We start from the raw sequence: 55,028 nt of genomic DNA on the forward strand, positions 1-55,028 counted from the left end.
AGACGTTCAGCTCTCCCATTACGTTTCGCTCCATATCCCGCTCCTCCCGGGTCGGATACCCGATCGGAGCATAGTTCCGTTAGCGCAGTTGGTGAAAGTACGTTAGCGGGGTCGGCGAAAGCGCGTTAGCGCATTCGGCGAGATGCGTTTGCGAAAGTGGTCAATTTTAGATTAGCGCTAACAACTCCGTGCGGCTCGGAGGCATCAGCGGTGCGGGCAACGCGCTCGTGAGGAAGCTGGCCGTTGAGGGCTCATGGTGCTACGCCGCGGCACGGCACCAGCCGAAGCTCATGCCGAGGGACACGGGCGTGCCCCTCGAGATAAGGATGCACGGGAGGAAGGGGTCCGAGCGGCTCCTGCGGCGGCGCGAGGAGATGCTCGCCCGCGGCATGCCCGCGGCGAAGGCCAACACGGCCACCGCGGCCGAGCTCGTGAGGTGGCTCTGGGCCCTCGGCATGATGTGCCGGGAGGGCGCGGAATAGACATAGCCCCCCGTCCCGGCGAGCCGGGCGGCCTTCGGGGATACCCCCTATTTCGCTGTGCGCGCGGAGCCCTCCGCATGCGCCTCGACAGAGTTGGGGAACCCCGCCGAAGGAATGGAGTGCGGGCCGACAGAACGGTATCCGCGGATATGAGACTGAGCCGAAGGCGTCGACGACATGCCGGGGGCGGACCGGGACGGGTTCAACGGCAGGCCCCGCCGACCGATTGCAAGCGGTCGGCGGGGCCATTGTGGCTCTTGACAGCGGATTGGGTCATATGAGCGAAAGCCCGCCAGAGCGAGCAAGGTGCCTTGAAACAAGGCGGCATTGACCTTTTGGTCATGCCGCCGAAGTTGAAAGGCAGATTGCCGCTCTGGCGGGCTTGCAGCGTCGGCCCGTTACGGCGTTTGGTAAAATGCCGTAACTAAAAACGGTTGCCGCGGAAGCCACCGCCGTTGCGGCCGCCACGGTCGCCGCCTCGACCGCTGCGGTCGCCGCCACGGTTGCCGCCGAAGCCGCCACGGTTGCCACCGCGGTCGCCATAGCCACCACGGTTGCCGCCAAAGCCGCCGCGACCGCCACGATCGCCGCCACGGTCACCAAAGCCGCCACGGCCACCGCGACCACCACGGTCGCCGCCACGGCCACCGCGGTCGCCAAAGCCGCCGCGACCGCCACGGTCGCCGCCACGGCCACCGCGGTCGTCACGGCCGCCGCGAGGACCGCGATCCTCGTCCAGACCCATGGCGACGAGCGGAGCGATAACCTTATCGAGCGCGGCCATCAGCTCGGTGGCCTCCTCGTAAGAAAGCTCGGGCAGGAGCTTCTCCTTCTTGTTGGCAAGCTCGACCAGGCCCTCAGCGGCATCCTCGGCAGCGAAGACGACGATCTTGCGCATATCGCCCTCGGCGTTGTCGATGCGGCCGACCAGATCGGCAGCCTCGGCCTCGGCCATCAGGCCATCGAGCTCACGAAGACGCATGCCCAGCAGATCGGACATTTCCTTCTGCTCCATCTTGGGCTTGAGGTCAAGGAGCTTGATGGCGCGCTCGATGTTCGCCATACGCTCGGCCTTAGCCTCCTCCTCCTTGGAAATAGCAAAGCGACGGCTACGCAGCAGGCGGGCGGCCTTCTGCATCTTGTCCATCAGCTCTTCGTCATCGTAATCAACGGCGGCCTCGACAACCTCGGCCTCCTCCTCGGCGGAAACCTCGTCAGCAGCCTCAACCTCGGTAGCTTCGGTCTCCACGGTCTCGACTGCCTCGACCTCGGCAGCCATGGTCTCGTTCTCGGTCTCGTTCATGATCTCTTCGTTCTCGGACATGAGACTCCTTCTTGGCCCTCTCGGGCATCATCGCCCCATTCGCGGGGCCCGTCGCGCACTCTTTGCGCTTTAAACATTCATGCCTCTCGGCAAAACGTCCATTAGTTTATGGTGTCGCCATCCAATCTAGCTGCAGAATCTATGTGCACACATTAATGCGACATGTCGCGGTATCATGGCCTGAACCAAACGTGTCCACCTTAAGGAGCCCGCCATGATTAAGCCCATCATGAAATCCGAGTTCTTTTTGCGCCTGCCTTCCGAAGACGCAGGGCCCGACGATGCCGTGATCGGGCAGGACCTCCTGGATACGCTCCACGAGCATGAGCACGAGTGCGTGGGGCTCGCCGCCAACATGATCGGCGTGCGCAAACGCATCATCTGCGTAAAGGACGGCAACAGGACGCTCCTGATGTACAACCCTCAAATTCTTGAGCAGGTCAATGCCTATCAGACCAGCGAAGGATGCCTCTCGCTGATCGGCGAGCGTCCCTGTACCCGCTATCGTCGCATTAAGGTGGAGTATTTGGACGAGAACTTCGTCCACCGCATCAAAAACTTCTCGGGCTACACCGCCGAGATCATCCAGCACGAAATCGACCACTGTAACGGCGTCGTTATATAGTTCCGCGAGTCAAGGAAAATGATCTGTTTTCCTCCGTCCCCTTTGGATCATGGTAACGACGCAGGCTGAGCACACGACAGCGAGCGAGCCGCATTTGCGCCAAGGTGACGTGAAATGAGAGGGCGCTGACCTTCTGGTCGCGCCCTCGAAATTGAACGTCAGATTGGCGTGAATGCGGCTCGCGTAGCGTCAAGCGGTCCGCCGTTCGGTAGAACGGCGGAACCAATTAGGACTGGCGGTAGTGATCAAAGAAATCGGCGAGGTCTTCGAGCGACTCTTTGAGCACTTCCATGCGCGGCAGGTACACGATGCGGAAGTGATCGGGCTCAGCCCAGTTGAAGCCGCCGCCACGCGTGATGAGGATCTTCTTCTCGTGCAGCAGGTCGAGGGCAAACTGCTCGTCATCGGTGATGTTGAACTTTTTAACATCCATCTTGGGGAAGATATAAAACGCCGCACGCGGCTTGACCACCGAGATGCCGTCGATCTTGCTGAGCGCCTCATACACAAAGTTGCGCTGCTCGTAGACACGACCGCCGGGGCGGATGTAGTCGTTAACCGACTGATGGCCGCCAAGCGCCGTCTGGACGATCGACTGGGCCGGCACGTTGGAGCACAGGCGCATGTTGGAGAGCATGTTGATGCCCATGATGAAGTCGCTCATGCAGCGCTGGTTGCCCGAAAGCACCATCCAGCCAATGCGATAGCCCGCGATCATATGCGACTTGGACAGGCCGCTAAACGTAATGCAGGGCAGGTCGGGGGCGAGCGATGCAATGGAGACGTGCTCGTAGCCGTCCATGCACAGGCGGTCATAGATCTCGTCGGCAAAAATCATGAGCTGGTGCCTGCGCGCGATCTCAACGATGCCCTCGAGCACCTCGCGCGGATAGACCGAGCCCGTGGGGTTGTTGGGGTTGATGATGACGAGGGCCTTGGTCGCGCTCGTGACCTTGGACTCCATATCCTGCAGATCGGGATACCAATCGGCCTGCTCATCACACAGATAGTGCACGGGATGTCCACCGGCAAGAGTTGCGCACGCCGTCCACAGCGGATAATCGGGGCTGGGAATCAGAATCTCGTCGCCATTGTCGAGCAGCGCGTTCATCGAAAGCTGAATGAGCTCGGACACGCCGTTGCCCGTGTAGATATGTTCCATCTGAACATTGGGCAGGCCCTTGATCTGCGAATACTGCATGATCGCCTTGCGCGCAGAGAACAGACCGCGCGAGTTGGAATAGCCTTCGCAGTCGGGCAGCTGCTGGCGCATGTCCTTAATGACTTCATCGGGCGTGCGGAAACCAAAGGGCGCCGGATTACCGATGTTGAGCTTGAGGATGCACTCGCCTTCGTCCTCCATACGGGCTGCCTCGTCGACAACGGGGCCGCGCACGTCATACAGAACGTTCTCGAGTTTGGTGGATTTAGAAAAAGTACGCATGGTGGTGCTCCTTGCAATTTGAGCTGAGGGATAGGGTTCGGGCTTGGAAACGTTGTGGGTCGATGATGTCTCGCCTTGATCGGCGTCACCGGCGAGCAGCCAGGTAACATCGACCTCCAAAATGCGGGCGAGCAGCTCTGCCACATCGCGCCGCGGAATCGTCTTGCCGCTCACATATTGGCTCATCTGACTCTTGCCGAGTTTTTTGCCGAGCATCTCCGATGCGCGAATTACGTCCGACTGGCGAACGTCGCGATCGGACATAGCCTGTCGCAGGCGATCGCTAAACGTCTCTTGGGTCACAGGAACCTCCTTGCTGGCAAAGTTCAATTTACAGAACACGAATTGAACCAAGGTTCAATTTAGCAAGCAGTATAGCGCCGTGCTTTTTCTAAAAGTTCAATTTCAAAAATAACATGACCTAAACCTCAAGATTTACCCCAAGGCGGTAACGACGTGCGCCCATTTAGAGGTATTCGAGAAAACGGGCGGCGGCAAGCGAAACATCGGCCGTTCGATATATGGCGTTGATCTGCCGATGGGGATGCCCTTCGAGCGGACGCACGGCAACATCGAACTGACAGCGGCGCATGATGAGCGCGGGAAGAATGCTCACACCCAGGCCGTCCTCGACCATAGCCATAATCGCATAGTCATCCCAGGTCGACAGTTTTGAGTGCACTGCCAGTCCCGCCCGACGAAACAGCGGCGTAATCTCGTCATCGGTGCCGCGTTCTAGCAGAATAAACTGCTCGTTGGCCAAGTCGGCAAGAGAGACGACCTCCGCCGTTGCAAACAACGAGCCTGACGGCACTACCGCCATTAACTCGTCACGCACCAAAGGCAGCGATGTCATGCCGTTTTCTCGGGGCTCACGAGGGATAAAGCCCAGATCGCAGCGACCCTCTGCCACCCATTGTTCAATCTCAGAATAGTCACCCATCAGCAACTCGTAATCGACGTCTGGATGATCAGCACGAAAACGCGCAATCACCGGCGGCAGCACGTGGGTCGCCACGCTCGAAAACGTACCGATGCAGATTTTGCCGCGCATGAGCCCGCGCATCTCATCCACCCGTCGCTGCAAGCGAACGAATTCCTCGCAGAGCGCCTCGACAGCCGGCATGACCTGCCGCCCGTCGGCAGAAAGAGCAACACCTTCACGACTGCGGTCGAGTACCTTAAAGCCCCAATCGGCCTCAAGATCGGCCACCATGCGGCTCACGCCCGATTGCGAGTAGCTCAGGCGCTCGGCAGCACGCGTAAAGCTTCCAGCGCGCACGGTCTCCAGCAGCACCTGCATCTTTTGAATATTCGTTTCCACGACATACCTCCACCTTTGCATGAGTTTTTGTCATGTTTTCCATGCATTATATTCGCTTTTCTTCTAAAGCAAGTTCAACCATAGTGAACATGCACGGATATAGAGGAGACGGCAGCGCATGAACAACGGATTGATTACGTATTTAGCAGCATTGTTGTTGTTTGGCTCCAACGGCATCATCGCTGCGGCCATCGCACTCCCGAGCTCCGATATCGTGCTGCTACGCACTTTTCTGGGAGCCCTTTCGCTTGTCACCATCCTCGCCATTACCCAACGCCATAAGCTGCAGGCGCCTTCTCGCCCCCGCGAAGCCGCAGCCCTCCTCCTCTCGGGAGCCGCGCTAGGCGCCAGCTGGATTTTTCTGTTCCGTGCTTATCAGACGATCGGCGTCGGCGTTTCTTCGCTGCTGTACTACTGCGGCCCCATCATCGTCATGGCCCTCTCGCCGTTTATCTTTGGCGAAAAACTAACCGGTGGCAAAATCGCCGGGTTTATCGCAGTCTCCTGCGGCGCTTTTCTCATTGCAGCGCAAGGTCTAGGCGGCAACATGCCCATTGCGGGCATCGTCTGCGGAATCGCCTCGGCCTTCTGTTATGCATTGATGGTCATCGCCAGCAAGGGCGCGCCGCACATCGAAGGCCTCGAGAACTCCGCGCTCCAGGTGAGCGCCGCCTTTGTGACCGCGCTGGTCCTTACACTCGTCACCCAAGGCACCCCCTCATTCCTGTCCGCCAGCATCGCCGCAACCATCGATTGGCGCGCCGTCGCTATGCTCGGCGTCGTCAACACCGGCATCGGTTGCCTGCTCTACTTTAGCGCCGTCGCCAAACTGCCCGTGCAGACCGTCGCTGTCGTCGGCTACCTCGAGCCGCTTTCGGCCGTCGTGTTCTCGTCCGCCCTTTTGGGCGAAGTCGTAACACCGGTCCGCCTGATGGGCGCCGTGCTTATCATCGGCGGCGCGATCTTTTGCGAACTCGCCGGTAAACGCTCAGGCGCCAAGACCGGTATCGCTCAGGCAGCACGCGTCTAAAAGTTCCCTCTTCAGTTTCAAAGCAGGAGCGCGTCCGCGGTTATTACATTGCAGCAAAGCCATACAGCGGATGCGCCCCTTTTTTGAAATGCTACCTGCGTACATAAATAATCCCCAGATGGGGATTATTGTCTAAAATTACCCGATGTGCCAAACAGCTCTTGTATGTATAAAGACGGCATAAAAGTTATCTGTCCAAGACAGATAACCGGATGTCCAAGGGAGTCCACGTGGCGCACGCCAAACTGGAGGCAAACCTCCAAGACCAGCACGGTCAAGTACGTGGTAATCGCCATGAAGGCCGACAACCACAACGAGAGCGGCATCTTCGCCCTGTTTAGCCTGATGCGCAAAGTGGCGCCGTGGCCGATCCTACCTGCCATGATCGGCGGCGCGGCGCTGCTCGCCAATAACTCCAGCTCGAGGTTCAGATCAAGGAAGCCGAAGAAATGGATGTCGATATCTTCTCGAACGACCTTGTCAACGGCAACGAAGCCGGTAGGGACATGAACGTCGACCCCACCGAGCTGCTCAGGAGCGTCGCCGATACGCCCGAACAGCAACAGCTCGACGGCCTCGAGAGCGAACAACTCAACGACGCCAACTTCTAACGACGTCGCGCGTCGACGACAGCGGCCCCCGCCCCCCCCCCGATTTCCTTGGAATAAAAACCGCCGGCAACCAACGACACGGCTCGGGAACCACGAGCCTATCGGGGCTCGCGCCCTCAGCATCCATCAGGCTCACGTAGCGAATCGACGGATCCTCATACGTTGAGTAATAGTAATTGCCCGTGCGCGCGCTAAAGCATCCGGTGTAGATAGTCTTCTCGAACTTGCCGTCACCCATCTTGGACGCACCCTCGATCATCGCCACCCCCTCGAGCGAGCGGAACATGCGAATGACGTTCTCGGCCTCGCTGTCTTTTTGCGGGTAATTGGCATTGAGGTATGCCGCCTTTACAAAACGGCTCGGCGAATAGCAGTCACCCGGAATACCGCGCATGCCGGCACCCGCGCCATAGGGCTTGAGCTCGGCGCCACGCCATGTCGCCGTCTGAGGAAAATCGCTTGTGGCGGTGATATAGGTGCGCAGGTTTTCCATGTGCCACGGGAAGGTCGGTTGATTGGCAAGGGTGTCGACCGGATCGTCGTATACATGCAAACCGTCAGCCATCATCTCGACCACGATGCTGCGTCGGCTGTCGCCGATAATCCAATGGAGCAGCGACACACCCAGCCCCTCTCCGGCAGATTTGGCAACAATCACCGTGTCGCGCAGCGCAGCCTCGACCTCGTCGACCGTCGAGAACGTCGCTGCCACCCACAGGGGAAACTCATAGGCCGCGATATTGGTCTTGCCATCAACCGGGTCCTCGGCATACTCGGCATAACCGGGAAAGTTGAGCCCTGCCACAGCCAGACCCGCATCGTTACCACAGTCGAAAAACATAGGATAGTTCTTGTAATCGATGCACATGCCGATTACCGCGTGTGCCGCCGACGCATCGTCGATAAACGAATACGGGATATGGAACCCGCGGGGCATCACGCGAACCTGTTGGCCGTAGCTAAAGCTCCAGTCGAGGTTGCGACCCAGATACATGTTGCCGGAATTATCGGTAAATCGAATGCTCGTGCACATGGCGCCTCCTAGCCATTCGTCCTTGCTAAGCTCATTGTTACCAAACAAATAGGCGCTAAACACAAAAGCCCGGACATGACAATATCGTCACGCCCGGACCACACAAGCAAGATAAACTCAACCAAGTCAACCTCGCAGGTCGTCTAAGGGGTCAAAGTACCGCAGATTGCCACGAAAGAAGAGCGAAGCGTACTTAAGGTACGCGAGCGACGATTGAGCGGCAAGGTGCGGGCTTTGGTCCCCTTAGACCAACTTTCCAAGACAGTGATCGATCATATGCTGGATCATTTGTGCCTCAAAGCCCGTGTAGTCGCGGCGGCACTCCTTCATCTTGCCGTCGACGATCTGGTCAAAGGCAACCTTGCACTTGATATAGCGCGTGGACTTGGTGATTTCGTCGTGCGTCAGGCAGCTCTCCTCCATCTTGCTGGCGCCCAGGCCAAACACCAGACGGGGGTTGTAGAGCACGTGGGGCTCGCCGGCGTCGTCCAGATAGACGCAGACCTTCTTGGTGACGCCAATCTGGTTGGCGGCAAGGCAGCCGGCGTCCTCGAGCGACTTGATGGTATCGATCAGGTCCTGTGCGACCGACTCGTCCTCGACAGTCGCAACCTCGCAACGCTGGGACAGGATAGCCTCGTCGCGGCAGAGCTCTTTAATCATACGTTCCTCCAAAGAGTTTAATGTAACTGTTTAAGTATACGGTACCTACACATTTTCATGCGAAAAATACCGTCCGCCTGTTACAAAGCGCCGAACTTCAACATGCGAGACACATCGACCTTCCAAAGGCGATATAGTAGGTAAGTTCGTGTCAATCGGCCCAAACTCGGGGCCGAACAAGGAAAGGGTATGCATGGACGAACTTTTTCACGTCAGCGAGCGCAAGTCCACAATCGGGACCGAACTTCGCGCTGGACTGACAACATTCCTGGCGATGGCCTACATCATCGCCGTCAACCCTGCGGTGCTCTCGGGCGCTGGCATCGATGCGGGAGCGCTCGCCTGCGCCACCTGTCTGGGCGCCGGCATCATGACCATCTGCATGGGCATCTTCGCCAACCGCCCGCTCGCCTGTGCGTCGGGCCTGGGCATCAACGCCATGATTGCGGGCATCACCGCCACCATGTGCGGTGGTGACTGGCACGTTGCCATGAGTGTTATCTTCCTCGAAGGTATCATCATCTTGCTGCTCGTCCTTTGCGGCCTGCGCGAGGCCATCATGGACGCCATCCCCGTGGTCCTGCGCCATGCCATCTCGGTGGGTCTGGGCCTGTTTATCGCCATGATCGGCCTGTGCGACGCCGGCATCATCACCGCTGGCGCCGGTACGCTCGTCGGCCTGGGCGACATCGCCTCCCCCACCTTTATCGTCGGCATCATCTCCATCGTCGTGACGGTTGCCCTTGCTTCCCGCAACGTGCCGGGCTCGCTGCTCATCGGCATCATCGTCGCCGTTATCGCCGGTATCCCGCTGGGCGTCACCCATGCGCCCGAGGGTCTCATCGCACCGCTCGACTTCTCGACCTTTGGCGCCCCGTTTGCCAGCACTGCTGATGGCAACATGGCCATCGTGAAGGTCCTGACCGACCCGATGCTGCTCGTCGTTGCCTTCTCGCTGCTCATGAGTGACTTCTTCGACACCATGGGCACTGCGATGGCCGTCGCCAAGCAGGGCGAATTCTTGACCGAGGACGGCAATGTCGAGGACATCCGTCCCATCCTGGTGGTCGACTCCGTGGCCGCCGCTGCCGGTGGCTTTATGGGCGTCTCCTCCATCACCACCTTCGTCGAGTCCACCTCTGGTGCTGCCGACGGTGGCCGCACCGGCCTCACCTCCGTCACCACCGGCGTGCTGTTCATTCTCGCCGCGTTCTTCTCCCCCATCGTCACCATCGTTTCCAGCGCCGCCACCTGCGGTGCTCTGGTCTACGTCGGCTACCTCATGATGAGCGAGGCCTCCGAGATCGACTGGTCCGACGTGTCGCAGGGTTTCCCAGCGTTCATGATTGTCGCCGGCGTGCCCTTCACCTACTCCATCTCTGCCGGCATCGGTCTGGGCTTTATCGCCTTCGTGGTTGTCGCGCTCTTTAAGGGCGAGGCCTCCAAGATCAAGCCGCTCATGTGGATCGCAGCACTCGCCTTCCTCGTCTACTTCTTTGTAGCGTAAGGGCAAAGCTGCCAAAGCAAAACCTCAAGGCGCAGAGTCGTATCAAGCGGCTCTGCGCCTTTCTTTTAGCGACGGTCCCTACGCCGACGTGCGACAATCGTATTTGTAGATGTCGAAATGCAGAGAGAAGCTTGTCATGGAAGCGCGTCAAAAGCAGATAACCATTCATTCAAAGCATGTCGAAAGCGCGCCCGTCATTTACCTTCCCGCGGTCATGGGTGACGGCACCGAGGTCTATAGCCGTTGTCTTGAGCTTGATTGCCCGCCATTCACCCTGGTCGCCATTGGCGGGCTCAATTGGAATCGCGAGCTGAGCCCTTGGGAATGCGACGGAACCGTGCGCGATGCCGAGCCCTTTGGTGGACAGGCGTCCGAGTTTCTCGATGAACTGCTGAATCGGATAATCCCAGAGGTCGAGCCATCACTTCCCTGCCCGCCTACCTGGCGCGGCATTGCCGGTTACTCATTGGCCGGCCTCTTTTCGCTTTGGTCGCTCTGGCAGACCGATGCCTTTGACCGCGCCGCAAGCGCATCGGGGTCCCTATGGTTTCCCGGATTTCTCGATTACGCACACGGGCACACGATGCCAGCCGCGCCCAACGCCGTCTATCTATCACTCGGCAAAAAGGAGACCAAGACGCCCAACCGCATGATGCGGCACGTACTCGACGACACACGCGCAATGGAAAAACTACTCGGCGACCGAGGCATTCCCGCGACCTTCGAGCTCAACCCCGGTAACCACTTTGCCCAAACCGGTCTGCGCATGGCCCGCGGCATACACTGGATACTGACGCATTAAAAATGGCGCCCACGCGTACGCACGGGCGCCATTTTTTTTGATTTAGCTGAACACAACTACTACTCGACCGTCTCCTCGAGTTCAGAAACGGCGAACTCAAAGTCGTTGCCAGGCAGAATCGCGTTGAGCACGATGCCCACCAGCGAGCCCACGGCAAGGCCCGAAAGCGAAATCGTCACGCCGCCCAGCTCCAGCACGATGGCACCGGCGGCGCTGTAGGCAATGCCGAGTGAAAGCACGAGCACCAGAGCGGCCACCAGCACGTTGCGGTTGTTCTGGAAATCGACCTGGTTCTCGATGAGGTTACGGACGCCCACGGCGCTGATCATGCCATAGAGCACGAGCGACACACCGCCGATAACGCATGCCGGCATGGCGGCGATCACGGCAGCGAACTTGGGGCAGAACGAAAGCACGATGGCGCAGCACGCGGCAATGCGAATCACGCGCGGGTCAAACACACGCGTCAGGGCGAGCACGCCGGTGTTCTCGCCATACGTGGTGTTGGCCGGAGCGCCAAAGAGCGAAGCCAGAATCGTGGCGAGACCATCACCGAGCAGCGTGCGATGCAAGCCGGGATCGGCGATGTAGTTGCGCTCGCAGGTGGAGCCAATAGCGGATATATCGCCGATATGCTCGATCATGGTTGCAAAGGCCAGCGGCATGATGGTGATGATGGCCGTCGTGGCAAGGCCGCTATCGAACTGCGGCCCAAAGAGTGCAAACACCGTGTTGTCCCACACGACAGGCAAGCCAAGCCAGGGAGCGGCTGCGACGCCGGAGAAATCGACCTCGCCCAGCGCAGCCGCAACGGCATAGCTCACCACGACGCCCAGTAAAATCGGCACGATCTTGACCATGCCGCGACCCCAAATATTGCAGATGACGATTACGGCGACGGCAACCACGGCAACGAGCCAGTTAGTCTGGCAGTTGGCAATAGCGGAACTCGCCAGGATCAGACCGATCGAAATGACAATGGGGCCAGTCACCACCGGCGGGAAGAAGCGCATGACGCGCTTGGCGCCAAACGAGCGGAAGAGCGCCGCAAGCACCGGGTAGAGCAAACCGGCGCAAGCAACGCCCAGGCAAGCGTAGGGCAAGAGCTCGGCCTCGCCGTTGGGCGCGATTGCGGCATAACCGGCAATAAAGGCAAACGATGAGCCCAAAAATGCGGGGACCTTACCGCGTGACAGGAAGTGGAATAGCAGCGTGCCCAAGCCGGCAAACAAAAGCGTTGCCGATACCGAAAGGCCGGTGAGCACGGGCACCAGCACCGTGGCACCAAACATGGCAAACAGGTGCTGCAGACCGAGCAGGAACATGCGCGGGCGGCCGAGCGACGAAGCGTCGTAGATGGCATCGGTGACGGCGGGCGTCGAGGACTGGGACATGGATGTCCTTTCGAATGGAAGGGCGCTCGGGCATAGCGGATAACCTGCCCGAACGATACGGTCCGAACCATTGTACGCGATACGCCATGTCTCGCACGCGCCGTCACTTGCAAACGGTACCGCTATTTCCAAACACGCTCGGCAATACGCTTGACCAGCGCGATCTTTGCCCACTGCTCGCCTTCGGTCAGCTTGTTGCCAATCTCGCAGCTGGCAAAGCCACACTGCGGAGACAGATACAGATTCTCAAGCGGCACGTACTTTGCCGCCTCATGAATACGCTCGACGGTCGCGTCCTCGTCCTCGAGCTCGGCTGCCTTGGTGGTCACCAGACCCAACACGACCTTCTTACCGGGCGCAACGTACTTGAGCGGCTCAAAACCACCGGCGCGCGGAGTGTCGAACTCCAGATAGAACGCGTCAACGTCCTCATGCGCAAACAGGTACGGGGCGATGGGATCATAGCCGCCCTCAAAGGCATAAGTAGAGTGGTAGTTGCCACGGCATACATGCGTATTGATCACCAAGTCGTCAGGCTTGCCCGCGATGGCGGCATTGTTGAGCGCCACGCCCAGCTCGCTCACCTTTTGCAGGTCAACCGGGCTCATGCCGGTCTTGGACACAAAGTCAGTATCGCAATAGATGCCCCAGGTGCAGTCATCAAATTGGATGTTGCGGCAACCCGCGGCATACAGATCGGCAATCACGGTGCGGTATGCTGCGGCGATGGCATCGGCGAGCTCTTCGTCGGTCTTGTAGACGGCGCGCAGGCTCTCCTGCTGGCCATCGCAGCGGTCGAGCGTGACTTCGGAGAACGTCTGGATCGGCGCCGGGATGGTTTGCCGCGCAACCTGGCCCTCGCCCTCAAGCGCCTTGACAAACTTGAAGTGCTCGACGAACGGATGGTTCTCGCCGCTAATAGGCCCGGTCACCACGGCGGTGTCGGCGGTAGTCTCCTCATCGTGGAACATATAGCCCGTACGCGAGGTGCGGCGCTCGATGCCGTTGAGACCCCACATAAAATCGAGGTGCCAGTAGCTGCGGCGGAACTCGCCGTCGGTGATGACCTGCAGACCGGCGGCCTTTTGCTTTGCCACCAAATCGCGAATGGCCTCGTCCTCGACTGCCTTAAGTCCCTCGGCATCAAGCGCGCCTGCCGCATAGGCAGCGCGGGCGTCCTTTACGGCCTGCGGACGAAGAAAACTGCCGACGATATCGGCGCGAAACGGCGCTTTGAGCTGGGTGGAATTGCTCATAGGAATCTCCTTTTGCATGGACTGCTTTGGCGAGAAAGAGTATGAGCGCACTCCTGGTTATCGTAAAATATGCGTTTATATATGTTTGCCATATAGTTTTCCTATAGCCATTTCGACAGCTCAAGACAGCAACATCAAACGCTACCGGTTAGATATGCCTCCGGATGGCCTCGACATAAGCCCGTCCATAGCGCGTGAGCGTCGTATTCTTGCGCGTGATAATGCCAATCTCCATGTATTCATCTACATCGAGCGGAATCGAGATAATACCGGGGCCATTAAGCTCGTGGCTAATCACGCCCGAACACACCGTGTAGCCGTTGAGGCCCATGGCTAGGTTGAACAAGGTCGCACGGTCGCGCACGCGGATATTCTTGCGGCGCTCAAACGTCGAGGTCAGTTCCTCGGAATAGTAAAACGAGTTGTAGCTGCCTTGCTCGTAGGACAAAAACGGATACTCCTCGAGGTCATCGAGCGTCACGCTGGCGTGGTCCGCCAGTGGATGGTCGGCGCATACAAAGACGTGCGGCGTGGCGCAGAAGAGTCCTTCGAATACGAGCTCGTTGGCCGCCAGCATGCGCTCGATAACCTCGCGGTTATGTTCGGATAAGTACAGAATGCCCAGTTCACTCTTCATGTGCGCGACATCTTCGATGATCTCGTGAGTCTGTTCCTCGCGCAGGGTAAAGTCGTAGCGCGCGGCATCGAACTCACGGATCACGTCGACAAACGCATTAACGGCAAAGGAATAATGCTGACAGCTCACACTAAAGTGCGGCACTTGCTCGGATGCGCCCTTGTACTTGCCCTCGAGCAGGTCGGCCTGATCGAGTACCTGGCGCGCGTAGCCCAAGAATGTCTCGCCTTCCTCGGACACAATGACGCCCTTGTTGGTGCGCTCAAAGATGTGCACACCCATCTCGTTTTCGAGATCGCGAATCGACGCGGTAATCGAAGGCTGCGACACAAAGAGCCGGCGCGAGGCCTCGGTAATGCTGCCGCATTCGGCAACTTTAACGACATACCTGAGCTGCTGAAGCTTCATGACTTTCTCCCTAGACGTTCGTGACGCCATGACCCGTCGCGTCCACCTGGCGCATAAACGACGGCATCGCCCCCGTCGCGGCGCAGGCGGCAATCTCATGCAGAGCCCCGGCAACCGCATCGTCTGCCGCAGCACCGATATGCCAACGCGCGGAAGCCGTGACGGCCTCATTGGCATTGGCGACTGCAACGGAGTTGGGAACGGCATTAATCATGGGCAGATCGTTATCGGAATCGCCGAACACCGCCACCTCGTCGGGCGTTAGGCCCAAAGCACGCGCCAGCTCCAGCGTGGCACAGCCCTTGTCCCAACCAGCCGGAAGAATGTCAAACAGGCGCACTCGGTTGTTGGGAAACACAAGCGAGAGTTCCGGCACCTCGGCGGCAACGCGCTCGCGTAGCTCCGCGAGCCCTTCACGCGAACGGGCACTCCAGATATTCGCCTTGAACACCGGCGCGTCACCGACAACGGGACGGCACGGGGCCTCTTCGCCTTTGAGCCACGCGTTGCCGCCCGACTCCATAGCGCGATGCACGCGCTCGGGGTCGCTCGTCACACAATAGGCGTCATTGTCCCAAAAGTCATCACCCAGGCTGTAGACCTTCAGATAGGTATCATCGGTCTCTTGCTCCAAGTAGTCAGCCAAGCGAATAAGGGCGGTATTGTCGGTCGCATGCGAGGCTACCACCTCGCCGTCGACAAACATGACCTGGCCGTTGCAGAACGCACCGGTCGAGAAGCACTCGGAGCGATTACGAAACATCCAGCCCATCGCGGACGGCTGACGGCCCGAAACCGGGCCAAAGTGCAGGCCCGCCGCCTGCATGGCATGAATGCCCTCGATGGCGTAGTCGCTGGCGCCGTCATGCCCGGCTGGAATCAGCGTATCGTCCATATCGGTCAGCACAAGTTTGATCATAGAGTCCCCCAGTCATTTTCACCGTATCCATTGTAGCGACCTGCCAATAAGGGACAGGTTTATTTTGGCAGGTTTTATCTGGGAAAATGCGACGCCCCAGTTGCCACCTACCAAAATAAACCTGTCCCTTTTTGGCAGGTGCGCTAGTATAGGGAACAACAGATTCGATGCGGGAGTGCCGGCGGTGCAAACCACAAGGCTGAGAGGGCATGGGGCCCAATCCTTTGAACCTGTCAGTTAATGCTGGCGTAGGGAGCATGCCGCCTTTACAGGGGCGCTGTCTATGCACAGCGCCCCTTTTCTATGCCAAGGAGGCATGTGCAGTGATTGATTCGAAACAGCTTAAACAAAATGTGGTCAAGGCCGTGGAGGAGATTCGCGCCACCAACCCGATGGCCGGCTCCATCACCAACACGGTGACGATCGACTTTGTCGCCAACGCGCAGCTCGCCGTAGGCGGTTCGGCCGCCATGGTCTATCTGCCCGACGAGGGCGAGGCGCTCGTTGCCGGCGGCGGCGCCATCTATCTCAACATGGGCACGCTCTTCCCCATCTACGAGCAGACGATTCCCCGTGCGGCCAAGGCGGCACACGACGCCGGCAAGCCCTGGGTGCTCGATCCGGTGGGCCTGGGCATCGGTAGCCTGCGCACCCAGCTGGTAAACGAGCTCAAGCAGTACAAGCCCGCCATCGTGCGCGGCAACGCCTCCGAGATCATCGCGCTCGCCGGCCTATGGGGTCTTGAAGGCGAGGCGGCTGACCTGAGCCGCGTGCGCGGTGTCGATACCACCGATACGGTCGACGCCGCCCGCGGCGCTGCCGTGGCACTCGCCCGCTACACCGGCGGCGCCGTAGTGGTCTCGGGCGAAGTCGACCTGATTACCGACGGCACGACCGTGGCCAAGTCCCACGGCGGCAGCCCGCTCATGTCCAAGATTACCGGCTGTGGCTGCTCGCAGGGCGGCGTCCTGGCCGTGTACGCTTGCGCCGCCGATCCGTTTACGGCAGCCATCTGCGGTACCGCTGTCTACAACGTTGCCGGCACGCGTGCCGCCTCTGTCGCCGATGCCCCGGCAAGCTTTAAGGTCGCCTTTATCGACGAACTCTACCGCGCGACCGCTCAGGATATTGCGAATAACCACCTCGAGCTCGAGGAGGCATAAGCCATGTCCGAACCCGCAACCGCTGCCGACATGAACACGCTCGTCGCCGTAGCCATCGCCCCGTGCGGCACAGGCGACGAGCTGTCCGCCGAGGTCGCCGAGGTCGTGCGCGTCATTCGCGAGAGCGGCCTTCCCAACCGCACCACCTCGATGTTCACCGAGATCGAGGGCGACTGGGACGAGGTCATGCAGGTCGTACGCGACGCAACCTTTGTGTTGGCAAGCAAGGGCATCCGCACCGAAGTCGTGCTCAAAGCCGATATTCGACCCGGTTTTACCGACACCATGACCGGCAAACTCGAGCGCATGGAAGCGCAGATCAAAAAGCAGGAGGAAGCACGATGAGCATCCGCGACAACCTTGATATCTCGGCCTATCTGGTACTCGGCCCCGAAAACACGCTGGGACGTCCCGTGGGCGATGTGGTAGCGCAGGCGCTGGATGCCGGCTTTACCTGCATCCAGGTGCGCTCCAAGGTGGCAAGTGCCCGCGAGATCATCGCGCTGACCGGCGATGCCGCGCAGGCTATCGCTCGCGCCGGCAAGACCGGCAAGGTCGCCCTGCTTATCGACGACCGTCTGGACTGCGTACTCGCCGCACGCGAACAGGGTATCGCCGTCGACGGCGTGCATGTGGGCCAGAGCGATATTCCCGTCGAAGTCTGCCGCAAGCTTCTGGGCCCCGATGCCATCGTGGGCCTTTCGGCCCGTTGCGAGGAAATGCTCGAGTACGTCAAGACCGCCGACATGAGCCTAGTCGACTACCTGGGCATCGGCCCGCTCCACGAGACCGAGACCAAGCGCGACTGTGGACGCGCGGCAGATGGCTCCATCATCACCAAGAGCTTTGAGGACCTGGCCGCGCTCCATGCGGCAAGCCCCGTTCCCATCGTGGTCGGCGGCGGCGTCAAAAAAGACGATCTGCCGCAGCTCAAGGCCACCGGCGTCGAGGGCTTCTTTGTGGTGAGCGCCGTCTGCAGCGCTGACGACCCCCGTGTCGCAGCCACGGAGCTTGTCGATGCCTGGCAACAGGCATAGGCATAGGCCGAGCAGCTGATTCGCAGCCTCATATCTTCAATAGCGCAAAGCGCATCCCAGTTTGGACCTCCATTCTGGGATGCGTTTTCCATATAGAGAGTCAGCGGGAAACTGTGTCCCAGTCTAGACGTAGATTCCGGGATGCACTTTCCGGAATCCGCCGTCTGGGAAACTGTGTCCCGTTCTGGGCGCAAATTCTGGGACATGCTTTCCGAAATCCGCCCAACGGGAAACTGTGTCCCAAACTACGGCCGAAAAGTGGGGCACGCTTTCCCGAGCGGTCTCCATGGGAAACTATGCCCCATTTCGAAGGCTCATTCTGAGATGCATTTTCCGCCGAGTCAGCGACCGTGGCTCTACCCTGCCAGATACACCTCTAGTGCGGGCAACGTGGCCTCCGCATCACGCCGACCGACCTGGTAGATACGTTCGAGCTCCTCTGGCTCACGACACAGCGATGGCACCTTCACCGATTCGCTCGGACGCACCACAAAAACCTCGTCGCCGGCCTCGCGACGCGTCAGGTCATCGAGCGTGGCGTTATAAACCTCGTGCCGGTGCTCAAGCGCCGCGACAAACTCTGGATAGCGGCGAAACACGCGGCGCAGCATAGGCATCAAGCTATTGGGTTGTTTCACAAAGCCCGCCGGCTGCGTCAGCACCACGATGTTACGGTCATACCCCTGCGCAAACAGCCATGCGCTGGGAATAGAATCGGCCACACCGCCATCCAGATATCGATGTCCATCAATCCAGACGGGCTTGGTCGCCACGGGAATCGCCGACGATGCCCGAATCCACTCGATATCGCGCTCGTCGCCATACGGCAGATCGTGATAGACGGCCTTGCCCGTCTCGATATCGGTACACACGCACGTAAATCGCATGGGGCAGGCGCGATACGCCTCCAAGTCGATGGGATCGCGCTCGATAGGCACCTCGTGATAGGCAAAATCGGCATTGAACATATCGCCGGTTCGCAGCCAGCTGGTCACGCTCGCATAGCGCTTGTCGGCACAATAGGCTTTGTTGTAGCGAATGGCGCGGCCGATCTGGCGCGATTTAAAGTTGTAGCCAAACGCCGCGCCCGCCGAGACACCCACCATATGATCGCAGGTCAAACCGTGCTCCATCCAAACGTCGAGCACGCCCGCCGTATACATACCGCGGTAGCCGCCTCCCTCGAGCGCAAGCCCCACTGTGTGTGATGTCTCCGGCTGTGCCATGCAACCATCTCCGTTCCCATGCTTTTGAACTCAACAAGTATATCTGTCAACGTATGCCGTCAGAAACGTGTTTATAAGCATTTATCGAACGTTTCCCAATGCATTCCCCATGCCGTACCGCAATGCCCCTAGATGGCCTTAGGCATGAACGCCCTTAAGAACGTTGCGGGATAAACATCGCCCGCACCATGCCAACGTCATCGCACGCAACGTGAGATAATTCTCAGCAGAAGTCACCGACAGCAGAGGGAGTTTGTGATGAAGGTTCTTTTGGTCAACGGCAGTCCCAAGGCAAACGGTAACACCGCCCGGGCGCTCGCCGAAGTCGCCGAGCAGCTCAATGCCGAAGGCATTGATACCGAGGTGTTTCAGCTGGGCGCCAAGCCCATTCGTGATTGTATCGGTTGCGGCCAGTGTGGCAAGCTTGGGGGTCGCTGCACCTTTGACGACGACGTGGTGAACGAGCTCATCGCTGCCGCTGAGCAGGCAGACGGCTTTGTCTTTGGCTCACCCGTCTACTATGCGCACCCCAGCGGACGCATCCTTTCGGCCCTCGACCGCGCCTTCTATGCGGGCGGGCACGCCTTTGCGCACAAACCCGGCGCCGCGGTCGCTGTCGCCCGTCGCGGTGGCACGTCGACCACCTTCGATGTGCTCAACAAGTACTTCACCATCAACCAGATGCCCGTAGTCGCCTCCACGTACTGGAACAACGTCTTTGGTCGCGTGCCCGGCGACGCCGATGGGGATGCCGAGGGCCTTGCCACCATGCGCAACATCGGCAAGAACATGGCCTGGCTCCTGCAATGTATCGAAGCAGGACAGGCCGCCGGCATCAGCGCGCCCGAAGCCGATCGCGAGCGCACCAACTTCATTCGATAAGTCCAGCGGTGGTCACCTCGATGTTCTATCAATGTCAGCGAAAAGCCAGCTGATGAGGCAAGGTGCCCTGAAAGAGGAGGGCGCTGGGCTGTTGCCCGCGCCCGACGATTGAAAGGCAGATTGCCCATCAGATGGCTTTGCAGCGTCGAGGTGACCGCCGTTCGTTAGAACGGCGGAACAGATACATGAACGTGCAAATCTTCGGCACCAAAAAGTCCTTCGACACCAAGAAGGCCCAGCGCTATTTTAAGGAGCGCCGCATTAAGGTGCAGTTTATTGACCTTAAGGAAAAGGAGATGAGCAAAGGCGAGCTCACGAGCGTGATGCAGGCGGTCGGCGGCATCGACAAGCTGCTCAACCCCAAAGCCAAGGACGAGGAGACACTCGCACTTATCCAGCACCTCACTCCCAGCCAGCGCTTTGATAAGCTGCTCGAGAATCAGCAGGTACTGGCCGAGCCCATCGTGCGCAACGGCAAAAAGGCCACCGTCGGTTATTGCCCCGATGTATGGGGAGCCTGGGAGTAGCCTGTGTTATTTGCCGGCGCGTGGGTATAAGAGCAGGCGTTTGGCATATGATTTTACTGTAAGCCATGTCTAACAAAGGAGGGCACATGCCCAACAAACCCGTGAAGATCATCATGCTTACCGGATACCTCGGTGCCGGCAAGACCACGCTGCTCAACCATATCCTCGCCAACGACGGCGGTATCCGCGCCGCCGTGATCGTCAACGATATCGGCGAGATCAACGTCGACGCCAGCCTTATCGCCGACGGTGGTCTTTCCGAGACCGACGACCTCATCCCACTCACCAACGGCTGCATCTGCTGCACGCTTTCGGACGACCTGGCCAACCAGCTGCAGGGCATTGCCGATTCGGGCAAGTTCGACTACATCATCATCGAGGCCTCCGGTATTTGCGAGCCTATCCCCATCGCCTACACCATCTCGAGCTTCTGCGACGAGGCCAAAGTGGGCGGCGAACCCAAGCTCGCGCTCGACAACATCGTTGCCGTGGTCGACTGTGCCCGCATGTACGACGAGTTCAACGGCGGTCGCGACCTGCTGGCCGAGGATATCGACGAGGACGACATCGAGAGCCTGCTCATCCAGCAGATCGAGTTTTGCTCCACGCTGATCCTCAACAAGACCGATACCGTGAGCCCTGAGCAGATCGCTGAGCTCAAGGCCATCGTGCGCAGCCTGCAGAAGGACGCCGTGATTATCGAGGCTCAAAACGGCGAGGTCCCCATGGAGGAGCTGCTCGATACCGATCGCTTCGACTTTATGCGCGCCTACAACTCCGCCGCCTGGATCGAGGCCATGGAGCATCCCGAGGAGCACGACGACCCCGAGGTGCTCGAGTACGACATCGAGACCTTTGTGTACTCGCGCCGTAAGCCGTTTGACCTGCAGAAGTTCACTGATTTTGTTGAGCAGGAGTGGCCCGACGAGGTCATCCGCGTCAAGGGTCCGCTGTGGCAGACCGGCAATCCGGACATGTGCTACATGTTCGAGCAGGCCGGCCGCCAGATGCGCCTGATGGAGAACGGCCTGTTTGTCGACTCGGCGCCCGAGGGCGAGAAGCAGAAGATCATCGACGAGAACCCCGAGATCATGCAGATTTGGGACGACGAGACGGGCGACCGCATGACGAGCCTGTGCATCATCGGCCGTCACATGGACAAGGATGCGCTCATCGCCTCCCTCGATGCCTGCCTGACCGACTGGCACCGCGCTTAGGTTATCCAAGTGGGCGTTTTCCGCCCACGCAACCATCAAACCACCACGAAGGCGACTGCCCCTTCGTGGTGGTTTTTCGTTCTATGCCAAGGAGATTCATGTTCAATATCGTGCTGTATGCGCCCGAGATTCCGGCCAATACGGGTAATATCGGCCGTACCTGCGTGGTCACCGGCGCCCGCCTGCATCTGGTGGAGCCACTGGGCTTTTCGCTCGACGACAAAACGGTGCGTCGCGCCGGCCTGGGCTACTGGCAAAACTTGGACGTGACGACCTATGCCAGCTGGGAGGATTTCCTTGCGCGCAATGACCTTTCCCCCGCCGACGACCGCTTGCATCTGCTGACCAAAAAGGCACGCCGAACCTATGCGCAAAGCACTTACCGCGACGGCGACTATTTGGTCTTTGGCAGCGAAAGCTCGGGGATTCCCGAAGGGCTGCTCGCCGCAGCGCCCGAGCGCTGCGAGCGCATCCCCATGCTGCGCGATTGTGACTCACTCGACAACGCCGAGGCCTGGGAAGCCCACGAGGAATCGCTCGGACATACCGAGGACGGCCATGAGGCCATCCTTCGGCAGGATATCTGCGGCAACTTCGTCAATCCGGACGACTACCGCATCAGCGCACTCAACCTCTCCAACAGCGCCGCCATCGTCCTCTACGAAGCCCTGCGCCAGACAGGTTTTGCTGGCATGTAGCAAACCTGCCATTTGGAGACGGGGTAGAAATGGTAGATTTTCAAACCCTCTAACCCTTGAGAAATTGGTTTTGGCATCAAAGCGACAAAGGGCTGCCCCTTTGTCGCTTTGCCTATAGGTAGCGGCCAGTAATGCTCTTGGAGCAAGCAGCGATATCCGCCGGCGTACCGGCGCAGACGACTTGCCCGCCCGCATCGCCACCGCCCGGCCCCATGTCGATCACATAATCGGCATTGCGGATAAGGTCGAGATCGTGCTCGATCACGATAACCGTGGCGCCCTTGGCGACGAGGCCGTCAAACACGTTCAGCAGCACCTGAACGTCGAGCGGATGCAGGCCGATCGTGGGCTCGTCGAATACGAATACGGCATCGTCCTGCACGCGGCCCATCTCGCTCGCAAGCTTTAAACGCTGCGCCTCGCCGCCCGAAAGCGCCGGCGTGGGCTCACCGAGTGTAAGATAGCCCAAGCCCAGGTCGTGCAAGGTCAGCAAGCGCGCCTGAACCTTCTTGAGCCCCACCGTGGCGTCGAGAGCCTCGTCCACGCTCATGTCCATGAGCTGCGGCAACGTAAGCTTGCTCCCGTCCTTGCCCTCGCGATGGATATGCGAAGCCGTGTCTGCATAACGCGAGCCTCGACATGCTGGGCAGACGATCTCGACGTCGGGCAAAAATTGCACGTCGAGCGATATCGAGCCCGTGCCATCGCATGTAGGGCAGCGCAAGGCGCCAGTGTTGTAGCTAAAGGCACCCGCCTTGTAGCCGGCTGCCTTGGCCTCGGGCGTACGGGCGAAAGCGCGACGCAGCTCATCATGGATGTCGGCATAGGTCGCTACCGTCGAGCGCACGTTGGCGCCGATAGGTGTAGCGTCAATCAGGTTTGCGCGTGCGATGCCCTCAGCGTCGACCCAGCGCACATGGCTTGGCAGGCGCTCGCCAGCTGCCTGGGCCTTAAGCGCCGGGATGAGTGTCTCGAGCACCAACGTCGTCTTACCCGAACCCGAAACGCCCGTCACCGCGACAAGGCGACCGCGCGGTATATCGACTTCGAGCGGTTTGACGGTATGGATGGCATCGGTTGCCATGCGGATGTGGCCCTGATCGAACAGTTCCTCGTCAGTCACCTGCGGACGCATACGCTTGGGGTCTGCGCGCAAAAACGGGGCGATGCGGCTGCCCTGCGATTGTTCGACCTCGTCCACCGTGCCAGCGGCAATCACATTACCGCCGCCTGCTCCGGCAACGGGGCCCATCTCGACCAGATAGTCGGCTTCCACCAGCACACGTGTATCGTGGTCGACAACAACCACGGTGTTGCCGTCATCCACCAGATCGCGCATCACGCCCACCAAGCCGTCGACATTGGCGGGATGCAAGCCAATCGAAGGCTCGTCCAACACATAGAGCACGCCCGTCGATCGGTTGCGCACCACGCGGGCGAGCTGCACGCGCTGACGCTCGCCCGTGGAGAGCGTGGCACCGGCGCGATCAAGCGAAAGGTAGTCGAGACCCAGATCGACCAGGCGACGGGCCACGCTCAAAAACGAATCGCAGATATCCGCCGCCATGGGCCGCATCTCGGCCGGCAAGGATGCGGGCACCCCGTGCACCCACTCAACCGCATCACCAAGCGTCATGGCCGCGGCCTGCGCCAGATTGATACCGCGCACCTGGGGCTGGCGCGCAGCCTCGGAGAGGCGCGTGCCGCCACAGTCACGACATGGCCCCTCGCGCAAAAAGCGCGCCACGCGTTTTAAGCCCTTGTCGTCCTTAACCTTGGCGAGCGCGTTCTCGACGGTATAGACGGCGTTGTAATAGGTAAAGTCGAGCGGCGTGGCGCCCTCGCCGTTTTTGGGAACGTAGAGAATGTGCTTCTTAACCGCCGGGCCGTGGAACACAATGTCGCGCTCTTGAGGCGTGAGCCGGTTAAACGGCACGTCGGTACGCACACCTATCTCGCCTGCCACTTGCTTCATCAGATCCCACATGAGCGTGCCCCAGGGAAGCACCGCGCCTTCGTTGATGGTCTTGGACTCGTCGGGCACCAGGCTCGCCTCGTCCACCTCGCGCATGACACCGGTGCCGCCGCAGGTGGGACACGCGCCGCCGCTGTTAAAGGCAAGGTCCTCGGCACCCGGCGCGTAGAACTCACGGCCGCACTCGGGGCACGTGAGCGACAGGCCCGCGGCCACGTTAAGGCTCGGCTCCACGCGCGCCCCGCAGTGCGGACACACGTGATGGGCGCAACGGCTAAAGAGCAGACGCAGGCTATTGTTGAGCTCGGTCATGGTACCAAAGGTCGAGCGCACACCCGGCACGCTGGGGCGCTGATGCAATGCGAGCGCCGCCGGTACGTGCAGCACCTCGTCCACCTGGGCATGTTCGGCCTGCGTCAGACGGCGGCGGGTATAGGTGCTAAGCGCCTCCAGGTAGCGACGCGAGCCCTCGGCGTAAAGAACGCCCAGTGCCAGCGAACTCTTGCCCGAACCCGATACGCCAGCAATACCCACGAGCTTTCCCAGCGGAATATCGATATCGATGTCCTTGAGGTTGTGCACACGCGCGCCACGTACCTCTATAGCCTGCGGGCTCATCTTCTGTTCCGTCACCTTTATCACCCTACTCATGCCATAAAACGCGGTCGCGAATGTATTCGCCCAGCATGGGCACGGTAAACCGGACGAGGCCGTATCCGGCAGCCTCGATGACGCGCTCGCGAATCAGGCTTGCGCGATATTTACTCGCCCAGCTTTGGGTGCGGTCGCAGCGCTCAATGATGTCAGCCATGCGCGTCGGCTTGCCCCCATCAGCCGCCATGGCCTCGATAAAGAGGCGCTGCGGACTGCGCAACCCGTAATACAAAGGAGCGTCCACTGCTTCATAGAACTCGGAGGTGGCATCGGCGTAGCCAGCCTCGACATCGCACACTTCAATGACCCGCGAGTCACGCCGGACAGCAGACCTCCACATGTAATATCCCACCAGCTGAACCATATAGGGATACCCCATGCTCTTGCGCGCCGCAAGGTCCGCCGTCTCCGCATCAACGCAAAGACCAGTGCCTTTGACCGTCTGGATATATGAATCGCGCACTTTGGGCAAAGAAATCGCCCCCAGCGTACGCTGCTGGGCGCGGCGCAAAAACGTTACGCTCGGCTCTTCGAGCAAGTCATCAACCATGCTGGGCAAGCCGGCAAAAACCAGCGCAAGACCGCGCTGGTCGCTATCGGGCAAGCCCGTAGCATCCTGGTCTCCGAGCACCTGCTGATAGAGAACGGCCAGCGCCGCCAGCTCCTCGATAGATGCCGATTGGGCCTCGTCAATCGCAAACAGTAAGCCCTTTCCCGGCCCGAGTTTCTTGAGGCGTTCGTTGACTAACCCGCGCAACGTCTCGCCTTTTGCCCGCGCCGCCTCGACCGACATTCGGCCAAACGACGGACCAAACTCCATTGACGTCACAACGGGTTTATTCGAGCGAAGCGCGTCGGCCAAGCGGTCGCATAGGCCAAGCGAGGCGGAATCGGAGACAACCGCCCATCCGCGCTCGCTAGCTAAACGCTGCAGCTCCCGCAAGAGAACTGTTTTGCCACAGCCGCGGTTTCCCGTAATGAGCATGAGCCTGCCCGGCGCTCCGGCGCCGTTATCGAGCCCTTCCTCGAAATCTTCGATGACCGACTCGCGGCCGATGAGTATCGGAGGCCGCTTGCCAGCCGTGGGCTTAAAGGGATTTGGATTCATGTCGGCCTCCTCGGATTGGCAAACCCTGGTAACAGTTATACCAACTTATACCGAGTTATACCAACAGGATGCGACAAAGAGACTGACCCTCTATCACCTATGGCCGAAAAACTCGACGTCCGCCGCTCGCCAGGGGCGGAAGGTGGCGGGATCGACCTTTACGTGGGCTGCCTCGGGGACGTCGTACCACTTGACCGTGTAGCCAGCGCCGTGAGAGCAAAAGACCGAGTCGGGCGTGTTGGGTAGATCGGCCTCGGGCTCATAGGCGACAGTCTCGATGACGCGCTCGGCATCATGGCATGCCGCATAGCCGGCAAACTCCAGGTACAGATGCCCGCGACCGCTCGTGTAAGCGGCCACCTCCAGCGCATAATCCTGCACCTCAGATGCCGGCACGCGACCCACAAGCTTTGCCCGTTCGCCCGCCATCGTCGGCGGCTCGTAGTCGGCTCCCATACGCGTGGCGTCTGACAACGCCCTGCCCACACACTCCCCCGGCACCTCGAGCTCAAAGCGATACCACGGCTCCAACAGCACCGCCGCGCCAGCCTCACGCGCCTGCATGAGCCCCTGGCGAATCGCGCGGTACGTGGCCTGGCGAAAGTCGCCGCCCTCGGTGTGTTTGGCATGCGCGCGGCCGCCCGTGAGCGTAATGCGCACATCGGTGATGGGCGAGCCGGTCAGCACGCCCAGGTGACCTCGCTCCATGGCGTTTGTGAGCGCCAGGCGCTGCCAGTTAAGATCGAGCTCGTCGGTCGAAGTCACGGTGCCAAACTGCACGCCCGAACCCGCCGGCAACGGCTCCAGGCTCAGATGCACCTCGGCATAGTGGCGCAGTGGCTCAAAGTGGCCCACGCCCTCGACCGGCTGCGAAATGGTCTCCTTATAGAGAATGCCGCCGGGCTCAAACGAAATCGAAAGGCCAAAGCGATCGGCCAACACCCGCTGCACGACCTCGAGTTGCACGGCGCCCATCAGCTGCAGGTGAATCTGCTCCAGATGAGTATTCCAGCTTACGCCGAGCATGGGGTCTTCGTCCGCCAACTCAGTCAGCGCTTTAAACACCGCATGGACATCGTGTTCGCCCGGAAGCACCGTATAGGTGAGGACCGGAGCGATGACGGGCGCATCACACACGGGCTCCGCACCCAAGGCGTCCCCTGGGCGAACGTGCGCAAGACCCGTCACGGCACAAATACCGCCAGCAGCAACTTCTTGGGCAAGCTCATACTTTTCGCCGTTATAGATGCGCACCTGATCGACCTTCTGCTCCCATGCCTCGGCACCGGAACGTCCGCTGATCATCTGTTTTGCACACAGCGTGCCGCCGGTCACTTTAACCCATGCCAAACGCTCGCCGCGATCCCCGCGGCTGACACGATAGACGCGCGCGGCAAACTCCGGAAGCCATATCTGTTCGCGCATCAGCACGCATATGCCATCCAGCAGCTCGCTCACGCCCTGGTCCTTGAGCGCCGAGCCGGCAAAGCAGGGAAAGAGCTTGCGCTCGGCAACCATGCGCGACAGCGTTGCGACGGAAAGCTCACCTGCCTCAAGAAACTCCTCGAGCGCCGCCTCGTCCAACGCAGCAGCGTCCTCCTGAACGGCGCCGCCCTCCAGCAGTTCGTTGGCATCCAGGCAGCCTTCGGAAAGACGCCGCCCAAGTTGTGCCAGCAAAACATCGCGGCCGGGATTCTCCAAATCGATTTTGTTGATATAGATGAACGTCGGAATGTCATAGCGTGCAAGCAGGCGCCACAGGGTTTCGGTGTGCCCCTGCACGCCGTCGTTGGCGCCCACAACTAAAATCGCGTAGTCGAGTGCGCGCAGCGTGCGCTCCGCCTCGGCAGAAAAATCGACATGCCCCGGTGCATCCACGAGCATGACGCGGGTATCACCGTGGTCGAGCACGGCCAGCGACGAGAAAATCGTAATGCCGCGCTCGCGCTCGATCGCGTTAGTGTCCAGATGCGAATCGCCATCGTCCACGCGGCCGCGCTTACGAATGCGACCCGCATCGAACAACATGGCCTCGGCCAGCGTGGTCTTGCCAGCATCGACATGCGCCAAGATTCCAACGACCGCTTGCTTCGACATGGCTCTCCTCTTATTGCAAGCCCGTCGCACGCGGAAACGGGCGCTCTCGTTCCACACTGGATGATACAATTTACGGGCCGGCGGGCGAAGCGGGCCCTATCCCCCGACCGAGCTCATCGCCCCGCGTTGCCGTGCGGCGATTTTCGTAGGTTCGCGCCTTGCGAAAGCCGGCACCTCCCCTTTTTGCCTGCCCGAGCTCATCCGGGGCGGCAACAACGCGAACCCCACAACAGCGAGGAGTCACCATGAAGACATTGCTCAACGAGTTCAAGGAATTCATCAATCGCGGCAACGTGATGGACATGGCCGTCGGCGTGATTATCGGCGGCGCATTCACCGCCATCGTGACCTCACTTACCGATAACATCATCAACCCGCTTATCTCCGTGATTGCCGGCGGTAGCGCTACCGAGATCTCGGGGCTGGTGGTGCCGGGCACTAATATCGACTTTGGCGCCTTTATCGGCTCGTGCATCAATTTTTTGATTGTGGCGGCAATCGTCTTTGCCATCGTCAAGGCATTCAACAAGGCGCAGGAAATCGGCGACAGGCTCGCCGGTGCCACCGCCGAGGAAGCCGCACCGGCGCCCGTCTGTCCGTATTGCCTGGAAGAGGTGCACGAAGGCGCGATCAAGTGTTGCCACTGCGGAAGCGAGCTGCCCCGAGCGTAGGTGCCTTAGAGCCGACAGCGAGCGACATCTACCACCTTGCAAAACAGCGCAGCGATCAAAAATGGCCCCACCCGGGGCCATTTTCGCTTACAAGGAGCGTAGATACGCGCCCCCGCTCTTATGCCTCGCGCAGCCAGTCAAACGCAACACGCGGCGTGCCGTCCGACACATACACGACGCCGGCACGCTCAAACCCCGCTTTAATACTCGCGCCCTGCATGGGCAGGTTGTCCCGATGCGTATCGATACGCAGATGGTCGGCACGCTCTTTGGCAAAGGCGAACATCGCAGCCGCGATACCGTGCACGGAGCCGTCGGACGCCACACGGTGCAGCACGGCGTACGGAGTGTCGCTACGCCATTGCCCGTCCTCAATTACGTCATAGCACTCGTCCGGGCCCGGTAAAAAGGCAAACGTCGCCACCACGCGGCCGTCGACTTCGCACACATAGCTACCACCGGCGGCGATATCGGCAGCCAGCTGCTCGGCAGAAGGCGTGCCCTCGGGCCACTGCGTGGCGTTGCCATGCGCGCGCATAAAGGCACGGGCCGCGTCATAGATAGCCATGACGGCGGGAATGTCGGTATCGAGGGTTTTTCTGATCATCACGCAGCGACCTCACGTTTATTGGTATCACTTTGATTGAGCAATGATACCAGCGTTTGAAGAGGGGCGAGAAGCAGATGGGAAGCAAAAAGCGAGCCGCCTGGTCAAAGGCCAAAAGCGAGTTTTTGGGCGCTGCCACCGGCGGCGCTATGAGCGACCTGTTTGCGCGCGAGGACGAGCGCCGCGACGCCCTGGACGCCGAGCGCGATGAAGCCTGGCGCTACAAGTCGTGCGAGCGCAAAAACCGTTACGGCACACGCGCCGAGGCCGAGGCCGTTATGGCCGACTGCGAAAGCCGCGGGCGGCGTGGTTTGGCCTGCTACAAATGCGAATACTGCGGCGGCTGGCACCTGACGTCGCACCCTTGGAAATAGACCCCGCATCGGCACGACACTGACCGAGCGCCAACCATCGCACGCAAGCTACGGGCGCGGCGGCACCAAAACATCGTAACGAACGGCCTTGCCCGCAAGTTGATAGCTCGGCTTAACGCCGGCAAGCAGCGGCCCCTTCACCGGCCGCTTGATAACGACCTTGCGCGGGCGCACCTCAAGCGCAGCTTCGACCAGCGTCTCCTCATCGGCACACGGCTGTTCCAGATGATGCAAGAGTTGGAACTTCTTTTTAACCGCCGCGCTCTTTGTGCGCTCGGGAAACATGGGGTCCAGATACACCACGTCGGGAGCGGTGAGCTCGCCCTGCCCGATCAACTCAGTTATATGGTGAAGGCCGGCAATGCTGTCCTCGCCCGCATGTAAGCGCATGCGGGCCACGGCAGTCGCAAGCGCCGGATCATCTGCCGCGCGATCCAAGGCATCCTTGAGGAGCGCCGCGATCACGCAATCCTGCTCATACAGATCGACGGTAAAGCCCGCAGCCGCCAGCAGCAGCGAATCCTCGCCAAAGCCTGCCGTGGCATCAATCGCCCATGGGCGCTCGACGCCTTTTGCGCGCGCAGCCTTTACCAACAGCTCTTGCTGCAGACGACCCTGTTTGAGCCGTGGCAGCATGCGGACAAAATCGGCACGCAACTCCATCGTGCCGTCGGTGAGCGTGAGGCCCGCGGACTTCCCGATCAGCTCAAGCCCCGCGGCCCGAGCAACAGAAAAGGGATCGACGACGCCCATGGGTACTCCTTAACAAGCAAAATGAATACGTGAGCGCCGTTTATGCCAGCACCCAACCGTCCGCTATTGTCCCACATGCGACATGGCCCACAGCATCCCAATGCAAAGCACCGCCATCAATCCCGTGCACACGGCAGCGATCACAGAATCGCCCATGCGCCTTCCCAACGACCGCGGCTCATGCACTCGCCCTGCTCCGTACATCATGGCTCCTCCTTAAGAACAGCTCCTTGTTACGGTCTCATCATCGCAGCGCCGCACATGAGCTGCCATCGATTTGGCTTACGTCCAGCTTTCCTTTTTGAAAGGTCGAATTGGGCTGCGCGGGCTCAAGGCGCTTTCAGGCGCACACATCGCTGCGTTGAACTACAATGTGCTTCACCATATGTGCAGCACATGGGCTACGCCAGATCGGCGTACTCGTATCGAAAGGACCAGCCATGAGCTCCGCTCGCAAGACTCTCAAAATCCTTGCCCTCATCTACTTTGTTTTGGGCATCGCCAGCCTCGTCATCGCCGGTATCGGTATCGCCAGGGGCAGCCTCGATTCCACGTACGGGTCGAACGCCATGCTCGCCGCGGTCGTGCTTGTCGTCAAGGGCATTGTCGATCTTTCCGCAGGTGTTGCGGGCATCAAGGGCGCCAACAAGCCCTCGCAGGTGGATAGCGCGTTTAAGCTCGGCATCGTTGCCGCAATCGCCACGATTGCGCAGGCCGTGCTCACGCTTCCCGCACTCGGCGGCAGCGCCGTCAATATCGGCGCCTTTGTCATCGTGGTCTACGACCTGTTCTTTGTTCAGCAGGCGCACGCCGTTAAGGCCGAGAACAAGGACCGCCTGTAGGCACTCGCTTCTCATAACCCCTGCAGCCAAGCAACTAACATGGGCCGATCGCGCAGTAACGCGGTCGGCCCTTTACATTTGCCCAGATAAAACCTGCCAAAATAAACCTGTCCCTTTTTGGCAGGTTGGTTAGCTGTGGCGGTACTCGGCAATGATGAAGTCGATGTCGGTTTTAAGGGTGTCCAGGTTTGCCAGGCGCTCTTTGTCGGTAGGGCGTGTGCGGTAGTAGTACGGCGTCATCTGGAACACCGCCTCGATGTCGGCCTGGGTCTGGAGCGTAATATTCGCGGACACCCGCTGTGTGCCGACCAGTTTAAGCTCCATCGTCTTCGGAAGCTTTTCGTCGTTGAGGTACGGCGTGTCGTAGAGCACCTCCTTGAGCCCAAAGAGATGACGGGCACCCGGCACCACGGTGTAGAGCGAACCCTCCGGCGCCAACACGCGGGCAAACTCGCGCTCGTTAAAGGGAGCAAAGAGCTCGGTCACCATATCGAAGGCGCCATCGGCCACTGGGATGTCTTTCATGTTGGCCACAAAATAGGTCGCATCGCCGCGCCTGGCGGCCAGGCGTACCATTTCTTTGCCCAGGTCAAAGCCATAAGCGTCCACGCCCGGCACCGCGCCCATGGCGCTGGTGTAGTAACCCTCGCCGCAGCAAATATCGAGCAGCGTCATGGGACCGCCTGTAGACGCAGCACGCCCAGAAACCCGTTTGCGCACCAGCTCGACCATTGCATCGCGCAGCGGCGCATAGTAGCCACGGTTCAAAAAGTCACGACGGCTGCGTGCCTGCGACTTGGGATCGCCCATGGAGTCGCCGCTCTTGGACGAACGTAGCAGATATAGATAACCCTCGCGCGCACGGTCAAACCGGTGTCCGCCCGCGCATGCAGCACCGCGCTCGTCGTCCACCAACGGCTCATGGCAAACGGGACACAACAACATGGCAACTCCTTAGCGCGAACAACACAACGTACACCATTGTCGCACGCCTTCCCCACCTAGTCATTGGGGACGTTCTTGAATGACTAGTCGTTTAAGAACGCCCCCAATGACTAGGTGATTAGGAGTATCATCGTCTGCGCAAATAAGCACGAAATAGCACGTTAGAGATTGAGAGCGTATGGCTGATACCGCATCTAAGCACATCGACATGACCACCGGCTCACTGTGGCGCAATATCCCCCTGTTCGCCTTGCCCGTGGCCGCCACGAGCATCTTGGAGCAGCTGTCAAACCTCATCGCCACGGTCATTATCGGTAACTTCTCGGGCGACCAGGGAACCCTCGCCATGGCGGCAGTCGGCTCCAATGTTCCGCTTACCAGCCTTATGCTCAACCTGTTTATTGGCATGTCGCTTGGCTCCAACGTGGTCATCGCCAACGCTATCGGCCGCAACGATCAGAATATGGTCAAACGCGCCGTCCATACCTCGATTTTAATGGCGCTCGTGGGCTTTGTCGTCATCGCTCTGGGCGAGATCTTTGCCGAGCCCATGCTCGCCGCGCTCAACGTTCCCTCCGAAACCATGCCGCTCGCTTCGCTCTATCTACGCGTCTTTTTGCTCAGCATGCCCTCAATCTTGCTCTACAACTTTGAGGCCGCGATCTTCCGCTCCGTCGGCATCACCCGCATGCCGCTGCAAGCGCTTGCCGTGTCCACCGTCCTCAACATTGGCCTGGACCTCATCTTTGTCCCCGTACTCCACTGGGGCGTCGCGGGTGTCGCCATCGCCACCGTCATCGCCTACACCGTCAGCGCCGCTACACTCTTTATCCGCCTGCTCAAGACCGACTCCGTCGTCCGCGTCACCCCGCGCGACCTTTCTATCGACCCCGTCGCCCTCAAGCGCATCGTCAAGATCGGCCTGCCCGCCGGCATCCAAAGCGCCGTCTTTGCCGTCGCCAACATCATCATCCAGTCCGCCATCAACAGCCTGGGCACCGAGGTCATGGCGGCCTCGAGCGCCGCCATGAGCCTGGAGTACGTGTGCTACAACCTGCTCAACAGCTTTAGCCAGGCTTGCACCACCTTTGTGGGGCAAAACCACGGTGCCCGTCAGATCGACCGCTGCACCAAGACCCTTAAGGTCTGCCTGGTCGAAGGCGGTATCGTCGCGCTCACCACGATTATTGTTATTGTCGGCCTGGGGCGCGAGATCTTGTCGTTGTTCAACAGCGATCCCAACATCGTCTCGATCGGCTATATCCGCGTGTGCTCGATCTTCCCTGCGTATGCCTTTAGCATGTTCTACGAGAACATGTCCGGCTACCTGCGCGGCTTTGGTATCTCGCTCATACCCGCCCTTATCACCATGATCTGCGTCTGCGGCATCCGCTTCTATTGGGTATTCTGCGTGTTCCCGCACTTCCGCACCTTTGCGAACATCATGATGGTCTACCCCATCAGCCTGGGCACCACGGCGTTCTTTATGGTCGTGGCGGTACTACTCTGCCACCCGGCACGCACCCATCGCGCTACCCAAGCCAAAGCGACAGCCTGCTAAACACCGCACTCAACGCCACGCCAGTCATTAATTGACAATATGCGAGCTCATATAGTCGATAAAGCGCCTCGTGGCGATAGGCATGGTGTCCCAGCTGCGCCAGGCCGCCACTACGTCGCGTGAGGGGGCGTGCACGATGGGACGTACGCGAATATCGGCCCGCATGCCCTCCACAGTACGACGGTAGAGCATACTCACGCCTAGACCCTCCTCCACCATCGCCATGATGGTGTAGTCGTCGGTCACCTCGCTCGTCACGTGCGGCGACAGCCCATGCGCCGCGAATGCATCGAGCACGTCTCGTAGACCCCGCCCCTCATACAGCCGCGGCATAAAGGCAACCGGTGCGCCTTTACAATAGATGCCAACATAGCATTTGCCATAAAGGAGCTCCATGGACACCGCAACTCGTGACCGCAACATAGCAACTTGGTTGGACGATGCGCCGCAGCCGGTACGTGACACTACGAACCAGCTGCTCGAGCGCATCGCCCTTTTGCGTGCCGAGCAGACCATCTACCCGGCACAAGACGACATCCTCAATGCCCTCGCCTACACGCCGGCCGACCAGGTCAAAGTTGTCATCTTGGGCCAAGATCCTTATCACGGGCCCAACCAGGCCATGGGGTTATCGTTCTCGGTCCCCGCGACGCAAACCAAGCTGCCGCCAAGCCTGCGCAACATCTATAAGGAACTCAAAGCCGATCTGAGTTGTCCCATTCCCGCCACGGGAGATCTGACGCCATGGGCACAACAGGGCGTCCTGCTCCTCAACACTACGCTTACCGTGCGCGAGCATGCCGCGAACTCACACGCCAAGCTGGGCTGGAGTACGCTCACCGACTACGTTATCGAACGCTGCTGCCAGCTACCCCAACCGGTAGTCTTTTTGGCATGGGGCCGCTTTGCCCAGCAGATGGTTGAGGGCAAGCTCGCCGCAATCGACGCGGGCAAAACAACCGGCAAGTTCTGCCTTGCCTCCACGCACCCCTCGCCGCTTTCGGCCAACCGTGCCACGGCAGAACTCCCCGCTTTTATGGGGTCGCGACCCTTCTCGGCAGCCAATCGGCTACTCGAACAGCACGGCTCGACCCCCGTCAACTGGACTTGTCTCGGCTAAAAATCGATACATCAAAAACGCGCCCGACGGCTTTCCATCGGGCGCGTTTCCTATTCGGGCCAAATAAATTGTGTGCGGCCGGCCTCGCCGCCATCAATGAGCAGGCTCTGCCCGGTCATAAACCGGTTGGTCACGCCCACAAAGTAGATCCACTCGGCGATCTCTTGGGCGGTTGCCCAGCGTTTAAGCGGCGTAAGCTCCATAATCTGGTTCCACAGGTGTTCGTCTTCCATCACGCAACGATTGAGCGGCGTGATAACGCCACCCGGGTCCACACTGTTGGCGATGGCCTGCGGTGCCAGGCGGTTTGCAAGGTTCTTGGTGTAGGCGATAACGCCGCCCTTGCTGGCAGCATAGGCGGGAAACTCCGATCCCGTATGCCCGCTCGCCGACCCCACATTGACCACGGATTTGATAGCGGGCGCCGGCTTGGCAGCAAGCCCCTCCCCCACAAAGGCGTAGCGCTCGGTCACGTTGATGGTGCCACACAGGTTGGCGGCGATATCGTCGACCGAATCCTGCGTACCCGCAACGTTCACGATCACTTGGGGTTCAAGGTCGCCTGGAAACGAGCCCGGCTCGCGGACATCAACAATCAGATGGCGGTAGCGCTCGTGTTCGATCACCGCCGGCAGCAGATCAAAGCCCACGACCTCGTGGCCCTCGTCCAAAAAGCGCCGCACGCACGCGGCTCCGATACCGCCCGAAGCGCCCGTAATCAAAACCCGCATACTTGCTCCTTAGGCGGTTGCGTGGCGCTTGAGGTACTCGGCGCCCACATTCTCACGCTCCCAGCCGCGCACGACCTTGTAGCCCACGGGGCTCAGGAAGACCTCGCACAGCAGCTCGGCGACAGCGCCGGTCAGCGAGCACATAAGGACCTGCACCCAGGTCCAACCAAAGAACGTGTGGCTCACCACAATGGCAAAGACCAGGTTGTCGATAAACTGGCCAACACCCGTGGACACATAGGAGCGGAAGGCGAAGCTCGCAAAGTTATTCTTTTTGAGCATACGGCCGAGCGACTGGTTGAGCGTGGAGTTAACCACGGCAGAAACGAACATTGCCAGCGAAGAGCCCAGCACCACGTACCAGGTGCCGCCGATGGTGGCGTTAAGGGCGGTGTTGACCTCGATCATGCCCGTGTCGTAGTAGGCGCCCCACATACCGGGTGTGAGCGAGCACGCCCAAAAGCACAGGCTCACGGCAAGGTTGACCGCCAGTGCGAGGATAGAGATTTTGATGGATGCCTTGGCGCCAAAGCGCTTGCAGATCATGTCCTGGCACAAAAACGAGACCCAGCTCACCACAAAGCCGCAATCGAGTGCCAGATACGGCAGGCTGATGAGCTCTTTGTTGGCCAGCAGGTTCATCATGATAACGCTCACGAAAAACAGCGAAACCGTTGCCGCGGGAATGCTCCGCAACAGGACCTTGTAGTCCTCCATGACCTTCTTGATCATTATGTACTCCTTTGGTTTTAGGTTTAACGAGCAGGATATCGGACCCGAACTGCTCGGACGCCCCGGTCTTGAGACGACGGTGGGCATGATAGCCGCTCACGCGGCATCAGGCAAGCAGGCAGCGCGGCAGCCCCGCAGGGCCACCGCGCCGATGCGTTAAAAGACTACGTTGCCAAACTCCGACAGGATAAGGTCGGGATTGTGGTCGGTTGCCCAATCCACGTTCCACGGGCTCGTAAACAGCAACAGCTTGCCACCGCGCATGTCCTCGACGCGCAGCGTGTCGCGCGTGAGCGAAAGGCCCGGGATATCGATGGTGTCGGGGTCGTTCTGGATCCAGCGAATGTCCGTATAGGGCAGCGGCTGGCGACGAACCTCAACACGGTACTCGGCCTTGAGGCGGCGCTCGAGTACCTCAAACTGTAGCACGCCGACCACGCCCACGATGACGCTCTCCATGCCGGCACCAAGCTCGCGGAAGATCTGGATGGCGCCCTCCTGGGCAAGCTCCTCCATGCCCTTGACGAACTGCTTGCGTTTGAGCGTGTCGACCTGCGTAATGCGAGCGAACATCTCGGGGGCAAACGTCGGGATCTGCGGATACTGCACATGGCGCTTGCCGGAGCACACGGTGTCGCCGACGCTAAAGATACCCGGGTCGAACAGGCCCACGATATCGCCCGCGTACGCCTCGTCCACGATGGCGCGGTCGTCGGCCATCATCGACGTGCCCGTGGCAAGCTTAAGCTTGCGGTTGCCCTGCACGTGGAAGGCATCCATGCCGCGCTCGAACTTACCCGAGCAAATGCGCACAAAGGCGATGCGGTCGCGGTGGTTCTTGTCCATGTTGGCCTGGATCTTAAACACAAAGCCGCTAAAGTCGTCGCGGCAGGGATCGACCGGTTCACTGGTAAGCGTATCGGTATAGGCACGCGGCGTCGGGGCCAGACGCAGGAACTCCTTAAGGAAGGGTTCCACGCCAAAGTTGGTAAGCGCCGAGCCAAAGAACGCCGGGCTCAGCTTGCCGCAGGCCACGGCATCCAAGTCGAGCTCGTCGCCGGCGCCATCGAGCAACTCGATGTCGTCCATCAGGTTCTTATGGTTCTCCTCGCCGATGAGCTCATCCATGGAAGAATCGCCCAGCTCGGCCTCGACCTCGGCGACCTTCTTGGTGGCGTTGGCGTGACCGTCGCCCTCAAAGGCAATGACGCGACGGGTCTGACGATCGAACACGCCGCGGAAATTGCGGCCGCTGCCAATCGGCCAGTTCATGGGATACGTATTGATGCCCAGGACATTCTCGATCTCTTCCATGAGCTCAAACGGATCGCGAGCCTCGTGGTCGAGCTTGTTCACAAAGGTGAAGATGGGAATGTGGCGCAGCGTACAGACCTTAAAGAGCTTCTTGGTCTGGGCCTCGACGCCCTTGGCGCCGTCGATGACCATGACTGCGGCGTCAGCGGCCATAAGGGTACGGTAGGTATCCTCCGAAAAGTCCTGGTGACCGGGGGTATCGAGGATGTTGACGCAGGCGCCGTTGTAAGTGAACTGCAGCACCGAGGAGGTGACGGAAATGCCGCGCTCCTTCTCGATGTCCATCCAGTCCGAGACGGCATGCTTGGCCGAGCTCTTGCCCTTGACCGAGCCGGCGGTCTGGATGCTGCCGGTATAGAGCAGCAGCTTCTCGGTAAGCGTGGTCTTACCGGCATCCGGGTGGCTGATGATCGCGAATGTGCGGCGCGACGAGATTTCATCCGACAGGCTTGCCATGCGGATCCTTTCTTGCATTGAGTGCATTACGTCGTTGTAACCGCACTATTGTAGCCGCGAAATTCCGCTCTAGGGCGCCTATCAGGACAAATTCATCAGTTGGGGCCTGTGTAGCAGTCGATGACGGCACTCCGCAGCAGTTTGTCTCGATCAGTAACATCTAGACGGTTTTTGAACCTCTACCTGTTACAGATTTAGACAAACAGGTGGGCGTCCCAGAAAGATCTCGATCTGTAACATCTAGCAGCCAAAAACTTCTCCAGTTGTTACAGATTGAGACAACCAGGTGGGGCCCACCAGCAAAATCTCAATCTGTAACAGGTAGCCGTCCAAATCGGTTCCAGATGTTACAGATTGAGATGAATGAACGAGCGGACAATCCCTATTTACCTCTTGCATAACTGTGCATAGTGTATATATACTGTGCTTACCGGTTATATACACGTGTAGCCCAACAGCTAAGGAGCCGCTGTGGACATCATCCTATCCAATTCGAGCGACAACCCCATCTACGAGCAGATAACCTCGCAAGTCAAAGCTCAGATCTTATCGGGCACGCTCGCTGCGGGAGCCAAACTCCCCAGCATCCGTGCACTCGCGAGCGACCTGGGTGTGAGCGTCATCACCACCAAGCGTGCCTACGCCGACCTAGAGCAACTCGGGTTTATCTGCACCGTGCAGGGCAAGGGCTGTTTTGTCGCCGAGGGCAACCAGGAGCTCTTGCGCGAAAACCAGCTATGCCATATCGAAGACCTGCTTGCGAAAGCGGCGAGCCAAGCCGAAGCCTTGGGCGTCACGCGCGACAAACTGCACGAAATGCTCGACCTGGTAGCCCCCGAAACCATGCAGTAGCCATCTGCAAGAAAGGCTATACCATGCAAAACTTGCTTGAACTCAAAGGCATCTCACGCGCTGTAAGCGACCGCTTTTCACTACGCGATGTCACTCTCGCCGTGGAGCCCGGCCAGATTGTTGGCTTTGTGGGCGCAAACGGCGCCGGCAAGACAACGACCATTCGCGCCGCTCTCGGGCTTATCAAACTCGATGCCGGCGAGGTGCACCTGTTTGGGCAGCACTGCGGCGCCGACGCGCCCGGTGAAGCGCAGCGTTGTCTGCGCACTCGTGTCGGCCTCGTGCTGGACACGTGTCCTTTCCCTTCCACACTCAAGGTGACCGAAGTTGAGGCACTCGTAAGCCCGGCGTACCCCACCTGGAGCCACGACACCTTCGCCAGCCTCATCGACCGATTTGGCCTTGATCCCAAGGCGAAGGTCAAGGACCTCTCCCGTGGCATGGGCATGAAGCTGCAGCTTGCCTGTGCGCTCAGTCACAAGGCCAAGCTGCTCGTTTTGGACGAAGCCACCGCGGGTCTTGATCCCATGGCACGCGAGGAGCTGCTCGATGAGCTGCTTGCCTTTGTCGCCGACGGCCAGCGCAGCGTGCTGCTCTCGAGCCACATTACGTCCGACCTCGATCGCGCTGCCGACCGCATCATTTGCATCGATAACGGCTCGATTGTGTTTGACCTGCCGCGCGAGGACATTACCGACCGCGCCGGCATCGCCCACTGTACCCAAGCGCAGGCCGCCGAGCTTATGGCTTGCGTCGAAGGCGCCCGTGCCTCCCACCACGCTTATAGCGTGGACGTGCTCGTGCCCAACCGTCGCGAAACGCTCGAGGCCTTCCCCGAGATTCCCTGCGATCGGGCAACCATTGACGATTATCTACGCCTCACGCTGAAAGGGGCTTCGAAATGAAACGCGCCTTTATGTCCGAGCTCGCCATCGTTCGCACGCTTGTCCCAAGCATAGCGGGCGTCGGCCTGTTCATATTCGTTGTGCTGACCCTCGCCAACACGTCAGGTGGCGACTCCGGCATGAGTGCCGGCGCCTGCGCGCTCAGCGCCATGTCACCCATCATGGTCATGAGCTCGCTGGCAGGCTTCGACAATCAAAACGGATGGGAGCGTTATCGGGCAACGCTGCCCCTCACGCGCAAAGACATCATCTGCGCACGCTACCTGAGCATCGTTGTCTTCTCGGCCGTCATGACGTGCGCCGCCACGCTTTTGAGCATCGCCTCCATCCCGCTCTTCAACAGCGCGGGCATTCCTTCGACCGGACAGACGGTCTTTGAAATCGCAATCGCCTCGGCAGCATCGATGCTTATCTCCCTCATGATGGTGTTTTTGGCGCAGCCGCTGTTCTTTCGATTTGGACACATGGAGGCGCTGCGCCTATCCGTTGGCCTGTTTGCCCTGCTCGGATGCCTTGCCATGGCCACGTTGAGCTCCTCCAACCCCATCAGCAACTGGCTCATGTCGATTGCCGGGGCGAATCCCGATCCCACCGTCCTTGGCTGTCTGTGTGCAGGAACTGCAGTACTGGCGCTCGCACTATGTGCAATCAGCTGCGCTGTCAGCACCAAGGTTTATCGAGTACGCGATCTGTAATCGACGGCTAAAAAAGCTTAGGTGGTACCCCGCTTATTTTTTCAATGAAACGAGGCGGCATAGCGTCACCACCGCCCTTCACAGCAGGCCGTCTAGTTCTTGGCAACCAAAAGACACCGTCAGCATATCGAAGGTGAATACTTTTCCGAGAAGTGAACGAGTAAAAACAGTGCCCTGTAGCATCGACATTTTTAAGGACTCAATTCCTGCGGTTTTTGTCTAAGAATCCTGCAGTTTTGTTCGAAAAAAGTGTGCATGTTCCAGGGGTCCAGATTTACTCGTTCACTTCGCGGAAAACCATTCACCTTCGATTCGAGCCTTAACCAAATGCCCTCTCGAACTATGTCCCCTGTCTCACCACAGCGATATCAAAGCTTCATGGCGGGACGGTATCATCGGACGAGCGCCGTAAATCTGGCGCGGTCGTTCTTTGGGGAGGCATTTCACCCGTGTCGTGGGTCGCAGCAGCATTTGTGTCGGCTTTCTTTGCCGGCGTCACATCAGTCCTGGCCAAATGCGGCATCAAGCAGACCGACTCCGATGTCGCGACGGCCATTCGCACCTGCGTGGTGCTCGTTTTCGCCTGGGCAATGGCGGGCATTTCTGGATCCATTGGAACCATCGGCAGCATCGAACCCAGATCTTGGCTCTTTCTCGTCCTCTCGGGACTCGCTACCGGTGCTTCGTGGATCTGTTACTTTAAGGCGTTGGGCATCGGAGACGTCAATAAGGTCGTACCGGTCGACAAGATGAGCACCGTACTCGCTGCACTGATCGCCATCGTGCTTTTTGGCGAGACGAGCAACCTTGCGGTTAAGCTCGTGGGAACCGCTGTCATCACCCTCGGCACGTTTTTAATGATCGAGAAGAAGCAGTCTGCCGGACCCGAGCGGCAGCAAGACCGGACCTGGCTCGCTTACGCCCTCGGCGCCGCCGTGTTCGCGGCGCTCACGTCCATCCTTGCCAAGGTTGGCATCGAAGGCGTCGAGTCCAACCTGGCCACGGCAATCCGTACCTGCGTGGTACTGGTTATGGCATGGGCAATCGTGGCAGCTAAAGGCAAGATGGGCCAAGCCGTGCACGTAGACCGCTACGAACTCGTATTTCTCGCGGCATCGGGCATTGCGACTGGCGCATCGTGGCTGCTGTGCTACTACGCCATCGCCACAGGCCAGGTGAGCGTCGTGGTGCAGATCGACAAACTATCGATTGTCGTATCGGTACTATTTGCGCGCCTGGCATTCAACGAAAAACTCTCACGGCGCAGCGCCATCGGTCTCGCCTTCATCGTCCTGGGCACCGCCGCGCTCGCGATTTGGAAATAGCGCCGGTGCCAAGCGAGATCTAGACGCTCGCAAATCCGTGACAAACGGCATATCCCGGCACGCCCGTGACGTTTTACAATATAAACGTCACGGGCCTCGGCTCAGTCTCGATCATCCAAGGGGATGTCTTTTTGGTCATTGTTCTTTAGGGAACGGTCAATCGCATAGAACCACGAAAACGGCCGTCCAACGGCCGTGGTTTGTTGCGCCGTTCCGCCTCCGTCATCTGCCATTTTTGCACCTGATAGGAAAGAACAATGCAAACCCAGGAATCTCAATCCTTCCCAAAAGCAACTAGCTTCGGCGCGACACTCGTACGCCCTAAGATTATGGGCCCCAATCCCCTCAAGCTCTGCGAAGAGCTGCTTCGCGATGTGCATATCCCCTGCGGCGTCCGCGTCTGCGACCTTGGATCGGGCACCGGTATCACCAGCGCCCTACTCGCCCGCGAATACGGGTTTGACACCTACGCCGTCGATCTGTGGAGCGACCCCGTCGAAAACCGTGCGTTCTTCGATTCGCTCGGTATCTCGCGCGACACGATTCACCCTGTTAAGGCAGACGCCTCGCAGGGGCTGCCGTTTGAGCACGACTATTTTGATGCGGTCGTAAGTATCGACTCGTACAAATACTACGGCCGTGACCCACACTATCTGGGTGAGCGCCTACTCCCCTACGTAAAGCAAGGCGGGATGCTCTACTTAAGCATCCCCGGCATGGTTTACGACTGCCACGACAACCTGCCCGTTTGCCTGCTCAAATCCTGGACACCCGAGCAGCTCGACTATATGCACGACATAGCCTGGTGGCGCGCCATGATCGAGCCGACCCCTGGCGTCGAGATTGTCTCGATGCAGCCTATGCTCTGCACGGACGAAGCATGGAAAGACTGGCTCGCCTGCGACAACGAGTACGCAGCAGGCGACCGCGCTGCCGTTGAAGCCGGCGCGCTCGAATACCTCAACACCATCGCCATTGTGCTGAGGAAGCTCTAAACATTAGCCGCGCGAGGCCGTAAACAAATGGCCTCGCGCGGCTTCTTCAAAACGAGTTCTGAACAAACGCAAAGCGCAATATGCTACTTGCGCAGCGGCTTGGGCAGCGGAATGCCGGCGGCGATGGCTGCGGCGATGATCATGCAGACGATGCCCTTGAGCGGGAAGCACATGAGCAGCAGGCCCACGACCATAACGGGTTGGCGCATGACGGCGCCCATCGTCGAGGCCGTGCAGACGGCGACGCAAAAGACCGGATCGGCGCCGGTGAGGATGGCAAGACCATAGCCCAGGCTTACACCCGAGAAGATAACCGGGAAGAAGTGACCGCCACGCCAGCCCATATTGATGAGGGCGGGGGTCAGCATAGCCTTGACAAGACCGGTCGCGATAAGCACGCCGGCGGGAATGGTCAGATAGGTTTCCATGAGCACATCGGCCTGGGTCTCGCCGGCAAACATGGTGTAGGGCAGGAGCGTGCCACAGATGGCGAGCGCCAGACCGGCCAGCATGGCCTTGACGACAGGACGCTCCCCTATTGCATGGGACAGCGCTTCGCTCGCGTGCTCGGAGACAAAGTACAGCCAACCGCAAACGGTGCCGAGCAACGCCAGCGGAATGAGCCAGGCAAGCTCCAGGTTGCCCACCTCGGCGGACTCGAACCTGGGCATGCCCATGCCGCCGCCCACGAGCTGGCCAAGCAACAGGTAAGTGCCCAGACCGCCGGCAATCGCAATGCCGTAGACCACGGTCTTTTGCGCCTTGGGCAGCTTGATGGTGATCTCGTCGGACGCAGACTCATCGTCGGCATCTTCGCCCTGGCCGTCGGCGCTACCGGCGAGCGGCGCCACAAAGCCAAAGACAGGCGCGGTAAAGAGCGCCGTCAGGGCAGCCTGGGTACCCAGCAGCGTGAGCTCCCTAAACTCGGCGCCAAAGCGACGCATGCGGTCGCCGACCCAGCTGCACAGGCCCGCGATAACGCCGGTCAGGCCGGCCTCCGGTCCAATACTTCCGCCAAACAGCAGCGGCAGCAATGCCGCAAGCGAAAGCTTGCCCAGATTGTCGTACGGGTAGCGCCCATCTTGCTTGACCTTAGCCATCACCTGATTGAGGTTATCGGTCTTGGTGTCTGTCATCTTTTCGTACAGACCGATTAACAGGCCGCCCAGCAGGCAGACAAAAAACGGGTACGGCAGAAAGCCAAACGGGCCGCTGGCGAGCTCGGGCGAAGCGACGCCCAGTGCGTGCGGAATCTCGGTCCATAGATAGTCGATGCCATGCTCCATCACAAAAAAGAACAGCCAGACCGCGGCACCTGCGAACGCACCGGTCACGGCAACGCTAACTAAAAACAGCGCGCGGTTTGTAGGTTTAGCGAGCTTATCCATCGGGTCCTCCCGCGGTCAAAGTCGACATAGATACGTTTTATTGTAGAGCGAATGTGGCCCAGACAAGCCAACCGTCTGCGCTGCAAACGGAACCACCGGGGGCCACAGCGGGACAGGCTCAAGGCTTATCCGTTGATAATTGATGCGATTTCGTACAGATCCTCGGCAAAGTAAATGCCTTGCTGGCGCCGTGGGCTTGATAAACCCTTATCAATCATGTGTCCGAGCAGCGCCTTGAGGTCGTTGTAGTAACCGTCCAGGTTATACAGGATGCACGGAGCACTCAGGTGCCCCAACGACACCGCGGACATAACCTCGGCAATCTCCTCGAGCGTGCCCGTCCCACCGGGAAAGGCAATGAACGCATCGCCGAGCTCGATCATCTTTGCCTTACGCTCCACCATATCGCTCGTCACGATGAGGTCGTCGATACCGTCATGTTGAAACTCGGCCTCGATAAAAAAGCTCGGCTCCACACCCGTCACGTGCCCGCCGGCATTAAGCACACTATCGGCGAGCGCGCCCATCAGGCCCGATTTGGATCCGCCGTACACGAGCGCGTGCCCGTTGGCGCCAATCCAGTTGCCCAGCTCCTGCACCGCAGGCAGAAACGCCGGGTCATTGCCGATACTGGCACCCAGATACACGGTGATATTCAAATTCAGTCCCCCTCATCGTGACGCGCGGCGCCCGTTTTAGCGCTGGCGCCGGCGATATTCACGCACGCGGCGCGACAGATCGGCGAGCTCGTCACGATCGAGCTCTTCCAAATGCTCAAGATCATCCATAAAGCGCGCCATAGTGTCCTTTTGATGCATCTTGATGAGCATATTGCAGTAGCTCACCGCCACGCCCGTGAGCATGGCAATGTAAAAAATGCTGATAACGCTCAGGACGACCGTGATGACACGGGCGACCGGCGTTTCGGCCGGAATGTCGCCAAAGCCGATCGTCGATACGGTCTCAAAGCTAAACCAAAGGCCATCGCCAAACGTAAGAGTTGTTGGCTCAGAAAGCCAAACAGCCATTGAACACAGAAGATAAAAGACGAGAAAAAGGCCCGTGATGCGCACGAAACCGGCTTGACGCAACACATCGGCCAGCGTCCTCAGCTTTTTCATCGAGACCCCCTTTTTTCAGGACAAGCAATCGCTTTTGGTCGGTATTGTCCCACGCCTCCCCCGCAAACGGAACCAGCCATCGAGAATGCCCCTAGACGACGAGTTGTGAGGGACAATCCTTCCACAACAAAAAAGTGCGTTTCAATCTGCGACAAATAGGATGTTCCCGTCGGCCTCGCAGCCTGAACTAGTATCTTGATATAGACATACCACCCACCGCCGTGCACGCAACACGCGGAAAGAAAGGAAACCCACGATGTTTAGACCTCTTCGTAGAAAGAAGCGTGCTATCACCGATCAAGAGGCACGAGAGCTGCTTGTTAATTGCAAACGCGGCATTTTTGCCGTCAACGGAGACGACGGCTATCCTTACGCCATTCCCGTTAACTACTACTTTGACCCCGAGCACGACAAAATTTACTTTCATGGAGCCAAGGCGGGGCATAAGGTCGATGCACTCAAACGCAGCGACAAAGTCTGCTTTACCGTCTATGGCAACGATTGGTACAAAGACGACGACTGGGCACCCTATGTTCAAAGCACCGTGGTTTTCGGCCGTTGCCGCCTCGTGAACGATGACCCGGCGTTTGTCGAAGACAAAGTCCGACAGTTTGCCCTCAAGTACTATCCTTCTGCCGAAGAGGTCGAAGAGGAGATCAAGCAAAGTATCAGGGGCGTCCAGCTGTATGAAATTACGGTTGAACACCTTTGCGGCAAGCAAATTCAAGAAAAGTAGCAAACGTGGAAAACGCGCTCGCAACCCTCTGCGCCCTATGCGCCCACGCACGTTGACGACGCGGGCGCAAGCCGCAGTACCCGAATCGTGCGACCCCTATACCCCAAAAACGTAGCGGTCTAGGCGGTCGCACGCTTCCCTTACGCGCGAAAGCGGCAGCGCCAGATTCACGCGAATGTGGCAGGGGCCATGGAACGGACGTCCATCCTGATACCCCACGCCCACGCGTGCCCCCTCGTCGAGCAACCACTGAATATCACGGCCATGCTCGCGGCACCACTCGGTGCAGTCCAGAAACACCATGTACGTGCCCTGCGGACGCGAATAGGACACGCCCTCAAAATGCTCGTCCACGTAATCGCAGAAGTACTCGATATTGTCGGCAAGCACCTGGTTGAGTTCGTCCACCCACTCGTAGCCCTGCGGTTGGTAGGCACCGATAAGCGCATGCATCGAAAGGACATTCATCTCGTTGTAATGGGTCTTGTTAGACACAGCGCACATGCGGTCGCGCAGCGTCTCGTTGTAGACAATGTGGTAGCTGCCGACCAGACCCGCCAGGTTAAACGTCTTGCTCGGCGCATAGAGGGCAACCGTGCGCATGCGGGCATCCTCGCTCACCGACTGCGTCGGGATGTGCTTGTGTCCCGGCAGAATGATATCGGACCAAATCTCGTCCGAGATCACCACGCAATCGTGCTTGCGATAAATGTCCATGGCGCGCTCGATCTCGTCGCGCTCCCATACGCGGCCGCAGGGATTGTGCGGCGAGCAGAACACTGCGGCATGGATGTGGTTTTGGGCGAGTTTGCGCTCCATGTCCTCAAAGTCCATGCGCCACACGCTCTGGTCGTCGAGCTGAAGCGGGCTGTGGACAATGCGATAGCCCGCGGCCTCGATGGACTTGGTGAAGCCGATGTAGGTGGGGCTGTGGACCAACACCGCATCGCCCGGCTGGACATACGCGCGCAGTGTCGACACAACACCGCCCAGCACGCCGTATTCGTAGCCGATATGCTCAGGCGCCAGGCCCTCGACGCCATTACGGCGGCTCTGCCATTCGATGATGCGGTCGAAGTACTCGGAACGCGGATTGAAGTAACCAAACATGGGGTGCTGGGCGCGCTGAATGATGTGCTCCTGGACTGTAGGCACCGTGGCGAAGTTCATGTCCGCCACCCACATGGGAATGCGGTCGAAGCCCTCGTCGGGTGCGTTCGGAGCCATACCGGGGATCTCACCCCAAGAGTCAACGGCGATGGAGTCCATGCCATGGCGGTCGATGATTGAAGTGAAGTCGTATTTCATGCTGAGCCCCCGTGCAGAGCGGAATGATTCGGTAAGCGTTATTGTCCACCAGCGTAGGCGATTTTGGCATGGGGTTTGGCGCTTAATTTGATGGGTGCGGACGAATGGCTGGCTAGTCTCGCGCGTCGTTGATTGCGGTTACCGTCAACCTGGCCCCGTCAACCGTAAACGATATGTCGAGTCCGGCGTAAGCCAAGTGGTAAACGCGGTTTGGCTCGTGCTTGCTGCCCGCGCGGCGCGGATCTTGGCGAAGAACCTCGACCAGGCCGGGGAGCTTTGCGGGCGGGACCATGTCTTGAAGCGCTTGCGGGAACTCAACATCGAGCTCTTGCCACGGAGCACCCTCAATCCAGCCGCCGGTCGCATCCGGGTGGCAGTCCGCAAACGGGATGTAGGGCTTAATGTCGTAGATGGGCGTGCCGTCACGCAGGTCGGCCCCCAGTACATGGATGATGGGGCCGTCGTCGGTGCGCTCAACGCGGCTGAGCTTGACGCAGGTAAGACCGATGGGATTGGGGCGAAACGGACTCCGCGTGGCAAACACGCCCACGCGTTCGGCTCCGCCCAGACGCGGCGGGCGCACAGTCTTCGACCACTTGACGTTGGTGCCGGACCTGTCCTGCGTCTTGGCATCGGCAGCTATATCCTTAGCCGTGCCGCCGGGCGTTCCGTTTTCGAAGCGCCACAGCAGCCATAGGTGAGAGAAGGAGTCCAGACCCTCAACTGCTGCGTTGGAGGCAAATTCCGGCTCAAAGACGATGCGTCCCTGCAGGTGGGGCGCCAAAAAGCTGTTGCGCGGAATGCCGAACTTCTGCGGCAGGTCGGTATGCATGTGTGCGATAGGTTCCATGCCGGTCATTGTACGGCATGGAGGTGTGGGGTGCAGCGCGCAATTCTTCGCCGCGGTCTCCCGTCGTGCAACCAACGGTTGCTTGGAAGGGCGCCGGCCGCCGCGTATGCTTAAGCCATCAACCAGCAGAAAGGAGTCGCTATGGCCTTTGCAGAAAAGCTCATTGCCATTCGCCGCGCCCATCACCTTACCCAAGAGCAGCTCGCCGCCAAGCTCTTCGTCACACGCCAAGCCGTCAGCCGTTGGGAACGCGGCGAAGTCACCCCGGGCATCGACATGATGAAGCTCATTGCCGCCGTAACCGGAGAACCGCTGTCCCACCTGCTCGAAATGCCCGAGCACTATTGCCAGAGCTGCGGCATGATACTCACACCCGACGACTGCGGCACCGATGCTGTGGGCGCCACGACCGACCATTACTGCAAGTGGTGCTACGACCACGGCAAGTACACCTACGACACCACCATGGAGGCGATGATCGAGGATTGTGCCCCGCGGCTGGCGCAAAACACCGGCATGTCGCTCGACGAAGCCGTCTCGCTCATGGGCGCCGTCCTGCCGCAACTGGAGCGCTGGCGCTCCGTGCAGGAAAACGAGGAGCGCTACGGCGCCGAGGCGCGGGCGCGCTATGGCGACGAGGCGATCGACGCAGCAAACGAAGCACTGCTGGACATGGACCCCGAGACATGGAACGACATGAAGGAACTTGAACGCGCTATTCTGGGCCAGCTTTCGATTGCCATGGGCGACGGCGATGCGGATGGAAGCGAGGCCCGCAAACTTGTCGCGATGCACCGTCGATGGATTGGCCTTAACTGGGGGCACAAGCCCCAAGACGAAGCATACCTGGGCCTCGCCCACGGCTATCTTGCTGACCAGCGCTTTATCGACTACTACGACAAGCCCTGCGGCACCGGAGCCACGGCGTTTCTGGTACAGGCCATCGAGTCGTCGTCAGCTCATGCATAGACCGCGGCGGCTTTGGGTATTTCAATCAAAACCTCAACCGATTGGAGACCTATGGCTACTAATCATGAGCTCACGCTGTACGTTATGACCGGCTGCCCGTATTGCATGAAGGTCAAGCGCTTTTTGGCGGATAACAGCGTGACCGTTCCCGAGCGCAATATCTCGACCGATACCGAAGCCGAGCAGACGCTCATCGCCGTCGGCGGAAAACGCCAGGTTCCCTGTCTGTTCATCGACGGCAAACCACTCTACGAATCGAGCGACATCATCGCATGGGTACAGGAGAACCTGCTCTAGCGTGCGAGTACTCATTGGGGACGTTCTTAAATGAGTGGGTAGGGCTTCGGTTTCTCAAATATATAGAACATATGTTTGCTCTCTGTGTTATACTCATCCCAAGGCATGAGACTGGTCGAGAGCTCCTGCGGAGGTCCCCAATGACACGCTGGAGCGAGCTCGGTAAGTAAGATCGGTGGTTACCGCACTCGCCCATCTCAGACAGGCTGCGCTCCTGTTCGCCGTCGCCATCAAAGAACGGCACTCACAATCAGACTGTTTCTTTTCCGTGAGTCACACAGGAGCGCATCGCTATGGCAAAAAAGATACCAACCCTTTCACCCGACATTATTTCAAACACCTGCTCGGATATCAGCAGGATTGTCGAGGCCAAACACCTCGGCCAGAAAGGCACCGACCATGAGGCCTCTTCGGAAGGGGCTCTGCTCATCGGGCGCCGTCTCGAGCAAGAGATTGCCGGATACCCCATTTCCAATCTAAATGGCCTACTCTCGCCCATCGCTTGCCACCTCAAGCAGCACTTTAGCCCAAGCCTGGGCCCGACCTATCTCAAGCGTTGCATAAAGCTCGCACGAACTGTTCCGGAAGACATGAGTTTTCGACCGGAGCTTGATCTAGAACACTATCAGTCGCTCGCTCGCATCGCCGACAAAGATCTGCGCTTGGATCTGATGAACGTTGCCGCTGATAACCGTTGGAGCGCATCGCGCATCGATCGTCATGCCCGCTATCGAAGTCCGCAGGACGTTTTGGATGCTTGGGAGCGCCGTGTGCTTGAATCAAATCAAGAAGTACGGCGCTTCGCCCGCGCCTACACAGATGCCTGTGGAATCATTTCACTCGATGAACTTATTGAGCTCTACAACTCCTGTGCCCCCAATCCAGTCTCGAGATTTGAGATAAATGAAACTATTTGGCAAATCAGGAACGAATCGGGGCAAATCGACAATCCCTGCGTCATATCCAGAGATGGAAAACTCTATCTCATAGCGCCTGAGCTCGATGACGCTGTCGATGAAGCCCCTTATTACTACGATGACTACGGATACTCCTATCGAAAATATGAACGACGCAGCGAATACACCGGTGAGATGCGCGCGCTGCGCGAACGGCGCGTTGGCATCAGAGTGGCAGCCATCTTCGCCGGTCACGAACGTCTCCCAATCAAAAGGCTCAGTTATGACGAAGTCATCTGCGGGCATATAAAGTGCAGTCGATCTGTCGAACGACTCAAGCAGTACGTCCTGAGAGACCCTGAGATTAAGGCATCCGATCTCCATGCAAGAGAAGATGAGTTCGATTTCATCATGACAAAGCTTTTGCGTTCCGTTGGACTCAACGGTATGCCGACAGCACAGCAAATTACCGAAGACGCAGCTTTCTTATTGATTGTCGTACGGCCCGAGTTTTACGAACGCAAGAAAACAGCCGAAGTCTCCAAGCTCCTCTCGATAATCTATGAAAACGCTCCCCTCTGGGAGTTCAACGGACGTTCACATACCGAACTAAAAAGCGAAGGAGTAGTGGAGCCTCCGATGTCGGCTTTACATCGAAAAGTCCAATCAAAACAAGTCGCTTAAGCCTATTAACTGCTTGCATTTTTGTTTACAAAACTGTATACAAAAAGAGAGGCCCTTATGGAGCTCATCGCAATCCACCCCCACGCCCTCAAACACGGGCTGACGGAGACGGATATCACCTGCGCCTGGAACTCCGCTTTTGCATGGTTCAGGCGTGATCTTGAAAACGGAGGTATCGATTACGTTCTCGTTGGACTTGATGGAAGAAGCCGTCTCATGGAGCTCATCGCTCGATATTGCTCCAATCGAGATGGCTATATCATTTACCACGCCCTTGTCCCTCCTACGCGCAAGGTGCTCAGGGAAATCGGGATCGATCGATAGGAGGCGCTATGGACGCTAAGCAACTCGAAAAGATGATCGGATTTGCCCCCGGAGAGTTGGAGAAAGCCGCGGAGGCATACGAAAAAGATGAGTGGCCGAAGGGTCGCACCATCAAGCTGGGAAGGCCGTCGATCTCTGATGAGCCAAGCGTTGTTTTATCGGCACGTGTGGGTGAATCGGTTCTTGAAGCGTTTGACGAGAAGGCAAAGCGCCATGGGCAAACACGCACAGAGCGACTCAGAGAACTCATTACCCTTGACGCAATGATTGCCTAGTCCCCCACCGAATCCAAACATGTACGCCAGCATCCAAAGTCGACATTTTTCGATATCTTTGGATGCTGACGTACAGCTTTTGCAACATAGTCATTGGGGACGTTCTTAAATGACTAGCCGTTAAAGAACGTCCCCAATGACTAGCTAACCGTGGAAGCGGGCTATGGGCGCAAGTGGCTGCTCGCGAAAGACGCGCTCGACGGCGGCACGGTATTCGTCGACCTTTTTAGTCTTGCGTACGAGTTTGTGAACGGTAGCAGGATCGGCGAAGGCGCATTTAGCGTAGAACCACCACTCCTTCATGCGAAAGACCGCGTTGCCGCCAATCTCTTCTGCATATGCCGCAAACAGCGTGTCGTGGAAGCGCTGCAGTTCGGCTGCCGTGGCAGCAGGGCCGCCCTTGACCATGTGAGCCAGCGCGGGGTTCGCAAGCAAGCCACGCCCCAGCATCACATGGCGTGTACCGGGATAGACCTCCACCAGCGCCTCCATGTCCTCAAGATCAAAAATATCGCCGTTGTATGCCACCGGAAACGGCGCGCGCTCCAGCGTCTCGCCATAAAACTCTTTGCGCGGCGAGCCCGTATAGCGATCCTTCTGTATGCGAGGATGCACGATCAACTCTGCCAACGGCATGCGACAATACAGATCGAGCACGCGCTCGTATTCGTCGTCGCTCTCCAGCCCCAGCCTGGTTTTTACCGACACCGGCAAGGGCGATCGCTCGCACACGTCGCTCAAGAACACCTCGAGCTCATCGAGGTTGCATAAGAAGCCCGATCCTTTACCCTTGGCAACAACCGTACCCGAGGGGCAGCCAAGGTTGAGATTAACCTCGCGGTAGCCCATGTCGGCGAGCACGCGCGCCGCCCACACAAACTCATCCGCGTTCTTGGACATGAGCTGGGGCACCACGTTAAGCCCTTGGTTGTTAGCCGGATCGATTTCCTTAAACGCCTTGCCGCCAAAGCGGTTGCCCACCCGCGGCGGCGGCAAAAACGGCGTGTAATAGCAGTCGAGCGCACCGAAGCACTCCGCATGCACGCGACGGAACACATGCCCGGTAATCCCCTCCATGGGGGCCAACGATAGAATCATCAACATCTACTCTCAAATCAATGCGGCAAAGGGACTGCCCCTTTGTCACATGCATTATGCCTTGTCCTTGAGGCGGCCCACAAGGCGGAGGCGGTTGCTTGACATCAACCAGCCCTCCGACCATCCCTGTGCAACGAAGGTGAATGGCGCCCACAAACAGCAAGCAGGGCCGCCCCACAGCAGCTCCCTCACTCGCCACTTTTTCCTTGTCCAAAAGAGGACGTTCGCGATCAAGCGATCACCAACAGCACGCTGCTGACCGCCATGTCTGAACAAATCAGCATCAAGACGGAGGACGAATCTATCAAGTCGTACTACACCTTTGACACCGAGCCCAAAGAAGAGTTCGACAAGTACACCCATCCGGTAATTAGCCTCATGCTCTCCGCAAAGGAGGACTAGCAACTTACGCTCTAATTGACGCTCGCAAACGCCGTCTATATCTCAAGGTCTAATACTTTTCCCGAGAAGTGAACGGCTATATTTGGACCCCCGAAGCATCGACATTTTTAGACGCCAAACCCGCAGGATTTGGCTGGCAAAACCGCAGGAAACCGCCTTCAATAAGTGTCGATGCTTCGGGGGTCCATTTTGACTCGTTCACTTCTCGGGAAAAGTATTAGACCTCGATTTACATGTCACTCAATGTGACAAAAGGACAGTCCCTTTGTCACATTATTCGGAGCGCAGGGCTTCTACGGGGTCTTTCTTGGATGCACTGCGGGCCGGCAGCAGGCCGGCAACGACCGTCAGCAGCACCGAAATTGCAATGAGCGCCAGCGCATCCTGCACGGGCAAGCTCATCAGATTGGGTACCTGTTTGGCAGCAAGCGCCCAGGCATTAACCGGAAAACTCACGGCCACCACAACGACAATGGCAAAGACACCGGCAATGAGGCCCTCGATAAAGGTCTCGGCGTTGAACACGTTTGCCACGTTGCGCTTCGACGCGCCGATCGCGCGCAGGATGCCAATCTCCTTTTTGCGCTCCAGCACGCTGATGTAGGTGATGATGCCGATCATGATGGAGCTCACGACCAGGCTGATGCTCACGAACGCGATGAGCACCAAGCTGATGGTATTCACGATATCAGTCACCGAGCCCATGATGATGCCCATGTAGTCGGTGTACGAGATTGCCTGCTCGTCGTGGCCGGCGGCTTTGACCTGCTTGTTGTACGCATCGATATGGTCGAGTACGCGCTCCTTGGCCTCAAAGTCACGCGGGAAAATCTTGACCGAGATGGGATCCGCTTCATCCGCGTAGCCCAACGTGGTCAGATTGTTGTCGTAGGTGAGCTTCGACGCCTTGGCATAGCTCATCATGAGCGAGCTCAGGTCCTCGGCGTCCATGTTGAAGTGGATGGCACGAGCAAAGGCGCTCGCATCCACGCGCATGGCGCTCGCCAGGTTGGCAAAACTCGAAGACATCTGCGTCACCATCTGGTCCATGAGCCCTGCCGCGCCGGCCTTGAGCTGGGTCGACACGGTCGTTGCCACCTGCTCGCTGATCGCCTTCATCACCTGATCCATAGCCTGCTGCAGATACGGAGCCAACTGATTTTGGACATAGTCGGTCATCGCCTGTTGCAGGCGCTCGGCCAGGGCATCGCCGCCGAGCGCCTTGAGCTGCGCCAGGCACTGCTGCGCCACAACATCGTTCTCGAGATACGCCGAGAATGCGGCAGCAAGCTTTGACGCGTCTTTGAGATCTTCGGGTGACAGCGCCCTAAACTGATCAGACTGCAAAAAGCCCTCAAATAGTTGGTTGGCAAGCGTTCCCACCTGTTGCATTTGCTCGGGCGTGAGCTCCAGACCGTCAAAGATACCCGAGAAATCGGGGGTCGGCGCTTTGACCATGATGTCGCTTAAGTCGATGTCTTTGCCAACGCCCGAAAGATCAATATCCAGGCCCGACAAATCGATGCCCGAAAGATCCATGCCACCGGCAGCACCCGAGAGTGCAGACGCATCGAACGAGAACGCGCTCTTGAGCGCCGCCTCGTCCACGCTGAACATACTGCCCAGATCCACGCCTTGCTTGGCCTCGCCTTGCAGTTCGTCGAAAGTTTTGCCCGTAAAGACATCCGTCTCGGGGTGGGCAAGTTGCTCTTGCACGATCTGCGAATCGGCGGCGCGCTCCATAAGCTGGCGAGTCAAC

The 55,028-nt window shown here is 59.1% G+C and carries 57 protein-coding genes, 1 pseudogene and 1 riboswitch (1 of these 59 running past the window's edge); of the genes and pseudogenes, 30 read left to right on the forward strand and 28 right to left on the reverse strand.

Annotation, left to right across the window (positions count from 1 at the left end; translation table 11 throughout):
- Positions 1-259: 259 nt before the first annotated feature.
- The gene (locus ACTNB2_RS07005) at positions 260-457 is read right to left on the reverse strand and encodes a hypothetical protein (RefSeq protein ID WP_441041842.1); all 198 of its coding nucleotides are present in this window, start codon (positions 455-457) and stop codon (positions 260-262) included.
- Between the two features lie 449 nt (positions 458-906).
- Entirely contained in the window at positions 907-1,806 is a 900-nt protein-coding gene (locus tag ACTNB2_RS07010) for a hypothetical protein (RefSeq protein WP_154517075.1), read from the reverse strand.
- A 214-nt stretch (positions 1,807-2,020) separates the two neighbouring features.
- On the opposite strand from ACTNB2_RS07010, the gene ACTNB2_RS07015 reads away from it, so the two are divergent.
- On the forward strand, positions 2,021-2,431 hold the full coding sequence (locus ACTNB2_RS07015; protein WP_154517072.1) for a peptide deformylase: 411 nt from the start codon (positions 2,021-2,023) through the stop codon (positions 2,429-2,431).
- 226 nt (positions 2,432-2,657) lie between these two features.
- Here the strand turns inward: ACTNB2_RS07015 and ACTNB2_RS07020 are convergent, their stop codons facing one another.
- Both ACTNB2_RS07020 and ACTNB2_RS07025 read right to left on the reverse strand, forming a co-directional pair.
- Positions 2,658-4,139 (reverse strand): aminotransferase class I/II-fold pyridoxal phosphate-dependent enzyme, encoded by a 1,482-nt coding sequence (locus ACTNB2_RS07020; RefSeq protein WP_427719776.1) that lies wholly within the window; start codon positions 4,137-4,139, stop codon positions 2,658-2,660.
- Positions 4,140-4,341: 202 nt separating this feature from the next.
- Positions 4,342-5,199 (reverse strand): LysR family transcriptional regulator, encoded by an 858-nt coding sequence (locus ACTNB2_RS07025; protein WP_370450624.1) that lies wholly within the window; start codon positions 5,197-5,199, stop codon positions 4,342-4,344.
- A 118-nt stretch (positions 5,200-5,317) separates the two neighbouring features.
- Between ACTNB2_RS07025 and ACTNB2_RS07030 the strand changes: the two genes are divergently transcribed.
- From ACTNB2_RS07030 to ACTNB2_RS07040, 3 genes and pseudogenes are all read left to right on the forward strand, one after another.
- Positions 5,318-6,229, forward strand: coding sequence for a DMT family transporter (locus ACTNB2_RS07030; RefSeq protein WP_441041840.1), 912 nt, complete (start codon positions 5,318-5,320; stop codon positions 6,227-6,229).
- A 267-nt stretch (positions 6,230-6,496) separates the two neighbouring features.
- Positions 6,497-6,640 (forward strand): annotated as a pseudogene (locus ACTNB2_RS07035) (KUP/HAK/KT family potassium transporter); the annotation flags it as partial.
- A gap of 38 nt (positions 6,641-6,678) precedes the next feature.
- Positions 6,679-6,840, forward strand: a complete 162-nt coding sequence (locus ACTNB2_RS07040; RefSeq protein WP_441041849.1) for a hypothetical protein — start codon at positions 6,679-6,681, stop codon at positions 6,838-6,840.
- Here ACTNB2_RS07040 and bsh read toward each other — a convergent pair.
- Both bsh and ACTNB2_RS07050 read right to left on the reverse strand, forming a co-directional pair.
- Positions 6,821-7,873 (reverse strand): choloylglycine hydrolase, encoded by a 1,053-nt coding sequence (bsh, locus tag ACTNB2_RS07045; RefSeq protein WP_441045736.1) that lies wholly within the window; start codon positions 7,871-7,873, stop codon positions 6,821-6,823. The genes ACTNB2_RS07040 and bsh overlap by 20 nt on opposite strands.
- A gap of 243 nt (positions 7,874-8,116) precedes the next feature.
- Positions 8,117-8,536: a peptide deformylase gene (locus ACTNB2_RS07050; RefSeq protein ID WP_154517060.1), complete on the reverse strand. Its 420-nt coding sequence runs from the start codon at positions 8,534-8,536 to the stop codon at positions 8,117-8,119.
- 193 nt (positions 8,537-8,729) lie between these two features.
- Between ACTNB2_RS07050 and ACTNB2_RS07055 the strand changes: the two genes are divergently transcribed.
- Both ACTNB2_RS07055 and ACTNB2_RS07060 read left to right on the forward strand, forming a co-directional pair.
- Positions 8,730-10,043, forward strand: coding sequence for an NCS2 family permease (locus tag ACTNB2_RS07055; protein ID WP_441041839.1), 1,314 nt, complete (start codon positions 8,730-8,732; stop codon positions 10,041-10,043).
- Between the two features lie 136 nt (positions 10,044-10,179).
- A complete protein-coding gene (locus tag ACTNB2_RS07060) occupies positions 10,180-10,845 on the forward strand; it encodes an alpha/beta hydrolase (RefSeq protein WP_427719770.1) in 666 nt (221 codons plus the stop codon).
- A gap of 59 nt (positions 10,846-10,904) precedes the next feature.
- On the opposite strand, the gene ACTNB2_RS07065 is transcribed toward ACTNB2_RS07060, so the two are convergent.
- The 4 genes from ACTNB2_RS07065 to ACTNB2_RS07080 form a co-directional block, all read right to left on the reverse strand.
- A complete protein-coding gene (locus tag ACTNB2_RS07065; RefSeq protein WP_427747882.1) occupies positions 10,905-12,239 on the reverse strand; it encodes a uracil-xanthine permease family protein in 1,335 nt (444 codons plus the stop codon).
- A gap of 122 nt (positions 12,240-12,361) precedes the next feature.
- The gene (locus ACTNB2_RS07070) at positions 12,362-13,495 is read right to left on the reverse strand and encodes a 5-methyltetrahydropteroyltriglutamate--homocysteine S-methyltransferase (protein ID WP_441017185.1); all 1,134 of its coding nucleotides are present in this window, start codon (positions 13,493-13,495) and stop codon (positions 12,362-12,364) included.
- 148 nt (positions 13,496-13,643) lie between these two features.
- Positions 13,644-14,540: a LysR family transcriptional regulator gene (locus ACTNB2_RS07075; RefSeq protein WP_441041836.1), complete on the reverse strand. Its 897-nt coding sequence runs from the start codon at positions 14,538-14,540 to the stop codon at positions 13,644-13,646.
- Positions 14,541-14,550: 10 nt separating this feature from the next.
- Positions 14,551-15,459, reverse strand: a complete 909-nt coding sequence (locus ACTNB2_RS07080) for an HAD-IIB family hydrolase (protein WP_441041835.1) — start codon at positions 15,457-15,459, stop codon at positions 14,551-14,553.
- Between the two features lie 161 nt (positions 15,460-15,620).
- A riboswitch (TPP riboswitch) is annotated at positions 15,621-15,731 on the forward strand.
- 51 nt (positions 15,732-15,782) lie between these two features.
- Here ACTNB2_RS07080 and thiM point away from each other — a divergent pair.
- Genes thiM through ACTNB2_RS07095 form a run of 3 tightly spaced genes read left to right on the forward strand, consistent with a single transcriptional unit; the run spans position 15,783 to position 17,659 of the window.
- Positions 15,783-16,622, forward strand: coding sequence for a hydroxyethylthiazole kinase (gene thiM / locus ACTNB2_RS07085; RefSeq protein WP_441041834.1), 840 nt, complete (start codon positions 15,783-15,785; stop codon positions 16,620-16,622).
- 3 nt (positions 16,623-16,625) lie between these two features.
- Positions 16,626-16,967 carry a thiamine-binding protein gene (locus tag ACTNB2_RS07090; protein ID WP_427719764.1) on the forward strand — a complete coding sequence of 114 codons (342 nt, stop codon included), beginning with the start codon at positions 16,626-16,628 and terminating at the stop codon, positions 16,965-16,967.
- Positions 16,964-17,659 carry a thiamine phosphate synthase gene (locus tag ACTNB2_RS07095; protein ID WP_441041833.1) on the forward strand — a complete coding sequence of 232 codons (696 nt, stop codon included), beginning with the start codon at positions 16,964-16,966 and terminating at the stop codon, positions 17,657-17,659. The genes ACTNB2_RS07090 and ACTNB2_RS07095 overlap by 4 nt, the downstream gene beginning before the upstream one ends.
- A gap of 356 nt (positions 17,660-18,015) precedes the next feature.
- On the opposite strand, the gene ACTNB2_RS07100 is transcribed toward ACTNB2_RS07095, so the two are convergent.
- Complete coding sequence (locus ACTNB2_RS07100) at positions 18,016-18,885, reverse strand: patatin-like phospholipase family protein (protein WP_427719865.1); 870 nt, start codon at positions 18,883-18,885, stop codon at positions 18,016-18,018.
- Between the two features lie 258 nt (positions 18,886-19,143).
- Here ACTNB2_RS07100 and ACTNB2_RS07105 point away from each other — a divergent pair, with 258 nt between their 5' ends.
- The 4 genes from ACTNB2_RS07105 to ACTNB2_RS07120 all read left to right on the forward strand — a co-directional run bounded on the left by ACTNB2_RS07105 (position 19,144) and on the right by ACTNB2_RS07120 (position 22,209).
- Entirely contained in the window at positions 19,144-19,767 is a 624-nt protein-coding gene (locus ACTNB2_RS07105) for a flavodoxin family protein (protein ID WP_427728306.1), read from the forward strand.
- A 185-nt stretch (positions 19,768-19,952) separates the two neighbouring features.
- Positions 19,953-20,294 carry an arsenate reductase family protein gene (locus ACTNB2_RS07110; RefSeq protein WP_055252194.1) on the forward strand — a complete coding sequence of 114 codons (342 nt, stop codon included), beginning with the start codon at positions 19,953-19,955 and terminating at the stop codon, positions 20,292-20,294.
- An 86-nt stretch (positions 20,295-20,380) separates the two neighbouring features.
- Positions 20,381-21,511 (forward strand): GTP-binding protein, encoded by a 1,131-nt coding sequence (locus tag ACTNB2_RS07115; protein ID WP_441041830.1) that lies wholly within the window; start codon positions 20,381-20,383, stop codon positions 21,509-21,511.
- Between the two features lie 98 nt (positions 21,512-21,609).
- Positions 21,610-22,209, forward strand: a complete 600-nt coding sequence (locus ACTNB2_RS07120) for a tRNA (cytidine(34)-2'-O)-methyltransferase (RefSeq protein WP_427719338.1) — start codon at positions 21,610-21,612, stop codon at positions 22,207-22,209.
- A gap of 112 nt (positions 22,210-22,321) precedes the next feature.
- Here the strand turns inward: ACTNB2_RS07120 and ACTNB2_RS07125 are convergent, their stop codons facing one another.
- The 3 genes from ACTNB2_RS07125 to ACTNB2_RS07135 all read right to left on the reverse strand — a co-directional run bounded on the left by ACTNB2_RS07125 (position 22,322) and on the right by ACTNB2_RS07135 (position 28,043).
- On the reverse strand, positions 22,322-24,835 hold the full coding sequence (locus tag ACTNB2_RS07125; protein WP_441044880.1) for an excinuclease ABC subunit UvrA: 2,514 nt from the start codon (positions 24,833-24,835) through the stop codon (positions 22,322-22,324).
- Complete coding sequence (locus tag ACTNB2_RS07130; protein ID WP_441044881.1) at positions 24,828-25,946, reverse strand: AAA family ATPase; 1,119 nt, start codon at positions 25,944-25,946, stop codon at positions 24,828-24,830. The genes ACTNB2_RS07125 and ACTNB2_RS07130 overlap by 8 nt, the downstream gene beginning before the upstream one ends.
- 93 nt (positions 25,947-26,039) lie before the next feature.
- Positions 26,040-28,043 carry a GTP-binding protein gene (locus tag ACTNB2_RS07135; RefSeq protein ID WP_441044882.1) on the reverse strand — a complete coding sequence of 668 codons (2,004 nt, stop codon included), beginning with the start codon at positions 28,041-28,043 and terminating at the stop codon, positions 26,040-26,042.
- Between the two features lie 245 nt (positions 28,044-28,288).
- On the opposite strand from ACTNB2_RS07135, the gene mscL reads away from it, so the two are divergent.
- Complete coding sequence (gene mscL, locus ACTNB2_RS07140) at positions 28,289-28,714, forward strand: large conductance mechanosensitive channel protein MscL (protein WP_441044883.1); 426 nt, start codon at positions 28,289-28,291, stop codon at positions 28,712-28,714.
- A 118-nt stretch (positions 28,715-28,832) separates the two neighbouring features.
- Here the strand turns inward: mscL and ACTNB2_RS07145 are convergent, their stop codons facing one another.
- On the reverse strand, positions 28,833-29,321 hold the full coding sequence (locus tag ACTNB2_RS07145) for an N-acetyltransferase (protein ID WP_441044884.1): 489 nt from the start codon (positions 29,319-29,321) through the stop codon (positions 28,833-28,835).
- Positions 29,322-29,398: 77 nt separating this feature from the next.
- Between ACTNB2_RS07145 and ACTNB2_RS07150 the strand changes: the two genes are divergently transcribed.
- Entirely contained in the window at positions 29,399-29,695 is a 297-nt protein-coding gene (locus ACTNB2_RS07150) for a hypothetical protein (protein ID WP_441016539.1), read from the forward strand.
- 48 nt (positions 29,696-29,743) lie between these two features.
- On the opposite strand, the gene ACTNB2_RS07155 is transcribed toward ACTNB2_RS07150, so the two are convergent.
- Complete coding sequence (locus ACTNB2_RS07155) at positions 29,744-30,448, reverse strand: class I SAM-dependent methyltransferase (protein ID WP_441044885.1); 705 nt, start codon at positions 30,446-30,448, stop codon at positions 29,744-29,746.
- 440 nt (positions 30,449-30,888) lie between these two features.
- Between ACTNB2_RS07155 and ACTNB2_RS07160 the strand changes: the two genes are divergently transcribed.
- Positions 30,889-31,290 (forward strand): hypothetical protein, encoded by a 402-nt coding sequence (locus ACTNB2_RS07160; protein ID WP_427728325.1) that lies wholly within the window; start codon positions 30,889-30,891, stop codon positions 31,288-31,290.
- 129 nt (positions 31,291-31,419) lie between these two features.
- Here ACTNB2_RS07160 and ACTNB2_RS07165 read toward each other — a convergent pair whose 3' ends face one another.
- On the reverse strand, positions 31,420-32,235 hold the full coding sequence (locus ACTNB2_RS07165) for a putative RNA methyltransferase (protein ID WP_441041819.1): 816 nt from the start codon (positions 32,233-32,235) through the stop codon (positions 31,420-31,422).
- Positions 32,236-32,413: 178 nt separating this feature from the next.
- Here ACTNB2_RS07165 and ACTNB2_RS07170 point away from each other — a divergent pair, with 178 nt between their 5' ends.
- Positions 32,414-33,796 carry an MATE family efflux transporter gene (locus ACTNB2_RS07170; RefSeq protein ID WP_441041817.1) on the forward strand — a complete coding sequence of 461 codons (1,383 nt, stop codon included), beginning with the start codon at positions 32,414-32,416 and terminating at the stop codon, positions 33,794-33,796.
- A 27-nt stretch (positions 33,797-33,823) separates the two neighbouring features.
- On the opposite strand, the gene ACTNB2_RS07175 is transcribed toward ACTNB2_RS07170, so the two are convergent.
- Complete coding sequence (locus ACTNB2_RS07175; RefSeq protein WP_441044886.1) at positions 33,824-34,285, reverse strand: LysR family transcriptional regulator substrate-binding protein; 462 nt, start codon at positions 34,283-34,285, stop codon at positions 33,824-33,826.
- Between ACTNB2_RS07175 and ACTNB2_RS07180 the strand changes: the two genes are divergently transcribed.
- On the forward strand, positions 34,191-34,916 hold the full coding sequence (locus ACTNB2_RS07180; RefSeq protein ID WP_154516983.1) for a uracil-DNA glycosylase: 726 nt from the start codon (positions 34,191-34,193) through the stop codon (positions 34,914-34,916). The genes ACTNB2_RS07175 and ACTNB2_RS07180 overlap by 95 nt on opposite strands.
- Positions 34,917-34,966: 50 nt before the next feature.
- Here ACTNB2_RS07180 and ACTNB2_RS07185 read toward each other — a convergent pair whose 3' ends face one another.
- From ACTNB2_RS07185 to ACTNB2_RS07195, 3 genes are all read right to left on the reverse strand, one after another.
- Entirely contained in the window at positions 34,967-35,647 is a 681-nt protein-coding gene (locus ACTNB2_RS07185; RefSeq protein WP_427747520.1) for an SDR family NAD(P)-dependent oxidoreductase, read from the reverse strand.
- 9 nt (positions 35,648-35,656) lie between these two features.
- Positions 35,657-36,379 carry a VUT family protein gene (locus ACTNB2_RS07190; RefSeq protein WP_229770709.1) on the reverse strand — a complete coding sequence of 241 codons (723 nt, stop codon included), beginning with the start codon at positions 36,377-36,379 and terminating at the stop codon, positions 35,657-35,659.
- A 156-nt stretch (positions 36,380-36,535) separates the two neighbouring features.
- Entirely contained in the window at positions 36,536-38,149 is a 1,614-nt protein-coding gene (locus tag ACTNB2_RS07195; protein WP_427719358.1) for a peptide chain release factor 3, read from the reverse strand.
- A gap of 471 nt (positions 38,150-38,620) precedes the next feature.
- Between ACTNB2_RS07195 and ACTNB2_RS07200 the strand changes: the two genes are divergently transcribed.
- From ACTNB2_RS07200 to ACTNB2_RS07220, 5 genes are all read left to right on the forward strand, one after another.
- Complete coding sequence (locus ACTNB2_RS07200; protein ID WP_427747521.1) at positions 38,621-39,001, forward strand: GntR family transcriptional regulator; 381 nt, start codon at positions 38,621-38,623, stop codon at positions 38,999-39,001.
- A gap of 23 nt (positions 39,002-39,024) precedes the next feature.
- On the forward strand, positions 39,025-39,906 hold the full coding sequence (locus ACTNB2_RS07205; RefSeq protein WP_441041812.1) for an ABC transporter ATP-binding protein: 882 nt from the start codon (positions 39,025-39,027) through the stop codon (positions 39,904-39,906).
- Positions 39,903-40,601, forward strand: coding sequence for an ABC-2 transporter permease (locus tag ACTNB2_RS07210; RefSeq protein ID WP_441044887.1), 699 nt, complete (start codon positions 39,903-39,905; stop codon positions 40,599-40,601). Before ACTNB2_RS07205 ends, ACTNB2_RS07210 begins: the two co-directional genes overlap by 4 nt.
- 449 nt (positions 40,602-41,050) lie before the next feature.
- Positions 41,051-41,926: an EamA family transporter gene (locus ACTNB2_RS07215; RefSeq protein WP_427796082.1), complete on the forward strand. Its 876-nt coding sequence runs from the start codon at positions 41,051-41,053 to the stop codon at positions 41,924-41,926.
- Between the two features lie 329 nt (positions 41,927-42,255).
- Complete coding sequence (locus ACTNB2_RS07220) at positions 42,256-42,921, forward strand: SAM-dependent methyltransferase (RefSeq protein ID WP_441044889.1); 666 nt, start codon at positions 42,256-42,258, stop codon at positions 42,919-42,921.
- A gap of 83 nt (positions 42,922-43,004) precedes the next feature.
- Here the strand turns inward: ACTNB2_RS07220 and ACTNB2_RS07225 are convergent, their stop codons facing one another.
- The 3 genes from ACTNB2_RS07225 to ACTNB2_RS07235 form a co-directional block, all read right to left on the reverse strand.
- Entirely contained in the window at positions 43,005-44,309 is a 1,305-nt protein-coding gene (locus tag ACTNB2_RS07225) for a chloride channel protein (RefSeq protein ID WP_427747525.1), read from the reverse strand.
- A 125-nt stretch (positions 44,310-44,434) separates the two neighbouring features.
- The gene (locus ACTNB2_RS07230) at positions 44,435-44,968 is read right to left on the reverse strand and encodes a TIGR00730 family Rossman fold protein (RefSeq protein WP_441044890.1); all 534 of its coding nucleotides are present in this window, start codon (positions 44,966-44,968) and stop codon (positions 44,435-44,437) included.
- Between the two features lie 36 nt (positions 44,969-45,004).
- The gene (locus ACTNB2_RS07235; RefSeq protein WP_154516963.1) at positions 45,005-45,430 is read right to left on the reverse strand and encodes a potassium channel family protein; all 426 of its coding nucleotides are present in this window, start codon (positions 45,428-45,430) and stop codon (positions 45,005-45,007) included.
- A 256-nt stretch (positions 45,431-45,686) separates the two neighbouring features.
- On the opposite strand from ACTNB2_RS07235, the gene ACTNB2_RS07240 reads away from it, so the two are divergent.
- Complete coding sequence (locus ACTNB2_RS07240; protein WP_154516961.1) at positions 45,687-46,166, forward strand: pyridoxamine 5'-phosphate oxidase family protein; 480 nt, start codon at positions 45,687-45,689, stop codon at positions 46,164-46,166.
- Positions 46,167-46,262: 96 nt separating this feature from the next.
- Here the strand turns inward: ACTNB2_RS07240 and ACTNB2_RS07245 are convergent, their stop codons facing one another.
- Complete coding sequence (locus ACTNB2_RS07245) at positions 46,263-47,474, reverse strand: MalY/PatB family protein (RefSeq protein ID WP_441044891.1); 1,212 nt, start codon at positions 47,472-47,474, stop codon at positions 46,263-46,265.
- A gap of 112 nt (positions 47,475-47,586) precedes the next feature.
- Positions 47,587-48,324, reverse strand: a complete 738-nt coding sequence (locus ACTNB2_RS07250; RefSeq protein ID WP_441044892.1) for a TrmO family methyltransferase domain-containing protein — start codon at positions 48,322-48,324, stop codon at positions 47,587-47,589.
- A 141-nt stretch (positions 48,325-48,465) separates the two neighbouring features.
- On the opposite strand from ACTNB2_RS07250, the gene ACTNB2_RS07255 reads away from it, so the two are divergent.
- From ACTNB2_RS07255 to ACTNB2_RS07275, 5 genes are all read left to right on the forward strand, one after another.
- Entirely contained in the window at positions 48,466-49,293 is an 828-nt protein-coding gene (locus ACTNB2_RS07255; RefSeq protein ID WP_154516952.1) for a TipAS antibiotic-recognition domain-containing protein, read from the forward strand.
- A gap of 51 nt (positions 49,294-49,344) precedes the next feature.
- The gene (locus ACTNB2_RS07260) at positions 49,345-49,590 is read left to right on the forward strand and encodes a glutaredoxin family protein (protein WP_427719374.1); all 246 of its coding nucleotides are present in this window, start codon (positions 49,345-49,347) and stop codon (positions 49,588-49,590) included.
- 293 nt (positions 49,591-49,883) lie between these two features.
- Complete coding sequence (locus tag ACTNB2_RS07265) at positions 49,884-51,170, forward strand: hypothetical protein (protein ID WP_441016494.1); 1,287 nt, start codon at positions 49,884-49,886, stop codon at positions 51,168-51,170.
- A 57-nt stretch (positions 51,171-51,227) separates the two neighbouring features.
- The gene (locus ACTNB2_RS07270; protein ID WP_154516943.1) at positions 51,228-51,494 is read left to right on the forward strand and encodes a hypothetical protein; all 267 of its coding nucleotides are present in this window, start codon (positions 51,228-51,230) and stop codon (positions 51,492-51,494) included.
- Between the two features lie 8 nt (positions 51,495-51,502).
- A complete protein-coding gene (locus ACTNB2_RS07275) occupies positions 51,503-51,769 on the forward strand; it encodes a ribbon-helix-helix protein, CopG family (RefSeq protein ID WP_154516940.1) in 267 nt (88 codons plus the stop codon).
- Between the two features lie 144 nt (positions 51,770-51,913).
- Here the strand turns inward: ACTNB2_RS07275 and ACTNB2_RS07280 are convergent, their stop codons facing one another.
- Positions 51,914-52,846: a tRNA dihydrouridine synthase gene (locus ACTNB2_RS07280; protein ID WP_441044893.1), complete on the reverse strand. Its 933-nt coding sequence runs from the start codon at positions 52,844-52,846 to the stop codon at positions 51,914-51,916.
- 285 nt (positions 52,847-53,131) lie between these two features.
- Between ACTNB2_RS07280 and ACTNB2_RS07285 the strand changes: the two genes are divergently transcribed.
- On the forward strand, positions 53,132-53,269 hold the full coding sequence (locus tag ACTNB2_RS07285) for a hypothetical protein (protein ID WP_441044894.1): 138 nt from the start codon (positions 53,132-53,134) through the stop codon (positions 53,267-53,269).
- A gap of 273 nt (positions 53,270-53,542) precedes the next feature.
- On the opposite strand, the gene ACTNB2_RS07290 is transcribed toward ACTNB2_RS07285, so the two are convergent.
- On the reverse strand, positions 53,543-55,028 hold the 3' portion of the coding sequence (locus ACTNB2_RS07290; RefSeq protein WP_441044895.1) for an ABC transporter permease. The gene runs 824 nt beyond the window's last position; 1,486 of the gene's 2,310 nt are visible here — the last part of the coding sequence; its start codon lies off the right edge, out of view; it ends in the stop codon at positions 53,543-53,545.

Source organism: Collinsella sp. HCP28S3_G2 (genome assembly GCF_052065125.1).
Taxonomy (GTDB): Bacteria; Actinomycetota; Coriobacteriia; order Coriobacteriales; family Coriobacteriaceae; genus Collinsella.

What these genes read in the sequence shown, in the direction of transcription:
- ACTNB2_RS07005 (WP_441041842.1), bottom strand. Translation starts at nt 457, where the DNA reads ATGCCGAGGGCCCAGAGCCACCTCACGAGCTCGGCCGCGGTGGCCGTG.
- ACTNB2_RS07010 (WP_154517075.1), bottom strand. Translation starts at nt 1,806, where the DNA reads ATGTCCGAGAACGAAGAGATCATGAACGAGACCGAGAACGAGACCATG.
- ACTNB2_RS07015 (WP_154517072.1), top strand. Translation starts at nt 2,021, where the DNA reads ATGATTAAGCCCATCATGAAATCCGAGTTCTTTTTGCGCCTGCCTTCC.
- ACTNB2_RS07020 (WP_427719776.1), bottom strand. Translation starts at nt 4,139, where the DNA reads ATGTCCGATCGCGACGTTCGCCAGTCGGACGTAATTCGCGCATCGGAG.
- ACTNB2_RS07030 (WP_441041840.1), top strand. Translation starts at nt 5,318, where the DNA reads ATGAACAACGGATTGATTACGTATTTAGCAGCATTGTTGTTGTTTGGC.
- ACTNB2_RS07040 (WP_441041849.1), top strand. Translation starts at nt 6,679, where the DNA reads ATGGATGTCGATATCTTCTCGAACGACCTTGTCAACGGCAACGAAGCC.
- bsh (WP_441045736.1), bottom strand. Translation starts at nt 7,873, where the DNA reads ATGTGCACGAGCATTCGATTTACCGATAATTCCGGCAACATGTATCTG.
- ACTNB2_RS07050 (WP_154517060.1), bottom strand. Translation starts at nt 8,536, where the DNA reads ATGATTAAAGAGCTCTGCCGCGACGAGGCTATCCTGTCCCAGCGTTGC.
- ACTNB2_RS07055 (WP_441041839.1), top strand. Translation starts at nt 8,730, where the DNA reads ATGGACGAACTTTTTCACGTCAGCGAGCGCAAGTCCACAATCGGGACC.
- ACTNB2_RS07060 (WP_427719770.1), top strand. Translation starts at nt 10,180, where the DNA reads ATGGAAGCGCGTCAAAAGCAGATAACCATTCATTCAAAGCATGTCGAA.
- ACTNB2_RS07065 (WP_427747882.1), bottom strand. Translation starts at nt 12,239, where the DNA reads ATGTCCCAGTCCTCGACGCCCGCCGTCACCGATGCCATCTACGACGCT.
- ACTNB2_RS07070 (WP_441017185.1), bottom strand. Translation starts at nt 13,495, where the DNA reads ATGAGCAATTCCACCCAGCTCAAAGCGCCGTTTCGCGCCGATATCGTC.
- ACTNB2_RS07075 (WP_441041836.1), bottom strand. Translation starts at nt 14,540, where the DNA reads ATGAAGCTTCAGCAGCTCAGGTATGTCGTTAAAGTTGCCGAATGCGGC.
- ACTNB2_RS07080 (WP_441041835.1), bottom strand. Translation starts at nt 15,459, where the DNA reads ATGATCAAACTTGTGCTGACCGATATGGACGATACGCTGATTCCAGCC.
- ACTNB2_RS07090 (WP_427719764.1), top strand. Translation starts at nt 16,626, where the DNA reads ATGTCCGAACCCGCAACCGCTGCCGACATGAACACGCTCGTCGCCGTA.
- ACTNB2_RS07095 (WP_441041833.1), top strand. Translation starts at nt 16,964, where the DNA reads ATGAGCATCCGCGACAACCTTGATATCTCGGCCTATCTGGTACTCGGC.
- ACTNB2_RS07100 (WP_427719865.1), bottom strand. Translation starts at nt 18,885, where the DNA reads ATGGCACAGCCGGAGACATCACACACAGTGGGGCTTGCGCTCGAGGGA.
- ACTNB2_RS07105 (WP_427728306.1), top strand. Translation starts at nt 19,144, where the DNA reads ATGAAGGTTCTTTTGGTCAACGGCAGTCCCAAGGCAAACGGTAACACC.
- ACTNB2_RS07110 (WP_055252194.1), top strand. Translation starts at nt 19,953, where the DNA reads ATGAACGTGCAAATCTTCGGCACCAAAAAGTCCTTCGACACCAAGAAG.
- ACTNB2_RS07115 (WP_441041830.1), top strand. Translation starts at nt 20,381, where the DNA reads ATGCCCAACAAACCCGTGAAGATCATCATGCTTACCGGATACCTCGGT.
- ACTNB2_RS07120 (WP_427719338.1), top strand. Translation starts at nt 21,610, where the DNA reads ATGTTCAATATCGTGCTGTATGCGCCCGAGATTCCGGCCAATACGGGT.
- ACTNB2_RS07125 (WP_441044880.1), bottom strand. Translation starts at nt 24,835, where the DNA reads ATGAGTAGGGTGATAAAGGTGACGGAACAGAAGATGAGCCCGCAGGCT.
- ACTNB2_RS07130 (WP_441044881.1), bottom strand. Translation starts at nt 25,946, where the DNA reads ATGAATCCAAATCCCTTTAAGCCCACGGCTGGCAAGCGGCCTCCGATA.
- ACTNB2_RS07135 (WP_441044882.1), bottom strand. Translation starts at nt 28,043, where the DNA reads ATGTCGAAGCAAGCGGTCGTTGGAATCTTGGCGCATGTCGATGCTGGC.
- mscL (WP_441044883.1), top strand. Translation starts at nt 28,289, where the DNA reads ATGAAGACATTGCTCAACGAGTTCAAGGAATTCATCAATCGCGGCAAC.
- ACTNB2_RS07145 (WP_441044884.1), bottom strand. Translation starts at nt 29,321, where the DNA reads ATGATCAGAAAAACCCTCGATACCGACATTCCCGCCGTCATGGCTATC.
- ACTNB2_RS07150 (WP_441016539.1), top strand. Translation starts at nt 29,399, where the DNA reads ATGGGAAGCAAAAAGCGAGCCGCCTGGTCAAAGGCCAAAAGCGAGTTT.
- ACTNB2_RS07155 (WP_441044885.1), bottom strand. Translation starts at nt 30,448, where the DNA reads ATGGGCGTCGTCGATCCCTTTTCTGTTGCTCGGGCCGCGGGGCTTGAG.
- ACTNB2_RS07160 (WP_427728325.1), top strand. Translation starts at nt 30,889, where the DNA reads ATGAGCTCCGCTCGCAAGACTCTCAAAATCCTTGCCCTCATCTACTTT.
- ACTNB2_RS07165 (WP_441041819.1), bottom strand. Translation starts at nt 32,235, where the DNA reads ATGTTGTTGTGTCCCGTTTGCCATGAGCCGTTGGTGGACGACGAGCGC.
- ACTNB2_RS07170 (WP_441041817.1), top strand. Translation starts at nt 32,414, where the DNA reads ATGGCTGATACCGCATCTAAGCACATCGACATGACCACCGGCTCACTG.
- ACTNB2_RS07180 (WP_154516983.1), top strand. Translation starts at nt 34,191, where the DNA reads ATGGACACCGCAACTCGTGACCGCAACATAGCAACTTGGTTGGACGAT.
- ACTNB2_RS07175 (WP_441044886.1), bottom strand. Translation starts at nt 34,285, where the DNA reads ATGCGCTCGAGCAGCTGGTTCGTAGTGTCACGTACCGGCTGCGGCGCA.
- ACTNB2_RS07185 (WP_427747520.1), bottom strand. Translation starts at nt 35,647, where the DNA reads ATGCGGGTTTTGATTACGGGCGCTTCGGGCGGTATCGGAGCCGCGTGC.
- ACTNB2_RS07190 (WP_229770709.1), bottom strand. Translation starts at nt 36,379, where the DNA reads ATGATCAAGAAGGTCATGGAGGACTACAAGGTCCTGTTGCGGAGCATT.
- ACTNB2_RS07195 (WP_427719358.1), bottom strand. Translation starts at nt 38,149, where the DNA reads ATGGCAAGCCTGTCGGATGAAATCTCGTCGCGCCGCACATTCGCGATC.
- ACTNB2_RS07205 (WP_441041812.1), top strand. Translation starts at nt 39,025, where the DNA reads ATGCAAAACTTGCTTGAACTCAAAGGCATCTCACGCGCTGTAAGCGAC.
- ACTNB2_RS07210 (WP_441044887.1), top strand. Translation starts at nt 39,903, where the DNA reads ATGAAACGCGCCTTTATGTCCGAGCTCGCCATCGTTCGCACGCTTGTC.
- ACTNB2_RS07220 (WP_441044889.1), top strand. Translation starts at nt 42,256, where the DNA reads ATGGGCCCCAATCCCCTCAAGCTCTGCGAAGAGCTGCTTCGCGATGTG.
- ACTNB2_RS07225 (WP_427747525.1), bottom strand. Translation starts at nt 44,309, where the DNA reads ATGGATAAGCTCGCTAAACCTACAAACCGCGCGCTGTTTTTAGTTAGC.
- ACTNB2_RS07235 (WP_154516963.1), bottom strand. Translation starts at nt 45,430, where the DNA reads ATGAAAAAGCTGAGGACGCTGGCCGATGTGTTGCGTCAAGCCGGTTTC.
- ACTNB2_RS07240 (WP_154516961.1), top strand. Translation starts at nt 45,687, where the DNA reads ATGTTTAGACCTCTTCGTAGAAAGAAGCGTGCTATCACCGATCAAGAG.
- ACTNB2_RS07245 (WP_441044891.1), bottom strand. Translation starts at nt 47,474, where the DNA reads ATGAAATACGACTTCACTTCAATCATCGACCGCCATGGCATGGACTCC.
- ACTNB2_RS07250 (WP_441044892.1), bottom strand. Translation starts at nt 48,324, where the DNA reads ATGGAACCTATCGCACACATGCATACCGACCTGCCGCAGAAGTTCGGC.
- ACTNB2_RS07255 (WP_154516952.1), top strand. Translation starts at nt 48,466, where the DNA reads ATGGCCTTTGCAGAAAAGCTCATTGCCATTCGCCGCGCCCATCACCTT.
- ACTNB2_RS07260 (WP_427719374.1), top strand. Translation starts at nt 49,345, where the DNA reads ATGGCTACTAATCATGAGCTCACGCTGTACGTTATGACCGGCTGCCCG.
- ACTNB2_RS07265 (WP_441016494.1), top strand. Translation starts at nt 49,884, where the DNA reads ATGGCAAAAAAGATACCAACCCTTTCACCCGACATTATTTCAAACACC.
- ACTNB2_RS07270 (WP_154516943.1), top strand. Translation starts at nt 51,228, where the DNA reads ATGGAGCTCATCGCAATCCACCCCCACGCCCTCAAACACGGGCTGACG.
- ACTNB2_RS07275 (WP_154516940.1), top strand. Translation starts at nt 51,503, where the DNA reads ATGGACGCTAAGCAACTCGAAAAGATGATCGGATTTGCCCCCGGAGAG.
- ACTNB2_RS07280 (WP_441044893.1), bottom strand. Translation starts at nt 52,846, where the DNA reads ATGGAGGGGATTACCGGGCATGTGTTCCGTCGCGTGCATGCGGAGTGC.
- ACTNB2_RS07285 (WP_441044894.1), top strand. Translation starts at nt 53,132, where the DNA reads ATGTCTGAACAAATCAGCATCAAGACGGAGGACGAATCTATCAAGTCG.